Source organism: Pseudalkalibacillus sp. JSM 102089 (assembly GCF_041366475.1).
Taxonomy (GTDB): Bacteria; Bacillota; Bacilli; order Bacillales; family Guptibacillaceae; genus Guptibacillus; species Guptibacillus hwajinpoensis_B.
This window is the reverse complement of the sequence record NZ_JBEWYW010000006.1, coordinates 56,396-114,066: the sequence shown is the minus strand read 5'-3', so window position 1 is coordinate 114,066 and position 57,671 is coordinate 56,396. Positions and strand designations below refer to the sequence as shown.

Annotated in this window: 58 protein-coding genes and 2 riboswitches (2 of these 60 running past the window's edge); of the genes, 35 read left to right on the top strand and 23 right to left on the bottom strand. The window is 40.2% G+C overall.

The annotated features are described in order from the left end of the window. From ABVF21_RS14410 to ABVF21_RS14380, 7 genes are all read left to right on the top strand, one after another. Window positions 1-43, top strand: the 3' portion of a protein-coding gene (locus ABVF21_RS14410; RefSeq protein ID WP_371018445.1) for a TetR/AcrR family transcriptional regulator. The gene continues 839 nt to the left of window position 1, outside the view; only the last 43 of its 882 coding nucleotides appear in the window; its start codon lies off the left edge, out of view; it ends in the stop codon at window positions 41-43. A gap of 75 nt (window positions 44-118) precedes the next feature. Next, window positions 119-409: a hypothetical protein gene (locus ABVF21_RS14405; RefSeq protein WP_371018444.1), complete on the top strand. Its 291-nt coding sequence runs from the start codon at window positions 119-121 to the stop codon at window positions 407-409. Between the two features lie 328 nt (window positions 410-737). Then, on the top strand, window positions 738-1,550 hold the full coding sequence (locus tag ABVF21_RS14400; RefSeq protein ID WP_371018443.1) for an alpha/beta fold hydrolase: 813 nt from the start codon (window positions 738-740) through the stop codon (window positions 1,548-1,550). Window positions 1,551-1,660: 110 nt separating this feature from the next. Then, entirely contained in the window at window positions 1,661-2,032 is a 372-nt protein-coding gene (locus ABVF21_RS14395; RefSeq protein WP_371018442.1) for a hypothetical protein, read from the top strand. 632 nt (window positions 2,033-2,664) lie between these two features. Beyond that, complete coding sequence (locus ABVF21_RS14390) at window positions 2,665-5,046, top strand: immune inhibitor A domain-containing protein (protein WP_371018441.1); 2,382 nt, start codon at window positions 2,665-2,667, stop codon at window positions 5,044-5,046. A 139-nt stretch (window positions 5,047-5,185) separates the two neighbouring features. Continuing rightward, window positions 5,186-5,530: a MerR family transcriptional regulator gene (locus ABVF21_RS14385; RefSeq protein ID WP_371018440.1), complete on the top strand. Its 345-nt coding sequence runs from the start codon at window positions 5,186-5,188 to the stop codon at window positions 5,528-5,530. After that, window positions 5,523-5,990: an SRPBCC family protein gene (locus ABVF21_RS14380; RefSeq protein ID WP_303529371.1), complete on the top strand. Its 468-nt coding sequence runs from the start codon at window positions 5,523-5,525 to the stop codon at window positions 5,988-5,990. The genes ABVF21_RS14385 and ABVF21_RS14380 overlap by 8 nt, the downstream gene beginning before the upstream one ends. 168 nt (window positions 5,991-6,158) lie before the next feature. Here the strand turns inward: ABVF21_RS14380 and ABVF21_RS14375 are convergent, their stop codons facing one another. Continuing rightward, window positions 6,159-7,064, bottom strand: a complete 906-nt coding sequence (locus ABVF21_RS14375; protein ID WP_303529370.1) for a TetR/AcrR family transcriptional regulator — start codon at window positions 7,062-7,064, stop codon at window positions 6,159-6,161. Between the two features lie 209 nt (window positions 7,065-7,273). Here ABVF21_RS14375 and ABVF21_RS14370 point away from each other — a divergent pair, with 209 nt between their 5' ends. Then, entirely contained in the window at window positions 7,274-8,782 is a 1,509-nt protein-coding gene (locus ABVF21_RS14370; protein ID WP_371018439.1) for a DHA2 family efflux MFS transporter permease subunit, read from the top strand. Window positions 8,783-8,832: 50 nt separating this feature from the next. On the opposite strand, the gene ABVF21_RS14365 is transcribed toward ABVF21_RS14370, so the two are convergent. Beyond that, entirely contained in the window at window positions 8,833-9,411 is a 579-nt protein-coding gene (locus ABVF21_RS14365) for a CGNR zinc finger domain-containing protein (protein WP_303529366.1), read from the bottom strand. A gap of 112 nt (window positions 9,412-9,523) precedes the next feature. Between ABVF21_RS14365 and trxA the strand changes: the two genes are divergently transcribed. After that, on the top strand, window positions 9,524-9,838 hold the full coding sequence (gene trxA, locus ABVF21_RS14360; protein WP_303529363.1) for a thioredoxin: 315 nt from the start codon (window positions 9,524-9,526) through the stop codon (window positions 9,836-9,838). Between the two features lie 80 nt (window positions 9,839-9,918). Here the strand turns inward: trxA and ABVF21_RS14355 are convergent, their stop codons facing one another. The 3 genes from ABVF21_RS14355 to ABVF21_RS14345 are packed head-to-tail and all read right to left on the bottom strand — an operon-like array spanning window position 9,919 to window position 13,578. After that, on the bottom strand, window positions 9,919-11,064 hold the full coding sequence (locus ABVF21_RS14355) for a Ger(x)C family spore germination protein (protein ID WP_371018438.1): 1,146 nt from the start codon (window positions 11,062-11,064) through the stop codon (window positions 9,919-9,921). Continuing rightward, window positions 11,064-12,149: a GerAB/ArcD/ProY family transporter gene (locus ABVF21_RS14350; protein WP_303529357.1), complete on the bottom strand. Its 1,086-nt coding sequence runs from the start codon at window positions 12,147-12,149 to the stop codon at window positions 11,064-11,066. The genes ABVF21_RS14355 and ABVF21_RS14350 overlap by 1 nt, the downstream gene beginning before the upstream one ends. Continuing rightward, window positions 12,139-13,578, bottom strand: a complete 1,440-nt coding sequence (locus tag ABVF21_RS14345) for a spore germination protein (protein WP_371018437.1) — start codon at window positions 13,576-13,578, stop codon at window positions 12,139-12,141. The genes ABVF21_RS14350 and ABVF21_RS14345 overlap by 11 nt, the downstream gene beginning before the upstream one ends. Before the next feature lie 175 nt (window positions 13,579-13,753). Here ABVF21_RS14345 and ABVF21_RS14340 point away from each other — a divergent pair, with 175 nt between their 5' ends. The 3 genes from ABVF21_RS14340 to ABVF21_RS14330 all read left to right on the top strand — a co-directional run bounded on the left by ABVF21_RS14340 (window position 13,754) and on the right by ABVF21_RS14330 (window position 16,240). After that, a complete protein-coding gene (locus tag ABVF21_RS14340; RefSeq protein WP_303529351.1) occupies window positions 13,754-15,007 on the top strand; it encodes an NAD(P)/FAD-dependent oxidoreductase in 1,254 nt (417 codons plus the stop codon). A gap of 41 nt (window positions 15,008-15,048) precedes the next feature. Further along, window positions 15,049-15,366 (top strand): Rieske (2Fe-2S) protein, encoded by a 318-nt coding sequence (locus ABVF21_RS14335; protein ID WP_303529348.1) that lies wholly within the window; start codon window positions 15,049-15,051, stop codon window positions 15,364-15,366. 79 nt (window positions 15,367-15,445) lie between these two features. Continuing rightward, entirely contained in the window at window positions 15,446-16,240 is a 795-nt protein-coding gene (locus tag ABVF21_RS14330) for a uroporphyrinogen-III synthase (RefSeq protein WP_303530452.1), read from the top strand. A 51-nt stretch (window positions 16,241-16,291) separates the two neighbouring features. Here the strand turns inward: ABVF21_RS14330 and ABVF21_RS14325 are convergent, their stop codons facing one another. The 4 genes from ABVF21_RS14325 to ABVF21_RS14310 all read right to left on the bottom strand — a co-directional run bounded on the left by ABVF21_RS14325 (window position 16,292) and on the right by ABVF21_RS14310 (window position 17,975). After that, window positions 16,292-16,597 (bottom strand): DUF3243 domain-containing protein, encoded by a 306-nt coding sequence (locus ABVF21_RS14325; protein WP_226612230.1) that lies wholly within the window; start codon window positions 16,595-16,597, stop codon window positions 16,292-16,294. Between the two features lie 57 nt (window positions 16,598-16,654). Then, the gene (locus ABVF21_RS14320; RefSeq protein WP_194220931.1) at window positions 16,655-16,840 is read right to left on the bottom strand and encodes a YjzC family protein; all 186 of its coding nucleotides are present in this window, start codon (window positions 16,838-16,840) and stop codon (window positions 16,655-16,657) included. Window positions 16,841-17,174: 334 nt separating this feature from the next. Then, a complete protein-coding gene (locus tag ABVF21_RS14315) occupies window positions 17,175-17,381 on the bottom strand; it encodes a helix-turn-helix domain-containing protein (RefSeq protein ID WP_194220932.1) in 207 nt (68 codons plus the stop codon). A gap of 21 nt (window positions 17,382-17,402) precedes the next feature. After that, on the bottom strand, window positions 17,403-17,975 hold the full coding sequence (locus tag ABVF21_RS14310) for a hypothetical protein (protein WP_303529345.1): 573 nt from the start codon (window positions 17,973-17,975) through the stop codon (window positions 17,403-17,405). 209 nt (window positions 17,976-18,184) lie between these two features. On the opposite strand from ABVF21_RS14310, the gene ABVF21_RS14305 reads away from it, so the two are divergent. From ABVF21_RS14305 to ABVF21_RS14270, 8 genes are all read left to right on the top strand, one after another. Next, window positions 18,185-19,375: a DUF418 domain-containing protein gene (locus ABVF21_RS14305; RefSeq protein WP_371018436.1), complete on the top strand. Its 1,191-nt coding sequence runs from the start codon at window positions 18,185-18,187 to the stop codon at window positions 19,373-19,375. A gap of 12 nt (window positions 19,376-19,387) precedes the next feature. Beyond that, window positions 19,388-19,885: a PH domain-containing protein gene (locus tag ABVF21_RS14300; protein ID WP_371018435.1), complete on the top strand. Its 498-nt coding sequence runs from the start codon at window positions 19,388-19,390 to the stop codon at window positions 19,883-19,885. Continuing rightward, window positions 19,882-21,375, top strand: a complete 1,494-nt coding sequence (locus tag ABVF21_RS14295) for a PH domain-containing protein (RefSeq protein ID WP_371018434.1) — start codon at window positions 19,882-19,884, stop codon at window positions 21,373-21,375. Before ABVF21_RS14300 ends, ABVF21_RS14295 begins: the two co-directional genes overlap by 4 nt. Window positions 21,376-21,512: 137 nt before the next feature. Further along, entirely contained in the window at window positions 21,513-22,430 is a 918-nt protein-coding gene (locus ABVF21_RS14290) for an aldo/keto reductase (protein WP_194220937.1), read from the top strand. A gap of 95 nt (window positions 22,431-22,525) precedes the next feature. Next, complete coding sequence (locus ABVF21_RS14285; protein ID WP_194220938.1) at window positions 22,526-22,993, top strand: DUF2691 family protein; 468 nt, start codon at window positions 22,526-22,528, stop codon at window positions 22,991-22,993. Between the two features lie 248 nt (window positions 22,994-23,241). Beyond that, complete coding sequence (locus ABVF21_RS14280; RefSeq protein ID WP_303529337.1) at window positions 23,242-24,597, top strand: arsenic transporter; 1,356 nt, start codon at window positions 23,242-23,244, stop codon at window positions 24,595-24,597. A gap of 25 nt (window positions 24,598-24,622) precedes the next feature. Beyond that, window positions 24,623-25,285, top strand: a complete 663-nt coding sequence (locus ABVF21_RS14275; protein ID WP_303529334.1) for a DUF2642 domain-containing protein — start codon at window positions 24,623-24,625, stop codon at window positions 25,283-25,285. 210 nt (window positions 25,286-25,495) lie between these two features. After that, window positions 25,496-27,004 carry a M1 family metallopeptidase gene (locus ABVF21_RS14270; RefSeq protein WP_371018433.1) on the top strand — a complete coding sequence of 503 codons (1,509 nt, stop codon included), beginning with the start codon at window positions 25,496-25,498 and terminating at the stop codon, window positions 27,002-27,004. Window positions 27,005-27,050: 46 nt separating this feature from the next. Here ABVF21_RS14270 and ABVF21_RS14265 read toward each other — a convergent pair whose 3' ends face one another. Next, window positions 27,051-27,605, bottom strand: a complete 555-nt coding sequence (locus tag ABVF21_RS14265; protein ID WP_371018432.1) for a helix-turn-helix domain-containing protein — start codon at window positions 27,603-27,605, stop codon at window positions 27,051-27,053. 161 nt (window positions 27,606-27,766) lie between these two features. Here ABVF21_RS14265 and ABVF21_RS14260 point away from each other — a divergent pair, with 161 nt between their 5' ends. From ABVF21_RS14260 to ABVF21_RS14225, 8 genes are all read left to right on the top strand, one after another. Then, window positions 27,767-28,657, top strand: coding sequence for a DMT family transporter (locus ABVF21_RS14260; protein ID WP_371018506.1), 891 nt, complete (start codon window positions 27,767-27,769; stop codon window positions 28,655-28,657). A gap of 72 nt (window positions 28,658-28,729) precedes the next feature. Then, window positions 28,730-29,671: an ornithine cyclodeaminase family protein gene (locus ABVF21_RS14255; protein WP_371018431.1), complete on the top strand. Its 942-nt coding sequence runs from the start codon at window positions 28,730-28,732 to the stop codon at window positions 29,669-29,671. Window positions 29,672-29,819: 148 nt separating this feature from the next. Beyond that, on the top strand, window positions 29,820-30,674 hold the full coding sequence (locus ABVF21_RS14250; RefSeq protein WP_371018430.1) for an MBL fold metallo-hydrolase: 855 nt from the start codon (window positions 29,820-29,822) through the stop codon (window positions 30,672-30,674). Window positions 30,675-30,720: 46 nt separating this feature from the next. Beyond that, complete coding sequence (locus ABVF21_RS14245) at window positions 30,721-31,539, top strand: ABC transporter ATP-binding protein (RefSeq protein WP_303529324.1); 819 nt, start codon at window positions 30,721-30,723, stop codon at window positions 31,537-31,539. A 218-nt stretch (window positions 31,540-31,757) separates the two neighbouring features. Further along, entirely contained in the window at window positions 31,758-31,973 is a 216-nt protein-coding gene (locus ABVF21_RS14240; protein ID WP_371018429.1) for a hypothetical protein, read from the top strand. A 159-nt stretch (window positions 31,974-32,132) separates the two neighbouring features. Next, a riboswitch (SAM riboswitch) is annotated at window positions 32,133-32,244 on the top strand. 162 nt (window positions 32,245-32,406) lie between these two features. Beyond that, a complete protein-coding gene (locus tag ABVF21_RS14235; RefSeq protein ID WP_371018428.1) occupies window positions 32,407-34,230 on the top strand; it encodes an assimilatory sulfite reductase (NADPH) flavoprotein subunit in 1,824 nt (607 codons plus the stop codon). 24 nt (window positions 34,231-34,254) lie between these two features. Next, window positions 34,255-35,964 carry an assimilatory sulfite reductase (NADPH) hemoprotein subunit gene (cysI, locus tag ABVF21_RS14230; protein WP_371018427.1) on the top strand — a complete coding sequence of 570 codons (1,710 nt, stop codon included), beginning with the start codon at window positions 34,255-34,257 and terminating at the stop codon, window positions 35,962-35,964. Window positions 35,965-36,048: 84 nt separating this feature from the next. Next, window positions 36,049-37,263: a threonine synthase gene (locus tag ABVF21_RS14225; RefSeq protein ID WP_371018426.1), complete on the top strand. Its 1,215-nt coding sequence runs from the start codon at window positions 36,049-36,051 to the stop codon at window positions 37,261-37,263. 68 nt (window positions 37,264-37,331) lie between these two features. On the opposite strand, the gene ABVF21_RS14220 is transcribed toward ABVF21_RS14225, so the two are convergent. Continuing rightward, window positions 37,332-37,889 carry an MEDS domain-containing protein gene (locus tag ABVF21_RS14220; protein ID WP_303529318.1) on the bottom strand — a complete coding sequence of 186 codons (558 nt, stop codon included), beginning with the start codon at window positions 37,887-37,889 and terminating at the stop codon, window positions 37,332-37,334. Window positions 37,890-38,062: 173 nt separating this feature from the next. Further along, a complete protein-coding gene (locus tag ABVF21_RS14215; RefSeq protein ID WP_303529315.1) occupies window positions 38,063-38,542 on the bottom strand; it encodes a site-2 protease family protein in 480 nt (159 codons plus the stop codon). Window positions 38,543-38,810: 268 nt separating this feature from the next. Here ABVF21_RS14215 and ABVF21_RS14210 point away from each other — a divergent pair, with 268 nt between their 5' ends. Then, window positions 38,811-39,233, top strand: coding sequence for a DUF1801 domain-containing protein (locus ABVF21_RS14210; protein ID WP_371018425.1), 423 nt, complete (start codon window positions 38,811-38,813; stop codon window positions 39,231-39,233). A 37-nt stretch (window positions 39,234-39,270) separates the two neighbouring features. Here the strand turns inward: ABVF21_RS14210 and ABVF21_RS14205 are convergent, their stop codons facing one another. The 8 genes from ABVF21_RS14205 to ABVF21_RS14170 form a co-directional block, all read right to left on the bottom strand. Then, on the bottom strand, window positions 39,271-39,708 hold the full coding sequence (locus ABVF21_RS14205; RefSeq protein WP_371018424.1) for a FixH family protein: 438 nt from the start codon (window positions 39,706-39,708) through the stop codon (window positions 39,271-39,273). A gap of 17 nt (window positions 39,709-39,725) precedes the next feature. Further along, a complete protein-coding gene (locus ABVF21_RS14200) occupies window positions 39,726-41,117 on the bottom strand; it encodes a PepSY-associated TM helix domain-containing protein (protein ID WP_303529306.1) in 1,392 nt (463 codons plus the stop codon). Window positions 41,118-41,131: 14 nt separating this feature from the next. Continuing rightward, entirely contained in the window at window positions 41,132-41,704 is a 573-nt protein-coding gene (locus ABVF21_RS14195; RefSeq protein ID WP_303529303.1) for a DeoR family transcriptional regulator, read from the bottom strand. A 165-nt stretch (window positions 41,705-41,869) separates the two neighbouring features. Further along, window positions 41,870-43,342: an exopolysaccharide Pel transporter PelG gene (pelG, locus tag ABVF21_RS14190; protein ID WP_371018423.1), complete on the bottom strand. Its 1,473-nt coding sequence runs from the start codon at window positions 43,340-43,342 to the stop codon at window positions 41,870-41,872. Next, on the bottom strand, window positions 43,323-44,744 hold the full coding sequence (gene pelF / locus ABVF21_RS14185) for a GT4 family glycosyltransferase PelF (protein ID WP_371018422.1): 1,422 nt from the start codon (window positions 44,742-44,744) through the stop codon (window positions 43,323-43,325). The genes pelG and pelF overlap by 20 nt, the downstream gene beginning before the upstream one ends. After that, entirely contained in the window at window positions 44,741-46,582 is a 1,842-nt protein-coding gene (locus ABVF21_RS14180) for a DUF2194 domain-containing protein (RefSeq protein ID WP_371018421.1), read from the bottom strand. The genes pelF and ABVF21_RS14180 overlap by 4 nt, the downstream gene beginning before the upstream one ends. Beyond that, window positions 46,579-47,499 (bottom strand): hypothetical protein, encoded by a 921-nt coding sequence (locus ABVF21_RS14175; protein ID WP_371018420.1) that lies wholly within the window; start codon window positions 47,497-47,499, stop codon window positions 46,579-46,581. The genes ABVF21_RS14180 and ABVF21_RS14175 overlap by 4 nt, the downstream gene beginning before the upstream one ends. After that, window positions 47,492-48,727, bottom strand: coding sequence for a hypothetical protein (locus ABVF21_RS14170; RefSeq protein ID WP_303529289.1), 1,236 nt, complete (start codon window positions 48,725-48,727; stop codon window positions 47,492-47,494). The genes ABVF21_RS14175 and ABVF21_RS14170 overlap by 8 nt, the downstream gene beginning before the upstream one ends. A gap of 94 nt (window positions 48,728-48,821) precedes the next feature. Beyond that, window positions 48,822-48,912: riboswitch (cyclic di-GMP riboswitch) on the top strand. Window positions 48,913-48,948: 36 nt separating this feature from the next. On the opposite strand from ABVF21_RS14170, the gene ABVF21_RS14165 reads away from it, so the two are divergent. Continuing rightward, window positions 48,949-49,797 carry an endo alpha-1,4 polygalactosaminidase gene (locus ABVF21_RS14165; protein WP_371018419.1) on the top strand — a complete coding sequence of 283 codons (849 nt, stop codon included), beginning with the start codon at window positions 48,949-48,951 and terminating at the stop codon, window positions 49,795-49,797. Between the two features lie 318 nt (window positions 49,798-50,115). Here ABVF21_RS14165 and ABVF21_RS14160 read toward each other — a convergent pair whose 3' ends face one another. Then, entirely contained in the window at window positions 50,116-51,366 is a 1,251-nt protein-coding gene (locus ABVF21_RS14160; RefSeq protein WP_371018418.1) for a hypothetical protein, read from the bottom strand. Between the two features lie 728 nt (window positions 51,367-52,094). On the opposite strand from ABVF21_RS14160, the gene ABVF21_RS14155 reads away from it, so the two are divergent. The 4 genes from ABVF21_RS14155 (at window position 52,095) to ABVF21_RS14140 (ending at window position 54,947) form a co-directional block, all read left to right on the top strand. Then, the gene (locus ABVF21_RS14155) at window positions 52,095-52,322 is read left to right on the top strand and encodes a hypothetical protein (RefSeq protein WP_371018417.1); all 228 of its coding nucleotides are present in this window, start codon (window positions 52,095-52,097) and stop codon (window positions 52,320-52,322) included. A 163-nt stretch (window positions 52,323-52,485) separates the two neighbouring features. Then, window positions 52,486-53,685, top strand: a complete 1,200-nt coding sequence (locus ABVF21_RS14150) for an alanyl-tRNA editing protein (protein ID WP_371018416.1) — start codon at window positions 52,486-52,488, stop codon at window positions 53,683-53,685. A gap of 184 nt (window positions 53,686-53,869) precedes the next feature. Further along, window positions 53,870-54,196: a PadR family transcriptional regulator gene (locus ABVF21_RS14145; RefSeq protein ID WP_303530448.1), complete on the top strand. Its 327-nt coding sequence runs from the start codon at window positions 53,870-53,872 to the stop codon at window positions 54,194-54,196. Window positions 54,197-54,200: 4 nt separating this feature from the next. Continuing rightward, on the top strand, window positions 54,201-54,947 hold the full coding sequence (locus tag ABVF21_RS14140; protein ID WP_371018415.1) for a DUF1129 family protein: 747 nt from the start codon (window positions 54,201-54,203) through the stop codon (window positions 54,945-54,947). Between the two features lie 89 nt (window positions 54,948-55,036). On the opposite strand, the gene ABVF21_RS14135 is transcribed toward ABVF21_RS14140, so the two are convergent. Continuing rightward, a complete protein-coding gene (locus ABVF21_RS14135) occupies window positions 55,037-56,026 on the bottom strand; it encodes a DMT family transporter (protein WP_371018414.1) in 990 nt (329 codons plus the stop codon). A 114-nt stretch (window positions 56,027-56,140) separates the two neighbouring features. Between ABVF21_RS14135 and ABVF21_RS14130 the strand changes: the two genes are divergently transcribed. Beyond that, complete coding sequence (locus ABVF21_RS14130; RefSeq protein WP_371018413.1) at window positions 56,141-56,719, top strand: helix-turn-helix domain-containing protein; 579 nt, start codon at window positions 56,141-56,143, stop codon at window positions 56,717-56,719. Window positions 56,720-56,760: 41 nt separating this feature from the next. On the opposite strand, the gene ABVF21_RS14125 is transcribed toward ABVF21_RS14130, so the two are convergent. Then, window positions 56,761-57,671, bottom strand: the 3' portion of a protein-coding gene (locus tag ABVF21_RS14125) for a SulP family inorganic anion transporter (RefSeq protein WP_283152483.1). 541 nt of this gene lie beyond the right edge of the window; only the last 911 of its 1,452 coding nucleotides appear in the window; its start codon lies off the right edge, out of view; it ends in the stop codon at window positions 56,761-56,763.

The window sequence follows — 57,671 nt, the reverse complement described above, 5'->3', positions numbered from 1 at the left end:
GCAAGCACTAGAGACACAAATCCTTCCGACGACAAAACATTAGGATGGTTATTTTCCATTTTTTTCGGGTAAATAGGGTGTAGAGAGAGATGGTTATCACCAAAGGAGAGAGAGACATATGTCAGAGAAACCTTCATCAATCAATGGAAGCAGTACCTTTATTGCAATTGTTTCCATTGTAGCGGGCTGTCTTGCTGCTATCATTGCAGGCAGCTTCCTATCCGGAGCTATTGAACTAGCAACAATTGAAATCTTCCCTATATTCTTCCCCATCATTATTTGCGCTGTCGGCATTTTTCTAGGAGTGGTTGCTTTTCGCATTTCAAAAAGAAGACTTGCAGTAATGGGGATTGCCTTAAATGCTGTTGTTCTTTTATTACCAATAGGCTTTTTAGTCGTGAAGTTATAGAGGAATTATCAAGGTTTGAAAATTTAATAATAATGCTAGAAGCGAAGACTTAAAGAGGGTGTCACTAAAGTTATACTTTGGGACACTCTTTTTTTGGTCAAACCGAAATGCTTTTTTCTAGTTGAAGGTGAGGTATGGGTACGTACTTCCAACTCATTGCAAAGTTTAAGATAGAAGTGTGAGTTCTCTAGTACTCTCTGTTTATTAAACACTTATTAACTTAACGATTTTCTTCTTTCAATCTCCTCCCATTCACGGTTATACTTATGCAAGAGTATCGGATCAACTATGGGGCGCAACACCCCTTATACAGAGAGGATTTAACAGCATGCTTGATTATAAGCTTTACAAAAGTAAGAAGGCGAACTGCAGTGAAACGATCGTGTTGATTCACGGTCTTGGTGGGAACTATGGGATCTTCTGTAACCAGATTGCCACATATAAAAAAGAATATGATGTGCTTGCTATCAACCTACCAGGGCATGGGAAATCGCCGAGCACTTACAGTTACAACATGCCTTTCAATAGAGAATTAGTTGCAGATGAAGTGATTCTGCTTCTAGATGAGTTGAAGATTTCTAAAGCGCATTTAGTAGGCATTTCACTAGGATCTGTTGCCGTACATCATTTGCTTCAACGAGTGCCAGAACGCGTTCAAAGTGCTGTACTAGGAGGCGCAATTACTCGCTATGCGCCATTAGCTACCTTCATGCTTCGTGCTGGAAATGCAGTGAAAGCATTCGTGCCATATATGTGGTTATATAAACTGTTCGCATATATTATGATGCCTAAAGCGAATCATGCTAGCTCTAGAGAGCTATTTATCAGAGAAGCTCTTAAAATGAATCGAAGAGACTTCCTAGCTTGGTATGCGTTAACACCTGAAGTAAATGCAGCATATGCGAATGTTCAACAATATAGCCAAAACATCCCGAAGCTCTACATTTCTGGGGAACAGGATCATCTCTTTTTGGATCCTTTATTAGAAGATACGAAAAGCGATGAACGGGCACAGCATTTGATCTTAGAGCAATGCGGTCATGTTTGTAACGTGGAAAAACCAAGGGAGTTTAACGATGCTTCGCTTGCATTTTTTAATCAGCATAGCTCACCCCAGTCTTCTATATCATCCGCTTTATGAAGGCTTTGAGTTGTAAGTGCCTGTCACCAAGTGTCTTTATCCCTATGTGTAACCTTTTCACCACTCGACTCGTTTATTAGGAAAAGGCTGAGCGAATGGAGGAGTACATAATGAAGATAAAGTCTCTATCGATTTTATTAGGAATCTTATTACTCATTGGGTTAGCAGGATGCGGGGAAAATGAAGCTCAAACCGTAAATACATCAAAGGATGACGTGGGGGAAGAGACGGCAGCTCCCGCTACATCAGAAGATGACTTCTCTCAAGAAGCAAGAATGATCGCAAATGATGAGAAGCTCATTGAAATGCTTAAGTCTACCGGAGTAATTAAGGAAGGTGCGACGCCAGCCGAAATACAGAATGCGCTAGAAGAGTACTTGAAGGAGAAAGCAGAAGGGATAGACCAGGGCTCAAAATCAAGTGAGAAATATATCGAGGATTTGAAGAAACAAATTCGACAAGATTTGGAAGAAGATTTATAAAAACTTCATATGAGATAACAGACAAGAGATTTGTTGTTAAGGAGTCAATGAAGAATACCGTTCTTCATTGGCTCCTTTTTAGTTTTTGTGTTAGAAATAATTGGATGCTTCGTGGTGTGATGAAATCACATAAATGTCGGATGGGAGTGAGTAAAGTTGAATAAACCTGTTGTCATTTACCTTCTCCTTTTGAGCGTATTGGTAATATATTTTCAAGATAGCGAAGAAAGTATAATGATCTATAATTGGTTTTTAACCATACTGTTGATGGTTAACATCTTTACTGATGTTGGGGAGAAGTTAAAGTAATTATTGACACACATAATTCATAGAAAACCCTGCAAATAGGATTCCTGATTTGCAGGGTTTTTTCTTCTTATTATTTAGATAATTTATTCGGTTTAATGTGTTGAAGCGTTATTGCAAGAAAATAAATAAAGCGATAAGGTAATGGTCCTTTAGGTCTGAGTCTATTGTATGAATAATCATTTATTAGTAAGAAAAACCGTCATAAAAAGAAGTTTGATAGGTAATATCGATACTTTTGAATCATTCAAATTTTTCTGAAAAAGGATTATAGTATGATTATTGTAAAACTATTGTAAAAAACATTTTCTAGGGGGAATGAGATTTTGAAGGGGAAAAATGTACTGTCAATGGCGATGGTGGCTGCGCTAACCTTAAGTGCTTTCACAGCACCTGGAGCAAGTAGTCAAGCTAGTGTAGACACGCCGCAAGTGAAGGAAGAAGTTGTACATAAGCAAGGTCCATTTGATCTAGCTATTGCAAATGAAGAAAAGCTAATTGAAATGCTGAAAGAGAGTGGGAAAATCTCTAAAAACGCATCTGCCAAAGAAGCAGAACAAGCATTGGATGTGTTTTTGAAAGAAAAGTCTGAGTCGCTTATGGAAAAAGATACGAACGGGGAATTAGAAGATGAAAAGCTTGAGGTTGAAGCTGACATTAAAGAAAAGTTAAAGAATGATAATAAAGGTAAGGGAAAGGATAAAGGAAAAAAAGGCGGCAAGAAACTTGATAAAGTCGTTGAAGAAGACTACCACGGTGATGTTCGTTCTGATAACGTCCTAGTCCTTTTAGTCGAATTCCCTGATTTTCCACACAACAGTATTCAGCCAGATGAATCTGATATGTATTATGAAGATTACGTGAAAGAACACTATCAAGATATGATTTTCGGTGAAGATGGGTATGAAGGTCCGAATGGTGAAGATCTTATCTCTATGAAACAATATTATGAAGAACAATCAAATGGCGCTTACACGGTAGATGGCACTGTTGCTGGTTGGTATATGGCATCCCAAAATGCAGCTGAATACGGTGGTAACTATCCGACAGAAGATGATAGCGACAAGAATGCGCGTGGTCTTGTAAAAGAAGCCTTGAATGCAGCGGCTGCTGATCCTTCTGTCAATCTAGCAGAATATGATCAAGAAGATCGCTATGATCTTGACGGTGACGGTAATTTCCGTGAGCCAGATGGTCTTATTGATCACTTGATGGTTGTTCACTCAGCAGTTGGAGAAGAAGCTGGTGGTGGACAATTAGGATCTGATGCGATTTGGTCTCACCGCTGGAACCTTGGTAGTATTTTCCCAATCGAAGGATCACCAGAACCAGAGGAGGATTACTTTGGTGCAGGTTCCATGTATGCATATGACTATACTATTGAACCAGCTGACGGAGCAGCAGGAGTGTTTGCTCATGAATATGGTCACGATTTAGGTTTACCAGATGAGTACGACACACAATATTCTGGGGCTGGTGAAGCAGTATCTTACTGGTCAATCATGGCGAGCGGAAGCTGGGCTGGTGCACTTCCTGGAACAGAACCTACTGGTTTCAGCGCATGGTCTAAAGAATTTCTTCAGGCTGCTCAAGGTGGAAATTGGTTGAAGTATGATGAAGTTGATTTAGATGAGATTGGCAAAAAAGGTTTGGAAGTATATTTGGATCAAGCGAACACGAAAGGGACAAACCTTGACGCGCTTCGTATCAACCTTCCAGACAAAGAAACGGAAATTAACACGCCATTTAGCGGCGAATTCGAGTATTTCAGTGGAAGTGATAATGATTTAGATAATTCCGCTGTCATGAATGTAGATCTTTCAGATGCGTCATCAGCCGAATTGACGTTTAAGACATGGTATGACATTGAAGAGGACTGGGATTATGGTTCGATTCAAGTAAGTGAAGATGGCGAAGTTTGGACATCCATTCCTGGAAACATTACCACAGATACAAATCCTAATGATAGTAATCCTGGACATGGGATTACGGGTAACTCAAATGGTTGGATTGATGCTACATTTGATTTGAGTTCTTACGCTGGAAAGGACGTTCAAGTGAAAGTGAACTATTGGACAGATGGAGCTGCGATTAACCCTGGCTTCTATGTTGATGATATTCGCGTCACTGCTGATGGGAACGAGCTTCTCTTTGACGATGCAGAAGGTGAGCCTAAAGTGGCGTTAGATGGTTTTGCAAAGGATAAAGGAGTGAAGGTTTCAGAACACTACTACCTTCTTGAATGGAGAAATCATCAAGGTGTCGATGAAGGACTTGATCACATTCGTCGTGGTGCTAGCTTGATGTCTTATGATCCTGGTTTAGTTGTTTGGTACGTGGATAACAAGTATTCTGATAACTGGACAGGCGTTCACCCTGGCGAAGGATTCCTTGGGGTTGTCGATGCGGATCAGCACGAATTGTTCTGGAGTGACGGAACGGTTGCCCAAACACGTTACCAAATTCATGATGCGGCATTCAGCCTTCGTAAAGATGAGAAGATGTTCATTGACTACAGCGAGCTTCTTGGTCGCACAATGACAGATAAGAAAAATCAATTTGTGAAAGAGTTCAACGATAAGAAAAGTTATTTGAATGAAGCCATCCCTGATGCAGGACGTAATGTACCTCAATATGGCTTGAAATTCAAAGTAACAGGTGAAGCAACGGATCGTTCAGTAGGACGCGTGTTGATCACAAAAAAATAAGAAATGAGGGAACGCTTAGAGTTAAGCGTTCCTTTTTTCGTTTAAAGGGGGAGGTTGGCCTGACCCCGTTCTAAATAATTGATATAGTATGCTTGACTAGGTGGTGTACCCCGCAGTTTATGATGAAGGGGGAGGGGACATGTATAAAATAAGCGAGTTTGCTCAGTTAACTGGGTTAAGTAAAGAAACGCTTCGCTATTACGCAGAAGTTAAGCTGTTAGAGCCAGCCTATATCGATCCGAACAGCCGTTATAAATACTACGATGATGGCAGTTATTTTCTAGCACTATTATTAGCAAAGCTAAGGCGGTTTGGATTTACCATTCAGGAAATGAAGTCTGTGATGGAAGATGAGTCATTCGCTCATTTAGAAGATCTTTTGAGTCAAAAGAAATTGCGTATAGAAGAACAAATAAACGATTTGCAACTTCAACTTAACGACATTGATGAGTTTCTTAAATCAGGGAGGGAAAAGAATGATTAGCTGGAAAGAAGAGAAAATGATTCGTGTGTCGATCGAAACGGTTTGGGATTTGTTTAGAGACGAAAATATTCAAATGATTATGCCGAAAGTTGAAGAGCATGTATTAATGGAATTGGAAGAGGATCAAGTCGGAGCGAAGCATCGTCAAACGTATCGGGAAGGAAAAAGACTTGAAACTTACATGGTTGAGACGATCGCCTACGAGGATCGAGAAGAATATAAAGAGAAACGGATTAGTTTTGTGTTAGGAAAGGCGTTTGAAATATCGCTTGGATTTATACTTGAAAAAGTGAGTGAAAGCGAAACGAAATTCATTTACGAAGGTCAAAATAAAGGCGTGAATTTTGTGGGGCGCGCCATGCTTAAGCTAAGCCGTCAAAAAGATCAAATGAATGTTGTTCAGGAATTTATGGACAGAGTGGAAAGGGAAGCGATTAAACGAAATGAAGTCCAGATTTGATCCAAGCAGCATTTATTGAGATCTTTTATTCAATTTGATATCTAAGTGGAAGTGGAGAGTGCGGTAAAATCGGCATAATTCTAATCTTTGTACGGTCGTAAAGAAGTTAGTTAGTATGAAAGCCGCCAAGGCAAACTGGGCGGCTTTTTTCTATGACATTAGTGCTCATTATGTGTCTGAACGTTCGCAAGCTTCAGCTACTTTCACAAAATACCCTTTTACTAATTCATCGAGCGTAGCAACGGATTTTTGGTCAAGCGTTTGATCGTTCCTCAATGAACAAAGAACGCTTTCAATGAGAAATTCTCGTGACTTCTTAGAATGAAGAAATTCATCCTGGATAAAGTCTAGAAGTTCTATTGATTTCGTGTGTTTCTCGTTCAAGCCCCTCTTCAGAGTTGCGATTGTTTGATGAAGTTTTTCTTTGAAATCCTCATCGGAACTCGTTGCATTTGGTAGCCAGGTACTCATCTGTTCAGGTTTGTTCAGTTGTTCTTCTGCGGCAGCGGCATCGTTAACGATGGTCACGATACGCTGGACGCTATAGTGGACAACGGGGGAAATGTCTACGCTCGGACCGTTTGCAATCGAATAGTACTTGACATTGTGGTGAAGTATGCCGAGAAACATAATCGCCCCATCAAGTAGATATGCTCGCTTATCTTCTCCGAATAGCTCAAGAAAACGATTGAATACCCACTGAATCATTCTCTTTTGTCCTTCTTTTAGGAAATCCTTCAAATCCTCATCATTCGAGACAAACACTTCTTCAAAAAGTGTAATCAGCTTGTTTTTCTTATTCGTATTCATTTGCAGTTCAATTTGTTTAATAAAGATAGTAAGATCAGCACGGTCCTGTCCGATCAGCAATTCATCCCGGCTTGTTTCCATTGAGCCATAAAGAGCTTTGAAAAGAGCAATTAATAACTCATTTTTTGATGAGAAGTAATTGTAGAACGTGCCTTTTGAAATGCCGCTATATTCGAGTATGTCTTGAATGGATGTTGCCTGAAAGCCTCTTTCAATAAAAAGCTGATGCGCCATCTTAATAACGTGCTGTTTGCGATCGTTCATTCTATCACCTTTTACTTCGTTATATTTACATGAAATTTATTGTTGTACTGCCGGTATAAAATTGATCATACCTTATTTCTTGATTAGAAACAAATCCTTTCAAATCGGGAAGAAATAATGATTGCAAAAATTGAACTCATGGTATATGATATTAGAGATTTGAACCGATGGTATAAATAATTGAACTAAAGGTATATGGGGGAATGATGATGAGTCAATCAGTGAAAGAGACGCCAAAACCAAAGTACGGCATTCTTGCGATTCTGATTGTTGGTGCTTTTATTGCGTTTTTAAATAATACATTGCTTAATATTGCGTTGCCATCGATTATGGCAGATTTACAAATTGAAACGGCTACGGTTCAGTGGCTTACAACAGGATTTATGCTTGTGAACGGTATTATGATTCCGGCAACGGCATTTCTTATTGAGAAATATTCCGTGCGTCGCTTATTTCTTGTTGCGATTGGATTATTTACAATTGGTACAGTTGTTGCTGGGATGGCGGAGATCTTCCCGGTTCTACTTGGAGGAAGAATGCTTCAAGCTTCAGGTTCAGCGATTATGATGCCGCTTTTGATGAATGTCATGCTCGTTAGCTTTCCAATTGAAAAAAGAGGGGCGGCAATGGGTGTTTTCGGTTTAATTCTCATGGCGGCGCCAGCAATCGGTCCGACGCTCTCTGGTTGGATTATTGAAAACTACGATTGGAGAATGCTTTTCCATTTCGTGACTCCAATTGCTATTACGATTTTTCTACTTGGTTTCTTCTTGTTGAAGGATAAGAAAGAAAAAGTAAACATTCGTCTGGATTTATTTTCTCTAATCTTATCAAGTATTGGTTTTGGAGGTATTCTTTACGGCTTTAGTTCTGCAGGGAATAAAGGATGGGATAGCCCGCAAGTTTATTTAACGATTGGAATTGGGGTTATTTCTCTGACGACGTTTATTATTAGACAGTCGAAACAAGAACGACCAATGTTGAATTTTTCGATTTTCAAATATCCAATGTTCGCTCTTTCGTCATCCATTACTATGGTTTTAAATATGGCGATGTTTTCAGGGATGCTGTTGCTCCCGATTTACGTGCAAACCATTCGAGGCATTTCACCACTGGATGCAGGGTTGATGATGCTTCCGGGTGCACTTGTGATGGCATTTATGTCTCCGATCACAGGACGCTTATTTGATAAAATTGGCGGTCGCATTCTAGCGACAACGGGTCTTGCTATTACAGTTGTCACAACATACCTGTTTAGTACATTGTCTATGGATACAACGTATAACTATATTATGATTCTTCATGCTGTGCGCATGTTCGGGATGTCAATGGTTATGATGCCTGTATCAACGAATGGATTAAATCAGCTACCAGCTCGTTTCTATCCACACGGTACAGCGATGAACAATACGTTAAACCAGGTAGCAGGCGCCATTGGTACTGCGCTTCTCGTTACGATTATGTCTAACCGAACAGAATCAGCTGCAGCTGACCTCGCGAGGGAAGCTGCGACAAGCGGAGCAGTAGATCCTACGATGCAGCAACAAATCGCCATGCAGGCGATGCTTGAAGGAATTAACTTCGCCTTCTTTGTTGCTACATTTATTGCAGGACTAGCATTTGTGCTCTCATTCTTCATTAAGCGCGCTGGTCGTGAAGAAGTGAAGCAGACGATTGTGCCAGAATCCAAGCCAGTTGAGCTTGTGACAAATTCATAATAGATAAGCTACAAAAAAGGCTGAGATCCCTAGGGACCTCATCCTTTTTTTTATTCGTTAGAAGAAGCTGTTTTGGTTTTATTATGATAATGCTTTTTAGCTTTTGTACGATTTCCGCAAACCTCCATCGAACACCATTTCCGCTTTCCCTTCTTATTGACGAAGAAAGCTAAGCAATGTTCACTTTCGCATGCTTTTACTTTATCCAATACACCACTTGTTTCATGATCAAGCATCTGATAGGCAATGAGTGAGAGTAAACCTTTCGTTCCACCCTCAATAGGGAGCGGGATAAGGGACTTTTCATCGATCGTAAAAGAAAGTGGGGTCGCTTTTGTCACATTACTTAGCAATTCGAAAAAATCGATTTGAGAAAGGTTCGAAGCGAAGTATTCACGACATTGATTCCGAAAGTGTTGAATGTCATTTGTATAAATAGGATCCTTCTTAATGAATTCTACTTGTTTCTTGTTTAACAACCCCTTGTTTTCCATTAATGTGATCCACTGAACGACGTTCTCTTCCGTTAATAGCAGATCGATAGGGTTTTGATTTTGTATTTTTAGAGTGTTCATTAAGTTAATAAATAGGAAATTAGAAAAATGGGAAAAACTCGTTTCGAGTATCATGTTGAAACACACCTTTTGCTTTATCGTTGACATCGATTATAACATAATGTAGTATTCTAACCACTAAATTAGTTTTTAGTAGTTATAAAAATAAAGTAAGAGGAGAGATATAATGTCAGTACAAAAAGTAACGGACCAAAACTTCGAAGAAGAAACAAATCAAGGACTCGTTCTAGCAGATCTAGGAGCGCCATGGTGTGGCCCATGTAAAATGATCGCGCCAGTGTTAGATGAACTAGATGAAGAACTAGGCGAGCAATTAAAAATTGTTCAACTTGACGTGGATTCAAATCCAGAAACAGCAAGAAAGTACGACGTGATGAGCATTCCAACATTGCTTTTCTTTAAAGATGGCGAACTTGTTGAGAATGCGGTTGGATTTCGAACAAAAGAAGAATTAGCAGGTATTGCTAAAAATCACGGCTAAGTTTCTCATAAATAAAGCAGCGCTTCTAATTAAGAGCGCTGCTTTTATTATTGATTACGTATGATGTTAATTGGCTCTCATTAATTAATATCCTGAGTCCCATACCCTGTTATGGTGAGATTCACGTCTACATTAACAGTAAGGGAAGGGAAAATGTTTTCCCAATTCTTCTCGTGTTCCTTCCAGTATCGAGGTTGTTTGATTTTTACCCATGTGCCAATTTCCAGAAAATCGAGTTGCTGTTCTTTCTGAGCGATGGAAAGAACGCGTTCAATATCTTTCTTGATGACTTGTTGTCCCTTTTCTTGGAGTGGCGTTTCCCACCCTTCTTTGAAAACGTCGCGTTCTATCTCCCAGTCCTCCGCAAGTCGCAAAGAACTTTCTACAATAAGGTCGACGGTTAGCTTTCCGTTTTCTACATTTGGCTTAACGATTGTGTTCGATTTCATTATTTCTAGGACGACTTGATCTTCTCTAGACTCTTCCGCTTCAATGGTTACGATCCCACCCTGAACTTCATCTGTCACCCATTTAAAACCTCCAACTTCTTCTGGTGAAAGCCAGCCAACTAATTTTTCGTTTTTATTTGATATAATCCCGCCCCCAAGCAATCGGAGTCTATTATCGTGAATTCCTACTTCAGGAATGACGAAGCTTGCATCTTCTGTAATCTTATTGGAGGCTTCTCCGAATTTGAGGTTATCCAATACATACAGACTCCGCTCTTTGTTTTGAGTTAGCTCCTTAAGCTGTACGGCAGGAAACATTTCTTTTGTTGGATCGACATTTAGTATCGAAGCGGCAGGCTCTCTTGAAATAAATAAGGAAACAGTTCTCCTAAATTCATGATCACGCAAAAAGAAACTGATGAGTTGCTTGATCGGTTCTTTTTGTAGAAGCTCTTCCGAGAGAACCATGGATTTAAGGTGAGTATAGTTAGGTGGCCGGTCGGTTTCAAGTGAATTTTCTCGAATCACTTCAAAGAAATTATTCCCATTTAAAGTTATGTTCTGAAAGGGCTGCTCTCCAGTCGTCCCAGTCTCTGTTCCTTGGATGTTATTTGGAACGACGTATTGGTTTGTTAAGGCAAACACTTCCTCTTTGTCTTCATGGTAATCAAGTCCAATCCCCATGATCATGCCGAGATCTTCAATTTCATTACTATCCCAGCACGCCGTAAGCAAGATGAGTTGAATGACAGCTAGAAATAGGTAAGTTCTCTTCATTAAGCAGTCCCCCTTCTAAACGAGAGCACTAGAAGCAATAGGGGTAGCGCGATGAGAACGGTGTAGGATAAATAATTCACGTATGTCCCGTAAGAAAATAGTTCAGTAATGCCTGACGGTAATAACGAGAGCATCAGAATGATGAATCCAATCATGATATTCATAGGGAGGGTGTTTTTTACCTGAAACGTTTTCCTCATTCCAAGCACTGCCGAATAGTAATAGGCGGCTAAAGTCGTGAAGATCGTAATGATCCATCCGAATAGGAAGAGAAGTTCGAATCGCTCAAAGAAGAACCCCTGAAATTCGATTGCTTTTGCCATTTCAATTGTTGGAAATGTTATTACCTTTAGTTCCTCGATACTAAGGACTCCGATGTTAAGAATGAAGAAGAGAACATAAATCACACAAACACTCCCAATACTGATGCTGAAAATGGTGAGCGTTGGTTTCCATTTCGTAAACGTAAATTTACCAGACAACACCATAATCAGTTCATATCCAACAAATGAAAAAAAGGTTGTGTGAGCTCCTTTTAATATTTCGATTCCATCAAAATAGAAGATGGGGCGTAAGTGTGTTGGTTCAATATTTTTGATACTAAGAAGAGTTAAGACAAAAAACATGAATAAGATGATTGGAAAGTACAGTTGAAAAAAAAGAATAATATTGGAAAGGCCGCTAGATACAAGATACATACATGAAACGACGAGTACGAGTAAGACGACGAACTTCGGCGTATTATCGAGCAGGTAGTAATTCACGATCTCGGCCATTGTTCGAATGATGTAGGATGAGATGGCGATCATGTAGGTAACAAAAATGAGATTAATCCCTTTTCCGATCCATTTTCCCGTTAATTCTGTGCCTATATCAAAAACTGTTTTCATAGGAAATCGTTTTATGAGCATAAATAGAAAAATCGCATTTATAAACGCAATGCCAGCTCCTAGAATAACGCTCATCCACATGTTTGGTTGACCAACGACTGCTGCGGTTTGTCTTGGCAACGTTACAATTCCGACACCGACGATCGTTGATATGATGAAAATGATGATTGGAAGGGAGGTATGGTTATTTTTCATGTAGTTTCCTATCCTTCTTTCCTACACGATAATAAAGACGTACAAACGAATCTTTCCAGCTTTTCAGCTGAATAGGCGCAAATGGTTCCATGTATGGCGTCCCAAAGCTTCTAAGTTTGATTAAATGAGTGGTTACGATGAAAATAGCGATTAGCAAACCGTATACACCAAGTATGGCTGCAGAGAACAGGAAGAAAAAACGAATTGTTCTTAACGCCAGGCTGAGTTGATAATTAGGAATTGCAAATGAACAGATCGCTGTGAATGAAATGACCATCACCATCATTGGACTCACGATACCCGAGCTGACCGCCGTTTCACCGATAACAATAGCTCCTACAATACTAACGGTGGATCCGATTGGTTTTGGTAACCTTACGCCTGCTTCCCGTAAAATTTCGATCGTAAGCTCCATAATAAAAGCTTCAATTACCGAGGGGAACGGGACACCTTCTCTTGTTTTGGATAAAGAAACGGCCAGGCTAGTGGGAATAAGCCCGTGGTGAAACGAGACTAAAGCAATGTAAGTTGCAGGCAATAGTACAGAAATAAGTGCAGTAAAATAGCTTAATAACCGAATTAATGAAGCAGGAATCCATTTAAAGTAGTAATCGTCAGGTGTTTGAAGAAGCATGTTAAGCGTTGTAGGCGCAATAAGGACAGTGGGAGAGCCGTCTGTCATAATTGCGACGCGTCCTTCAAGTAAGGCGTTTGCTACCTTCGTTGGATGCTGTGTTGATGTTAATTCGGGAAAGACTGACAGCGGATTTCGCTCAAGGAGCTGTTCAAGTATCCCTGCATCAGTTATATAATCAGCATTGATTTCGTTTATTCGTTCTCTGATTTCTTCAATTAATTTTCGATCGGCTTTTCCTTGCAAATACGTTAAAGAGATGTATTTCACAACGTCTTTTCCAATCAGATGTTGTTCAAATAAAAGGTCACTTGTTTTTAAGTGAGCACGTAATAATGCTTTGTTGTCTTGCAGGCATTCTATAAAACCATCCCGTGGACCGCTAATCGTCGGTTCATTGACCGGTTCATCAGGTGAGCGCTTCACAGAATAGGTCGTTATCACAGCGTAAACAGTGTCAATGTCTTCCTCACGAGCAATAATAACGGTGCATCCATCCATGAGGTGCCTTGAAATGAGGCTATTATCTTTAATATTGTTAATTGCAGCCATAGGAATAAGATCAGGAAGATCAGCTGCGCTAATTCTTGTTTGATCGTCTGAAATGGTAAGTAGTGGACTAATGATCGTCTTTTGAATCACCATTCGATCAGAAATATCGTCAAGATACACAAGTGTAAGTGTGAGGCCATCGAGCTTAACGGTTTTAAGCTTGAGATCTTCGCTGTTATGAAACTCCTGCCTTATTTGATCCTCCAGCAATGAAGAGGATCGTGTAAAACGCCTTCTTTTCATATCGCCATCACTCCGAAAGTTATCTCCCTTTATCATTAACGGAATTGGAGAAACTATCCGTTCTTTCCATCACCTATTGAAAACTCTGTTAGGATATATAACCAATTTGTTATTTTCAATTTTCAAACATGGTACGATTTTGCATATCGATGCAACACAGAAAGAAGGGGATAGTGTGAAGAAACGACTTGTCGTGATCGGAAACGGCCTTGCTGGCATTCAATTTCTTGAACGCTTGCTATCGAGAAAACCGTCAAGTTTTGAAGTAACCGTCATTGGAAAGGAGCCTGCCTATAAGCGTTATCTTTTATCGCGCGTTCTACAGAAGGAACTACCCTTTGAAGATGTCAAATTAGAGGATGAGGGTTGGTATCTAAAGCGTGGTGTTCGTTTATTAAAGAATGAGACCGTGGTGACAGTTGATCCTCTCGTACGGAATGTGAAAACCGATCGAGGTCGAAAAATAGCTTATGATCTTCTCGTATTTGCAACAGGTAGTCATCCGCATCTCCTTCCCATCCAAGGAGCAGGGAAGGAAGGCGTGATGACCTTTCGGACGATTGAAGACTGTATGACATTAATGAACGCCCCAAATCATTACCAAAAAGCAGCGGTCATTGGAGCAGGCATCCTTGGGTTAGAAACGGCGATGGGACTTGTTCAGCGCGGAATAAAAACAACTGTAGTCCATCATCAGCCGAATGTGATGAACAGGCAGCTCGACCGGCTTGCGTCTGAAATGCTTCAGGAAGATTTAGAACGTATCGGTATTCACTTTTCATTAAGTAAGCGAGCGAAGGAGATCATCGGAACGTCGCATGCAGAAGGAGTTCGCTTCACGGATGGAACGACTCTTACAGCGGATCTTATAATCATGTCTGTTGGAGTAAAACCAAATATTGAACTTGCTAAGAAAAGTGGGTTGGACGTTCACCGCGGCATTCTTGTGGATGATTTTCTGCAAACGAGTGATCCTTCGATTTACGCCATCGGGGAATGTGCAGAGCATCGCGATATGACATATGGGCTCACTGAACCGCTTCTCGAGCAAGCTGAACATCTTGCAAGAACTCTCGCAGGATATCCAGAGCCGTATACAGGCTCAATCATGTCCACGACCTTAAACATTGCCAGTGTTAACGTATTCTCAGCAGGGCATGTTCTTGAAACTGAGGAAACAAGAACATTTCAATGGATTGACCCGATTCGACACATTTACAAAAAAATTGTGACCTTACATGGACGAGTGATTGGGGCTATTCTTTATGGTGATACTTCAGAGGCAGTTTTATTAGCAAAGCTTGTGAATAGCCTTGCACCCGTTTCTGAAATCCCATCCAATCAGCTATTTCCGGAACAAAAAATAACGCGCAGTACGTTAGCTCTTGTCCCTAAAGATGGGAGATCATCTAAAACGGCTCAAAGCTAATGAAGCATTTGTAAATAACATTGCTTGGGAGGATGTTTCTGATGCCGGTTCATGTCGTAAAGATTCACGTTGGAAGAACGCGTGATTTCACCCCTAGTTCTAGTCGAGCGATTGATTTACTCCAGCTTTCGATCGCCGTTATTTGCTTGTCGGATGGAACTTTCCACGCTATTCACAATCGTTGCCCATATGGTGGAACGGTTGTGAGTGGGAAGATCAGCGATCATTCTATCATATGTGCAAACCATGATTGCCGAATTGATGTTAGGACAGGTAAACTCCTTTCCCCGCATATTGGCGAGGTAGAGACATTTCCGATTGAAATAGAAGATGGATTGATCTACGTTACGCTTGAATGATTTGTAGTTGATCATCTTATTGAGGTGCTGTACGCTCTATTTACGTATAAGTGAAGGAGATGGTACAGTCGTGGGCTTAATGAACAAAACCATAGCGGTTACCGGCGGAAGAAAAGGGGAAGAAATGCGTGCACTTATCGAAAAACAGGGTGGAAAAGCGCTCATTCGACCTGCACAGGGGACTGTTTTTACGAATGAAGAGCATGTCGTTCATTCTTTACGAGAAATAATTGAAAACCCTCCAGATATGTTGATTTATACGACTGGTATGGGAGAAAAAAGAATGACTGAGCTTGCGGAATTAGCTGGGCTAGAAAAAGAATACGATCATTTGCTTCGCTCGATTCCAATAGCCGTTCGCGGTACGAAAACGCTCCAGCATTTTAAACAAAAGGGCATTACGCCACAAACGGTGGCGGATCGTGGGACGATGAATCAATTGGAGAATGCCTTAACGATTGAGAATCAATCGGTTGTTCTCCAAATGCATGGTGAAAATGTGCCAGGGTTTATTGAGTCGCTTGAAGCTGCGAACAATGTTGTTACGACAATTTATCCATACGAGCATACGCCTCCAGAGCAAGCGGTGCTTCAGCAGTTAATTGAGGAGATAGAAAACGGACAGCTTGATGCGGTGGCGTTCACAAGCGCCATCCAGGTACGGTACTTTTTTGAATATGTTGATAGGGTTAAGAAAAGAGAAAGGATCCTATCTTCTTTAACAGAAACGATTCTTCCTGTAGCTGTTGGAGAAGTAACAGAAGAGCATCTAAAGGATCAAGGAATCGAGTATGTTCTCACACCAACCACACCACGTATGGGCGCGATGGTGATGGAAATGGCTAAGTATTATAGAAATCTAGCATCATCATAAAAACGCCGCCATCCTTTAAATAAGGGTGGCGGCGTTTTGCAATTTAGTCATTTAGTTCGTTTGATCTGCTAGCTTAACGAGAACGTGTGCCATATGCTTACGTTCTTCTTCGTTTGCTACGTTCCAGAGCTCGTTAAGTACTTTTTGTTCACGGTTACGCGGATCTTCGTGCTTTGCAAGATAATCTCCAACGCGCTTAGCACCTTTTGATAGTCCTTCTTCACCAAGACCGAGCTTCTCACCTTTGTTTACTTGATCACCAAGATAGTCTTTAAACGATTGGAAGTTCTGCATGATGTCCTCTTTCTTATCCTCGCTCATGTTAGCTACTGCTTGTTTTGGATCTTTCTCTGCCATTTTCATTCATCTCCTTAGTAGTGTTTAGATTCTTTCTTACGAAAGTTCTTTTAGAAACTATGCTTTTTTCCAGTATGCTGATTCATTACTTGATCGAAGTGGAGGAAAGGTTTCTCCACTTTCAAGACTAATGTGTTTTTCGTCCTCTGTGGGGTTACTCGATTTGTTCCCATTCGTTAAACCATCGAATTCATATTTTCCATTCTCAGGGGCTTTTTCACCTGTTTTGTAACGGTCTGCCATTTCGCTCATCTCCTTTTTGTTAAGTACATAGGGTATGTAACCGGAATTGAGAGGTGATAAACCCATAAAATGGTTTGTGAGCACATTGGATGTGCTGACATGTTTATAGTGCATATCCAGAGAACTGTTTAGCTGTAGGTTGGAAGAAAAAGGCTATGTAAATAAACGTTATTGATTTTTGGCTCATTTGCTCGGGCGATTGGTCATCACAGAGCGACCTTTCAACAGAGCTGTAAGGCGAGTGGGATAAAAACTTCACTCGAATGAGCCAAAAAACGATAATTCACAGCATAAGCAAGCATAGCTAAGAAAAAAGAAGAGCGGCATCCACTCTTCATTCATCGTCTATATATTCCAGTAAATCTCCAGGTTGGCAATCCAGTGCCTGACATAGCGCATCTAAAGTCGTAAACCGAATGGCTTTTCCCTTTTCATTTTTTAGAACCGACAAATTCGCTGGTGTAATCCCAACAAGTTCAGACAATCGGTTCAGCGACATTTTCCGCTCTGCCATCATGACATCTAGTTTTATTCGAATCATCGTAAATCCCCTGCTTTATTGTTAGATTGTTTGTTTATTTTCTTCCACTGCGCTAACTGCAAATTTAAGAGCAGAAGCGATGAGAAGGAGAACGACGCCGCCTATGATGGTGTCGAGATAGGCACCAGTAGAAAGACTAATTTGAGCGTTGGTAATTTTCAGTAGATCGAGAACTTTTAAAGCTAACTGTTCTTCAGTATAAGTTGATAAGGTCCCCAAGAATAAGATTGTATATCCCAATTTTGATATAAGAGAGACATTCTCGTATAGAAAGAGATTTTCTTTGTAAATATTCATTAATAGTTTTTGAAGAAACCATAGAAATAGCAACAGTAAGCTACAAAAAGCGGTTGTTGAAACAAACGATAAAATTAAGAAAGAAGTATTGTTAAACAACTCTGGTTGCTTATTAAAGGAAAGATCAAAGTAAGTAAATATAGGCTCGTATATACCAAATGATTTTTCAAAACTACTTCCAGAAAACCAAATTCTTGTTATATGTTCCGTTGTTGTAAAAATAGACAACAAAGCAATGATGTAAAACAAGATCAAACAAATCCTAGATAATAGTTTGAAACCGTATTTCCATTTCATAGTAAAACTCCTTTGTAAGTTATTCCAGTTATCCTATCTTGATCTTACTACAAACACACTTCCATTTCGATAGTTTTTTATCGAAAAACAATAAATATATATTGAAAATAGGTATTTTACCTGATATCTTTGATTTAGGAAATATAAGGAATATCATTTAAAACATGGAAGTGGAAGTATGTGAGTTTCTAATTTAGGAGGTAAACAATGTGACAAATGTAAAAAGAAATGGACTTGTGGATGCATTAAGAGGATGGAGTCTTTTCGGGATATTGTTAGCGAATCTATTAATCTTTCAATATGGGATATTTGGAAAAGAGGAGATCTCGTTTTTTAATCTGTCATCAGTAGATTATGGTGGGTATGTTACCCTTAAAGTCCTTGTAGAAAATTCATTTATGCCGATCTTTACATTTCTATTTGGGTATTCTTTGATATTGATGAGAGATCGTTTGAGGCAAAGAGAGCGACGAGTAAAATGGCATTTATTTCGGAGGTTTTTGGTTTTAATTGGTTTGGGTGTGCTACATAGTACTTTTCTATGGGAAGGCGATATTCTTTTTCTTTATGGAATGATGGGAATGCTGCTTCTTTTCTTTGTTAATCGAAAGCGGAAAACGATTCTTGTCTGGTGTGTAATACTATTCTCAATCGTAACGTTTGTTAGTTATTTAGGGGGCGGGGAGGAAGTGCCTCTAATGAGTGAAGCGAAGATGACTGCTTATATGAACGATATGGTGAACATTTATAGCAGTGGAAACTATCAAGAGATCAAGAATCATCGGCTCAACGTTGATCCAATGGAGTTAAGCGTAGGGGAAGAAATTGCGATGGTTTTCTTCGTTCCATTTCTCCTTCTTCCTATGATGCTCCTCGGAATGTATGCGGGACATGTTCGTTGGCTCGATTCAAGTAAGATGAAACGGTTTTGGTACGTGTCAGTTCTTTTTATTCCGCTTGGTCTGCTCTTAAAAGTCTCTTTTTATTTATCGAAGGAGATTAGCGGGGTTCCGGATATGAGTTTAATCGGAGGAAGTGTGCTTGCAATTGGATACATCGGTTTATTTGGGTACATATACAGCCGTTCTCAAGGAAGTGAATGGATGAGGGGATTTGAGAGCCTTGGGAAGCTATCTCTGTCCAATTACATCTTACAAACGATAATTTGCACAACGATTTTTTATGGCTATGGGATTGGTTTATTTGGAAAGATGGGAGTGGTGTTTTCAATATTATTCGGAATCATTCTATTTATCTTCCAAGTCATAGGAAGTACGTTTTACTTGAAACGCTTTAACCAGGGGCCGCTCGAGAAAGTGATGCGTTTGTTTGTTTATTTGGAGAATCCTTTTCGAAGGAACCAAAAGCGTCCGATGAATGATGAAATCAAAGTAAGTTAGAGGAGTGTCAGTATGTCGACAGAAATTAGCAATCCAAACCGCCGATTAGCGAAGGAGGTTGTGCGCGTATGGACGATAAATGCAATCATTGGAAATAGTATTGGTATTCTCGTCTTGGGTATTCTTTTTTATCTTGATGATCGGTTCACCTGGTGGGGATGGGTAAGGTGGCTTTTAATGATCGCGTTGATTATTACGATAGTCATGACGATGTGGGATGTTTTTATTCATCCTAAGTTGAAATATAAGTACTGGCGATATGAAATAGATGAAGAGTACTTGAAGCTTAGACATGGGGCAATCAATGAAGAGCATCAGCTTGTGCCAATGAGCAAAATTCAAGCGGTTGCCACTAGTCAAGGTCCCCTATTAAGGAGATATCAGTTATATGCGCTATCGATTGAGACGATGGGTTCATCACATATGATTCCAGCGTTACCTAAAGAAGAAGCCTTTCAATTGCGGAATGAAATTGCCCGATACGCGAAGGTGAAGGAGGAGGGGGAATGAGAACTTTGCAAAGGTATTCCCCATGGCTACTCTTATTTGATACGTGGAAACTTGGAAAGAGCGCTATTTTCTTTCTAGTCTATTTCTTTCTGATCAAAGGTGATTCAGATTCCTTTTTCTTTGAATACGGACGCCCCGCGGTCCTTATTCTACTTGGATTATCGCTCATTCGGATTGCGCTGAAATGGTTAACGAAAAAATATCGTCTTGATGACGCATTCCATCTTCACGCGGGGATCTTTACGAAATCAAAACGAACGATTCCGTTCTCGAAAATTGAAAACGTAAACGAGCGCACGTCCTTCTTTCATCGCTTAACTGGGACCACCTCCTTGACCTTTGAAACGGGGATGAGGGGAGATGAGGCAGCGGTAGAATTTGATGTTGTTTCACGAAACCATGCTGAGGAGTTGAAACGGTATGTTTCACTCCAATCAGTAGAAGACTCTGAAGCAGGGCCTATGATTGAAACAGTATCGGAAGGAAAGGAAGACAAACAGCAACCAGATCGGATTGTTCATTTTCGGGCTCAAAAAAAAGATTTGGTTAAAGCTTCGTTTACATCTTTAAGTTTTCTTTTCCTTATACCTGTTGTTGGAGGGTTTTATTCTAAACTTGACGATATTTTCGGTGTGGAAAAGGATGCGGAAGGTTTGATTGGCTTTCTTCTTCAGTCAGATTGGGTGATCGGCATAATCGTTATCGCCGCTGTGATCATATCCATTGGCTTTGGGCTATCCCGTACGTTTTTAAGGTACGGTGGGTTTGAGATTTCATCAGATAACGAGCAGATCTACATTCAAAAAGGAGTTCTTGACGCTACGAAATTTTCTATTTCAAAACACCGTGTACAAGCGATTGAAATCAATCAAACATTTCTCAAGCGTTTGTTTGGACTTGCGGAGGTGAAGTTAACGAGCATTGGTGAATCGCGAGCGGATGAGGAGAAGCTTGAAAGCAACTCACTCTATCCCTTTCTACCAGTTCAACAAGCATATGAGATGGTCGAAGAAATTTTACCAATGTATCAGGTAACTGAAAAAATGGATCGATTGCCGCCTTCTTCGCTCTGGATTCGCGAACTGCGACCAAGTTTTCTGTGGATGATTGGAACGGGATTATTGTGGTACTTTAAGCCTGATGTTCTGAATGTCCCCTGGTGGATTTTCTCAGTATTGCTTCTTATGATCGTCAGTCTTATGAGGTACTTTGATTATCGCAATACGAAATATACTTTAAATGCTTCATTCGTTCAATTTAAAACGGGTGGATTATCCACTTCTTTATTTGTATCAAAAAGAAGTAAAGTGATTGAAGTTAATGTAACACGAGGCTTTTTTCAGAAAATAGCTGGACTTGCATCAGTTGGAGTGATTAACCGAGCAAAGCCTGTTCATCATTCGGGAATTGATGATGTGCCGCTTGAAATCGCCGGTTCCTTTTATAAATGGTATCTGGCTAGAAGAGATGAAATAAATTTGGTTAACTGATAGAGGGGAGAAACAATGGGTATATGGGTACAAAATATATTTCAACATTGAAAGCGCAATAACAAAAAAGTCTAAATATTACCTTTTCCTTTACCTGAATGATAGGATGACAGTATCAATTAAACGAGGTGATTTCTTTGAAAAAGATTAAACTAGGTACGAGTGATTTAGAAGTTGGCGAGATTTCACTAGGTTGTATGCGCATGAACGAACTTAGTGAGAAGGATGCCGCTTACGTGATTGAGAATGCGATGGACCATGGAGTGGATTTGTTTGATCATGCTGACATTTATGGTGGCGGGAAATCGGAGGAAGTATTCGCAAATGCGATCTCTGCAAACGATGATCTTCGTGAGAGAATGAAGCTCCAAACGAAGTGCGGTATTCGTAAAGGCTTTTTTGATTTTTCCAAAGATCATATTCTTGAATCGGTGGATGGAAGCCTAAGTCGACTAAAGACAGACTATGTTGATACTTTGCTTCTTCATCGCCCGGACGCCCTATTTGAGCCTGAGGAAGTAGCCGAGGCCTTCTCTCGTTTGAAAGAAAGCGGAAAGGTTCGTCACTTTGGCGTGAGTAATCAAAATCCAATGCAAATGGAACTGCTGAAGAAGTATTTGAAGGATGACTTAATCATCAATCAGCTTCAATTGAGTATTGTACATACGCCAATGATTGATGCTGGATTTAATGTGAACATGCAGAATGATCCAGCTGTCGTTCGCGATAGCAACATTCTTGAGTACTGTCGTTTGAACGATGTTACGATTCAAGCGTGGTCTCCATTTCAGCACGGCATGATTGAAGGACCATTCGTTGGAAACAACGCCTTTCCAGAAGTAAATGCAAAACTTCAGGAGCTTGCAGAGAAATACAATGTGACTGATTCAACGATTGCGATCGCATGGATTTTACGTCATCCTGCCAACATTCAGCCTGTTGTAGGCACGATGAACACAGAACGATTAAAGGATATTTCAAGAGCTTCTGATATGGAGCTTACGAGAGAAGAGTGGTATGAGCTTTATCGTGCTGCAGGGAATAAGCTTCCATAAGATAAAATGATTGTTCGTTTTAGAGCGTCATTCTGATGATAAGGAAATGCGCATTTCTAGGTTTTCTATGTTTCTTAACAGAAAGAGGAGAGTTAATGATCACGGGAATTACTTTTGAGGTTCCGAATAAACAGGGTTACCTTCTGAGGGATATATTGATTCCGATCGATGTATCAGCTTTTAATTGGCTGGTCAAGGATGAAGAGGCTTACTATGTAGTTGATGGTGAGTTAGGTGAGCCGCTGTTTAATCACAAAACCTTGCATTTGGAAGGTCAGCTTCTTCAAAAGAAAATAGAAGAACAGCTCTCCTATGTGATTTTTGCTAATCTAAAAGCTTTTCCGAAAGGTTCGGTACCTAAGGAATTAGAGATTTATAAGGATTTTAAGGAAAGCGATTGCGAGTTTGTTTTACTTATAGTTGATGGCACTTTTGTTACCGTATATTGTAAAGATAACGTACTAAGTGAAACGTTATTCTATCATGCTAAAAGAAAGGGATACCTGGAAGTAGCCTATCTAACTGATGAAAATGATGAGAGGACAGGACTTTCTGTATGGTAAGAACGAAAGCGTAATACAAATTAACGATAAACAAGCTAGAATTCCTTTAGTAAAAGGCGTTCTGGCTTGTTTTTATATGGAATTTTATTTATGGACGAGTATCTCGACCGGACATCTGCCATGGAGAGTCAAAGGTACATTTTAGGATTTTAGCTTCAAAAACCTATCCCTTTTGACGCGAAATGAATATAACTATACAAGGTGGGACATGCAAGAGCTTTTTACTAGATTAAGAAAGGCGGCTAGATATGTCATTAGGCATAGGAATACCCATATTAGTGTTCGTCGTAACAATGATGGTCATATTTTGGAGACCGGGCGGGATAAATGAAGCATGGCCAGCCTCGATCGGAGCCCTCATCATCTTAGTAACTGGAACTGTATCCCTTGGAGATATAGCTGATATCCTAAGTAAAATAAGTGGCGCATCCATTACGATAATGGCGACGATTGTCATGGCTGTTATATTAGAAAGTTTTGGCTTCTTTCACTGGGCAGCTGCAAGACTAGCTGTTCTTTCGAAGGGATCGGGCTATCGTTTATATTGGTACATTCAGTTGCTTTGTTTCTTAATGACTCTACTATTTAATAACGATGGAAGCATTTTAATTACAACTCCAATCTTAATATTGCTACTGAAAAACCTTCGTTTAAAGCCACATCAAATGATTCCTTATTTGTTAAGTGGTGCACTCATCGCGACAGCTTCCAGTGCTCCGATCGGTGTGAGTAACATTGTTAATCTGATCGCTTTAGAAATTGTCCATATGACGCTTTATATGCATACGGCGATGATGTTTGTGCCTGCAACTTTAGGATTGATCTTTATGTCATCATTTATGTTTTTCGTCCTGAAAAAGAAACTTCCTAAAGAACTTCCAGGTGCGGCTTATGACATTGAAGAGATGTTCTTTTCGAAGCATTTTCATCCGTTAAAAGGGAAGATTTCCGTAGAAACGAAAAAGAAACGCACGCAGTTTATGATCAAGCTTCTCCTATTTGTTTTTATAATGCGCTGTCTTCTCTTTGTCGCATCTTACTTCGCGATCCCCATTGCACTCGTTGCTGTTCTTGGATCAGCTGTCTTGCTCGTGTGGAGATGGTATGCACTCGGCACAAATCCTATTGATATCATTAAGAAAACGCCGTGGCACATTTTAATATTTGCTTTCTCGATGTACGTGATTATCTACGGACTTCATAATGCAGGGTTAACCGCATTGCTTGTGGACATGTTAAATCCGATCGTCAACCAAGGATTGTTAGCAGCTAGTTTCATTATGGGAGGGTTAGTCTCCGTTCTTTCCAACCTCTTTAATAACCACCCTGCTCTAATGGTTGGAACAATTGCGTTAACGGAAATGGGATTAGACCCGATCACATTAAAAACCATTTACCTTGCCAATATTATCGGAAGCGACATGGGGTCCTTGCTATTGCCAATCGGAACGCTTGCATCCTTGATTTGGATGCATATTTTGAGACAGTATCATATTAAAGTGACGTGGAAAGATTACATGAGCGTATCTTTTATCGTCATTCCTCTAACGACTGTTTTTACACTGTTTCTACTATTCTATTGGGTGCAGCTGATATTTGGGTAAGAATCTTGGAGAGGAGCCTGTTTGAATGGATCGACTAGTTAATTTATTAGGAAAACATGTGGAAGTGAAAATTTCTGGAGGAACAATGTTTATCGGAATTCTTACGGATATTGGACCAGACATTCTCGTCCTTTTCAACGGGGAAAATTATCTCTACTTACCGCTGCTGCATGTTCATAAACTGTATCGCTATACGAAATCAGATACTGTCGAAAGCCCAAGTGCACCTTCACTTTCGGATGACATCGATTCGATTTCGTATCGGAAAATACTCATGAACGCGAAAGGAATCTTTACTGAAATTTATGCGACTGGAAACTTATCTTTCCATGGATATATTACGAACGTTCTGAGTAATTACATCTCATTTTATTCCCCAGTTTATAAAACAATGTATCTACCCTTAAGTCATATAAAGTGGATAACCCCATACAGCCAAAACAATACACCCTATACGCTTTCAAACGAAAAACTGCCAGTTAATCCGTCTAATATCCCATTGCTTCGATCATTTGAAGAACAGTTAAAGAAAGATGAAGGAAAGCTTGTCGTGTTTGATGCAGGAAGCGATCCAACTAAAATTGGCTTATTAACGAAAGTAGAAAATAATTTCGTTGAACTAGCGAATGCTAGTGGAGAGGCTGTTTATTTAAGATTAAACCATATTAAATCTGTGCAATTGCCTTAATGGGGTCAGGTTCGTACCTGACCTTTTTTTGTGCGTTTAGCAGACAAACTTCCTATGATGGATGGTCTAGTAAGAGGTGAATAAATGGGAATTCACTTCTTACACCTACGAAATAACTAGATAATTTTTCCATAAATGAGTCGTTTGTTTCAAGGTAACCCCTCCTTAAATCCAGAAATTCTTAAGTGAAATAACTAAGGAGGGATTTGTGTGAAGGGAAAGCGAGTGATGAAGCAGCTTCTGCAGGGGGTTGCTGCAGGTAGCTTATTAATGGGGCTTGCGCTACCAGCAAGTGCAGCTGAACCTGATACGAATGAATTGATGCTTGAGGGGGAGGGGGCTTATGTTCCTACTGATTCGCCTAGCATTCAATTACCGAAGCAGCCGTTTCAGCTTCAAAAACCATCTAAGCAAGAAGGGGTACTTGGCCCAACAAAGCCTTCGTATGTGATGGATGTAGATTATAATGCCACGACGCACAAAGTAAAAGGGACGCTTGAAGTAACGTTCAAAAACAACATCAAAAACAATTTAAGTGAGTTATACTTCAATCTTTGGGGAAATGCGGAAACGTTTGAAGAGAATGGCGGAAGTATGGATGTTTCCAAAATCAAAGTAAACGGTAAGAAAGCAACGTTTGAGGTAAACGAAACGGCACTACATATTCAAAACCTTTCGCTACCGAAAAATAAGAAATCGACCGTTACGATGAACTTTCAAGTGAGTTTACCAGAACAGCAGGATCGCTTTGGCTGGTATGGTGATACCGTTTCAATGGGCAACTGGTTCCCGATTTTAAGCGTTTACGATGATGAAGGCTGGAATGTCGATCCGTATTATCCGTATGGTGAAGCGTTTTATTCTCTCTCTGGAAAGTATGATGTCACCGTGACGACTGATAAAGAACAAGTCATCGCGGCGACAGGAGAAGAAGTTGGAAAGCCTGTTATTAAAGGAGATCAGGCGACGCATCGCTATAAGGCAAAGGATGTTCGCGACTTTGCGATGGAAATGAACCCAAATTACCGCGTCATCTCTTCGAAAGTGAATGGCATCAAAGTGAATGTCTACTATTCTAGTGAACACGCGAAGTATGCTGCGTCCCTACTCGAGTCTGGTGTTGATAGCCTTGCACTGTTCAGTGAGAAATTCGGTAAATACCCGTGGCCAGAGCTTGATATCGTGACGATGGAAGGCTGGTTTGGTGGGATGGAATACCCACAGCTCGTGATGATTAGTCTCGCAGGAGATCGGCCGCTTGATTGGGCGAAGTCAGTGAATGCTCATGAAATTGGACATCAGTGGTTCTACGGAATTATCGGAAACAATGAATATGATGAGCCGTGGCTAGACGAATCATTCGCAAGCTTTGCGGCGGCACTTTATGATGGCGATCTAGATGATCTAGATGTCGCTCCTCATCCGGATCAAGATTATCACCTATCCAGTCAGATCGCAGACTTCACTGCCCGTGCTGATGAAGGAGGGATCAGCGCATATTATTATATGATCTATAACTATGGATCAAGTACGATCAACGACCTTCGTCAGGAGCTAGGAGATGAGACTTTCTATGACGCAATGCAGCGTTATTTTAAGCAACAGAAATTCGGCATTTCGACTACTAGAGACTTTATTTCTTCGATGGAAAAATCAACAGATCGGGATTTAATGCCGTTCTTCCGAGATCATCGGGTGTATTTATCAGATCAGGAATAAGATCATGAGAAAAAGGACTAAATCGAATTCGATTTAGTCCTTTTTTTTATGAAGGATAATAGATTGTCATGCTTAATTGAATTTCTTCATCACCTTCGTTCATGTAAGAGTGAACGCGGTCTGCGTTGAATTTAATAGAGTCACCTTTTTGGAGCGTATAACGATGGTTTTCGATGATCATCGTTAAAGTTCCACTTACGACAGTCATGCATTCAATTGTGCCAGAGCGGTGGGGGCCTGATTCCATTAAAGCCCCAGGATCTAATTCAACCATATACATTTCAAACGGCTTGTGGTCTTCATAAGCAAAGGAAGGATACAGTCGGTACAAATCCTTGTCGTCTTTAAGAGGAGAGATGTTAACTTTTCGAACGATTTCCGTATCAGGCATTTCATATTGAATTAGTGAACTAAAAGGGATTTTTAACCCATTGGCAATTTTCCATAGCGTTGTAATCGTTGGATTGGATTCTTCCTTTTCGATTTGACGAATCAGACTCTTACTCACACCTGACATAGACGCTACATCATCAAGGCTAAGCTTATGTCGTTGTCGAAGCATTTTTAAGTTATTTGAGATCATTCCCTGGATATGTTCCAATCTTATTCTCCTTTTGTATACAATATAATGATCATATTGTACAATATAGTAAATTAATATATTGTTCTTTTTGTTCAATATAATAATTATACCATTTTAAAATGGTATCAAAAAGATCAGATAAGCTTTTGGGAAAGGAGAGAGAATCAGACTTGGAACGAGTGAAGACATGGAACGTTTATTATTTAGCCTATCTTTCATTGGGGTTGATTTGGGGCACGAATTTTCTGTTTATGAAATGGGCTGCCGTTATCATTACTCCGGAACAAATTGTCTTTCTACGCATACTGGCAGGGCTCATCCCGGTCCTCAGTTGTGCCCTTATGACGAAACAAATGAAGTTTAAGCACTTCAAATATGTTCATCATTTTTTTATGATGGCGATACTGGCTACGGTCGTCTATTTCTATTGTTTTGCGAAAGGAACGTCTCTATTAAACTCCGGTATTGCCGGGGCTTTGAGTGGTTCGATTCCATTATTTTCAACGCTGATAACGTTTCTTATATTAAAAGAAGAAAGATTATCAAAACGAAAATTAGCAGGAGTGTTTGTTGGGTTTATAGGTGTTTTACTTATTGCCAAACCCTGGGTAAATGGGGAAGATGGTCTTGATTTAAGTGGTGTATTGTACATGACAATCGGATCACTAGCCGTTGGGATTTCTTTTGTTTATGCGAAACGATTCTTATCAAATGTCAACATTTCACCAGCAGCGCTCACAAGTTACCAAATGATACTAGCTCTATTGATTCTTGGAATATTTGGCGACCTGGGAGGAATAAGTGATATAAAAACAGACACAGGTGCGCTGCTTGGGGTGATCATTGGTCTTGGGATTGTTGGAACAGGACTTGCTTATATATTGTATTATGTGATCGTCAATAAGTTAGGTGCAGTGGTTGCGTCAACGGTTACCTATATTCCTCCGGTGGTAGCCTTATTTATCGGTTTATTTCTTGCGAATGAAGTCATTTTGTTAAGTGACTGGGGAGGTATGGTTGTTATTTTGGTAGGTGTTTACCTATTAAATAAAAAATCAATAAAAGGATAAGACGATTGTTTGGAATCAACTTCTTTGAAATGGTATGTTGAACGTAGATTGGCTTAACTATAGGAGGTACATATGAATATTCTTTCAGGACAAGAAATCGAACAGAACCTATCTATGCAAGAAGTAATCGAATCGATTGAAGCGTATTATTTAACAGAAGAAGACCAGAGTGAAGTGACACCTGAACGAATGCATGTAGAAGATGGGGACAATACGTTTCTACTTATGCCCTCCTTTTATGGAAACTACCAATCTGTGAAGCTGGCGGGCGTTGCTCCTGACAATTGGAAGCATGGGAAAGAAACGATTCACGGAATGATGATCTTAAATGATCGCAAGACCCTTGCGCCATTGATGTATTGTGATTTTATGAAAATCACAGCTCTTCGAACAGGAGCATTAGGTGGGCTTGGAATGAAATACTTATCAAGACCAGACGCGAAAACACTTGGCGTCATTGGCCTCGGTACGCAAGGATGGAGTCATCTTCAAGCAGCCATGGCAGTTCGACCGATTGAGAAGGTGTACGTGGCAAATCGAAGCAAAGAAAAAGTATCGTCATTTATAGAAAAAGCTCAAGAATCGTATCCTTACTTAATTGTAGAAGAGGCTTCGATTGAAACGTTAGTCCTACAGTCAGACATTGTCGTCACAACGACAACATCAACGAATCCTGTGCTACCTGAACTTGAAGCTTCAGAGTGGGACGGTAAATTGGTAGTGGCAGTTGGATCCTTTAAACCAGCGATGCAGGAGCTTCCGGATTCATTTCTCAAGTCTGTTGACGCTCTGTATGTTGATACGCGAAGAGGCTTTCATGAATCTGGCGATTTGATTCGTGCGCGGGAACTCGGCAGACAGGAGTCTGATTCTCTGGCGTTAGAAGAAATCATTCAACAAAATCATCGACCAGACAACCTGAATGAAAAAGGACTTCTCTTTAAAACAGTTGGCATCGCGATTTTTGATTTGATTGTGACGAAGACGCTGTATGAAAAGATGAATTCGAAGTGATGATGAGAGCGACAGTGCCAGGAAAGGTACTATCGCTTTTTTTATACTATCGTCGTTAAGGATATGAATTGAGCAGTGGCTTCCTATAGTGATATGATGAAAAGAATTAAAAATTTCGAAAAATATGGTCGGTTATGGAGGTTATACTATGCAACAGATTAAGCAAATCGGCACTCGTTTTTACTACCAAACGCCCGTAGCCGATACGGATCGACCGATTCTCGGGATGGTAATTGGAGATAGAAAGTCTCTGATGATCGATGCTGGGAATTCAGAGGACCATGCTCGTTATTTTCTAAAAGAGCTATCGGAAAAAGGAATCAAGGAACCAGACATGGTCGCGCTTACTCATTGGCATTGGGATCATATTTTTGGACTATCGGTGCTTAGAGATGCTGTCTCCTTATCCTCCCATCAGACGAAAGAGGAAATTAGTAAGCTTATTCCGTTAGGATGGTCTGATGTTGAGTTGGATGAGCGGGTGAAAGAAGGCACTGAAATTGAATTTTGTGCAAATGCGATTAAGAAGGAATTTGTGGGTTCTCGAGATATTACCATTACGCTACCAGATATAACGTTTGGAGAGAAAATGGAGATTGATCTTGGTGGTGTCACATGTATTCTTAAGCCAGTTGGGGGCGATCACGCGGCTGATTCGGTTGTGATTTATGTGAGGGAAGAGAAAATCCTATTTCTTGGAGACTGCTTTTATCCTGATATTTTTTCAGAAAAAGTCAATTACACTGTTAACACAACAACTCGACTGCTTGATCAGTTAGAAAGCTTTGAGGCAGAATGGTTCATCTTATCACACGGGGAGGCAATATCTAAGGAGGATTTTAAGAACGAAGTGAACCTTTTACGTGCTGTTGCTTCTATTACTGAGGAGTGCGACGGTGATGTTACACGGATGCAAAAGTTGTATGAGCATAACGTTGGCAGAGACTCACACGAAGAGGAGCTTGAAGTGATTCAAGAATTTGCTAACGGGTATACGATGTAAAAAGCGCTAGTTGGAGTGACTTTCTTCAAAGAACGGAGTGAGATGTATGGCAATCATTCATGTAGAAAATGCTTATTACACACGTGAGAAACAGATGATTTTATCCGATATTTCTTTTTCGGTAGAGAAAGGACAGCATCAGGCCATTGTCGGATTAAATGGATCAGGTAAAACGACGCTACTTCAGTTAATTCACGGCTCGATCTGGCCCCTGCTTCGATATGATCCCATCGTTGAAGTATTAGGGCAGCGTCTTGGAAAAACTGATTTGAATGAACTTAGAAAATCTATTGGCTGGGTGAGCAACGCTTTCACTGAGCGTATTTCTCCCATGCAGGAAGTAACAGATGTTGTGATTAGCGGGAAGTTTGCCTCAGCTGGACTTTATGAGCAGGTGACAGAAGAGGATGAATCTCAAGCGATGAAGGTGATGCAAGAATGGGGGATTGCTCATTTACGCGGCAAACCTTTTCGAATTTGCTCTCAAGGAGAGAAGCAGAAAATCTTGATTGCAAGAGCGTTAATGGCTTCTCCAAAGCTTCTTATTCTAGATGAACCGTGCAACGGACTGGATCTGTATTCACGCGAACAGTTATTAGCTCAGGTTGAACGACTTGGAAAGAAGAAAGAGGGTCCAACCATATTGTATATCACTCATCATATTGAAGAGATTTGTCCCGTATTCACTCACGCTATGATTATGGAAAATGGTCGAATTGCAGTGAATGGCAAGAAGAAAGATGTGTTAACAGCTGAACATCTTAGTAAAAGTATGGGCGTCCCTTTAGAAGTGACGTGGAACAGAGAGCGGCCTTGGGTTCAGGTGATTTCAAATGAGATGAAGCCAGCTTATCCATCTACATAAGGACCGTGTATCTCAAGAAATGTCCAAATTCAATCATTGTCAAAAGGAGGAATGTATTGAAGGATTTTGATTCGCTAACGCATAAAGAAATCGCGATTCGATATACGGTATTGACGCTATTTTTATCGTCTACGATTTTTATAGTGGATTATGACCTTTCACTGTAGTCATATGTCATATGCATGCTGCTATCGATATTTGGTATTGCGGTGAACTTGTTGAAATGGAAACGTGGAAATAAAGTTAACGTCACATCTAAAGATCATGTCATTCGCTCCGGTGTTTTTTCTTTCATGGCTTTTCTCTTGTTGGTGCTGCCTTTTGACTACTCCGTTTGGTTGATGAATCTTATGATTCTATCTCTTGTCATGGCCAATACGATTGATTTCATGCGCATGCGGAATAGGATACTAGAGGGGCAACGTGAGGGATAAAAGACCTGAATCATTTGGATTATTTTTCATGAAGATTCCTGGTGTTATCGCCATTCAGTTAATTGAATGATGATAATTTTCTAATAATATATTGACTTTTATTCGAGCACGAGATAACATTTGAACCAATCATTGTCATTTACAATTTGATAGCAATATTTCTTATCAAGAGAGGTGGAGGGACTGGCCCTATGAAGCTTCGGCAACCGATGAGATGATTCTTCATCTCATACTGTGCCAAATCCAGCAGGTTTATCCTGAAAGATAAGAAGACTGGCTTCGTACTTACAAACCTTTCTTCTTATATTTTAGAAGAGAGGTTTTTTGTGTTGAATGGGTTAGGGGGAATGCAGACGAATTTATTTACGCTTAATTCCGAGTAAACTACTTTCATTACATTGAATTAAAAATGAGTATTGTGAGGTGGATTGTATTGCAGTTACAGGTTGTGAATAGCCCTTTTGACAAAGAACAAACGGAGCTTTTAAATCGTCTCTTACCAACATTAAATGAGACGCAGAAAATATGGCTGAGCGGATATCTTTCCGTACCAGGAAGCTCTGAAGCTGCGGCAGCTACTGAGACGGTTGCTCAAGGTGTTTCTGCTTCAGAAGCATTCTCGAAACAAGAAGCAAAAACACGTGAGCTTACGATTCTCTATGGCTCACATACTGGCAATTGTCAGTCACTAGCGGAATCTTTCTTTGAGCGATTGGAAAACGAGAAATACAGCGTTACCCTTTCATCGCTTGATGATTTTAAGCCAAAGTCACTTAAAAAAGTAGAAGATTTATTATTGATTACAAGCACCCACGGAGATGGCGATCCTCCTGATAATGCGTTAAGCTTCCATGACTTTGTTCAAAGTAAGAGAGCCCCTGAATTAGATGGTCTCAGATTCTCTGTCTTATCACTTGGTGATAGCTCCTATGAGTTTTTCTGCCAAACCGGGAAAGATTTTGACAAGCGCTTTGAAGAATTAGGTGCAACAAGGCTTTATCCTCGTGTAGATTGTGATCTTGATTTCGAAGAGCCGGCAGAAGAATGGTTCGAAGGCGTGACGGGAGTATTGAAAGAAGATCAGTCTACGAGAGAATCGACTTCTGAAACAAAACCTGATGAGTCGAGTCAGACGTATTCCAGAACTAATCCATTCAAAGCCGAAATTCTTGAGAATGTTAATTTAAATGGACGTGGATCGAATAAAGAAACGCGGCACATTGAGCTTGATCTTGAAGGATCGAACCTTGAATATGAGCCGGGTGATAGCCTTGGTATTTACCCGGAGAATGATACTGCTCTTGTCCGTCAGCTAATCGATGAAATGAACTGGAAGCGAGAAGAACAGGTTACGGTGAACAAACAGGGTGACGTTCAGCCACTTGAAGAAGCTTTAACGAAAACATATGAGATTACGAGTCTCACAAAGCCATTGCTCAAGAAGGTCGCAGAGCTGACATCAAGTTCTGAGCTTAAGCGCATGGTTGAAGCGGAAGGCGAAGAATTAAGAACATACCTTTACGGTAGAGATTTAATTGATTTGGTGAAGGACTACGGACCGTGGACCGTCTCGGTACAGGAGTTCGTAAACGTTCTGCGCAAAATTCCGGTTCGTCTTTATTCGATCGCAAGCAGTTCAAACGCAAATCCAGATGAAGTTCATCTCACAATTGGCGCACTAAGGTATGATGCACATGGTCGAACTCGTAAGGGCGTATGCTCTGGCCAATGCGCAGAGCGCTCACAAGCGGGGGATACACTCCCAGTATTTGTGCAGCGAAATCAAAACTTTAGACTTCCGGATCATCCTGACACCCCTATCATTATGATAGGCGCAGGCACTGGCATAGCGCCGTACCGGGCATTCTTACAAGAGCGAGAAGAAAGTGGCGCAAGTGGAGAAACGTGGCTATTCTTTGGTGAACAGCATTTTGTCACAGACTTTCTTTATCAAGTCGAATGGCAAAAATGGTTGAAAGATGGGGTGCTTTCGCGAATGGATGTCGCCTTTTCACGTGATACAGAGGAGAAAGTTTATGTTCAGCACCGCATGCTCGAGCGAAGTAAAGAACTATATGAGTGGCTTCAACAAGGTGCGCACGTCTATGTATGTGGAGATGAGAAGTATATGGCAAAAGACGTTCACGTGGCACTTGTTAATATTTTAGAGCAACAGGGGAATTTCAGTGAGTCAGAAGCAGAAGCTTATCTTGCAGATCTACGAAACGCGAAACGCTACCAGCGCGATGTGTACTAAGCGCATCAGGGAAGGAGATTGGTCATGTCGAATAAGACGGTAACAGAAGACGGCAAACCGAGTGAAATGGAGAAGATTAAAGACGAAAGTGATTACTTACGCGGCTCGCTTGTGAAAAGCTTTGCGGATCCCATCACCGCTTCCATCCCAGACGCAGATACTAAACTATTAAAATTTCATGGGAGCTATATGCAGGACGATCGCGATATTCGTCAAGAGCGAAAACAGCAGAAGCTTGAACCAGCTTATCAGTTTATGGTTCGAGTGCGACTACCTGGTGGAGTAGCTACGCCAGAACAATGGCTAGTAATGGATGATCTTGCGAATCAATACGGAAATGGAACGCTAAAGCTAACAACGCGCCAAACGTTCCAGATGCATGGGATTCTGAAGTGGAATATGAAGAAAAGCATTCAGGCGATGGACCGAGTTCTCATGGATTCTCTTGCGGCATGTGGTGACGTGAATCGTAATGTGATGTGTAATGCCAATCCATATCAATCGGATATTCATGCCGAGGTGCATGGATGGACACGGAAGCTAAGCGATGATCTTCTACCGAGAACGAGAGCGTACCATGAAATCTGGTTAGACGAAGAAAAAGTACTTGATCGAAAAGAAGAGGAAATTGAGCCAATGTATGGTCCGCATTACTTGCCGAGAAAGTTTAAAATCGGTGTCGCTGTTCCACCATCAAACGACGTGGATATTTTCTCACAGGATCTGGGGTTTATTGCAATTCTTGAAGATGGCAAGCTACAAGGATTTAATGTCGCAGTAGGCGGCGGTATGGGAATGACGCATGGGGACACAAATACGTATCCTCAACTGTCCCGAATCATTGGTTTCTGTACACCTGAAAAGATTGTTGATGTTGCTGAGAAAATCATTACAATTCAGCGGGATTATGGCAATCGCTCAGAGCGGAAGAACGCTCGCTTCAAATATACGATCGATCGAAGAGGACTCGACTGGGTTCGGAACGAATTGAATAATAGACTGGGTTATGAACTAGAAGAAGCTCGTTCTTATCATTTCGATCATAATGGTGATCGCTATGGATGGGTAAAGGGTGATGGCAAGTGGCATTTAACGCTCTTTATCCAAAATGGTCGTATTGTGGATTTAGAAGATTATCAGATTATGACAGGACTTCGGGAGATCGCAAAGGTTCACGAAGGGGATTTCAGACTAACGCCGAACCAGAATCTCATCATAGCGAATGTATCAGAGGAGAAGAAAGCAGAGATTGATGAACTTGTGGCAACATATGGTTTAACAGATGGAAAACAGAATTCAGCACTGCGCCGTAATTCGATGGCCTGCGTGGCGTTCCCCACATGCGGCCTAGCGATGGCAGAAGCAGAGCGTTATCTACCTTCTCTCATTGATAAGATTGAAGAGATCGTGGATGAAGCGGGACTGAGAGAAGAAGAAATCGTGATCCGCATGTCCGGTTGTCCAAATAGCTGCTCACGCCCTACGCTTGGGGAGATTGCCTTTATTGGGAAAGCACCTGGTAAGTACAATATGTACATGGGAGCAGGGTTTGTTGGGGATCGTCTCAGCAAGCTTTATAAAGAAAACATTGGCGAAGAAGAAATTCTTGCGTCATTAAAACCGATTCTATTTAACTATGCGAAAGAAAAAGAGGAGCATGAGCATTTCGGTGATTATGTGATTCGAGCAGGATATGTGGAAGAAGTGCGATCAGGACTTGATTTTCATAGCTAGTTATGACGAAATGAAGCCCGAAGTTCATCACGTGTGAACTTTGGGTTTCAACACGTCTTTCATTAAATCGTTGGAGGTGCTTGAATGCCGTATAGTATGGTTTCTCATTTATTGTGTCCAAAGTGCAACGAGACATATGATTCAGATACGATTCAACAGCTTTGTGTTTGTGGTTCACCACTTCTTGTCGACTATGACCTTGATGAAGTGAAAAAGCATCTTACGAAGGAAATGATAACCGGAAGAGAACAGTCGCTCTGGCGCTATCATGAATTACTTCCTGTTAAAGAAGAAAAGAATAAAGTAAGTTTCGAAGAAGGGATGACGCCTTTCCTGCCACTACCATCCCTTGGTCAGAAAATGAATCTCTCAAACTTATACATAAAAGACGAGGGAATGGTGCCAACTGGTTCATTTAAAGCTCGGGGAGCGGCAGTCGGCATTTCGAAGGCGAAAGAGCTTGGCGTTCAGAACCTTGCGATGCCGACAAATGGAAATGCAGGAGCTGCCTGGTCACTTTATGCGGCAAAGGCTGGATTGGAAGCTCATATTGTTATGCCTGTTGACGCACCAGAGATTACGAGAAAAGAAGTGAGTATTTCTGGTGCTCATCTTTATTTAGTCAACGGGTTAATAAGTGACGCTGGTAAAATAGTGGGTGATCTCGTGAAAGAGCAAGGGTTTTATGACGCATCTACTCTAAAAGAGCCCTATCGTATTGAAGGTAAAAAAACGATGGGATATGAAATAGCGGAACAGCTGAATTGGGAGCTTCCTGATGTGATTCTTTATCCAACAGGTGGTGGCGTTGGTCTTATCGGGATCTATAAAGCGTTTCTTGAGCTTCAAAAGCTTGGTTGGATTAAGGGTCAAAAACTTCCAAGGTTAGTTGCTGTGCAATCGGAGGGGTGTGCCCCTATTGTGAAGGCATTCGAAGAAGGGAAAACGGAGTCTGAGTTCTGGGAAAATTCAACGACGCATGCATTTGGTATAAACGTCCCTAAAGCGATCGGAGACTTTCTTGTGTTGGGTGCGATCTATCAAACAGAAGGGTGTGCCGTTGCTGTTTCTGAAGAAGCCATTCGAATATCTCAGCGAGAAGTTGCTGCGTTAGAAGGGCAATTCATTTGTCCTGAAGGCGCGAGTACATTCGCTGCTGCGGAAAGATTAAGGGAACGAAATTGGATCAAAGAAGATGAACAGGTCATTTGTTTAAACACAGGTGTTGGTATTAAATATCCAGATGCTTTTGAAGTAAATGTTAAAACAATGGAGACGAATGAAAGAATCAACGTCTAGTCTCATCGTTTAGCCTTATCAAAGCTAATGCACCACTCTGAGATTTCCTTAGAGGGGTGCATTTCTATTTAAGCTAAATATTGTTTTGAAGTGAAAAATTCTTCTTCCATTAACACGTAAGGGTGGGTTTCCATCAAAATGTTAATGAGGTAATCTGGCATTCTTTCTCCATCGTATGCACAAATAAGAGGGAAGGAAAGGTCGTTTACTGCTTCGTCTACAATTTTTTCGAAGTCTTCTATAAGGTGAAGAGGCTCTTCCATCGAGGCCCATTCCACATGTGCCCATGAGCGGAAGGAGAGATTAGATTCCACATAAGGTTGAACGGTCTTTTTGAAATATTCATGAATGGCAGGAGGGTGATAACTGCCGCTAGAAAAGTAAAAGTCGAAGCTGTTCACTCTGTGGACAAACTTCATTTCGTTAGCGGTTAACCTTGACGATAATTCTTTCTCAATCATCGGATACAGGCGGTCATTTTCGATTAAGATGACATAATCTCCGTTTGCGACCCCTATTTCAGTATAACTAACGACTTGTTCCAGGTAATTCTTCACCCCATGGTAGGCATAAAGCACATGAACACTCCTCTGCTCCTCGAACAACTGGTTCATCTTGCTAGTCAAGTGATCACCCCTTTGTTTTCTTCTACCTTTATTTTACTACAATTCTTCGAATAGATATATGGTGTTATGAGTAGGTTTGGGGTTTTCATTTCGATAGGAATGAGAATAATGGTACGAAATGGAAACAAGCCAGATACTGTGTGAGAACAGGATCTGGCTCTTATCATTTATTTCTAATCAATTGGATCGACGGATTTTCCGTATCGAAGAACATCGAATACTGCCATCCCATCACTTGGTCTTCCATTGTCATTTCGGAAAGGCATAAGTGAGAAGAAAATGAAATAGATAGAGAAGTATGTGAACTGGTAGAAAAATAGCGTAACAGGTATTGTGTTCGAGATGATTAAATAGTTAATAATTAAAATCACGATGAGGTTGAATAGACTGCCACCTAAATAGATTGCAACGTGTGCCCACGTCTTATTGTAGGTTAATTCTTCGTATTGGCACCAACCTTCCATGAAATACTTTCTTCTAATTTCCAGAGGTCCTATATGAAACAGTGTACGTCCTGTACCGATGCAAAATTTCACCTTACCTCCAAACAGCCGCGCTATGAGCACGTGACCTGCTTCATGAATAAGAGTGACGATAGGTAGAATAATGAAGAAATTCACAAAGAACATTGGAATATCATTTAAAGTAAACATGGTTATACCTCCGAGATGTAAGTATCAATGCTAGTTCGGTATGACTATAAAGAGGAACGTTCCCGGTTTACCTGTTTCCTAACTGATTTTCGATAAGAAACATGAAACGGTAATAAAAGAAATACTCTTGATACATTTTTACTTATAAGTTCATCGCGGTAATAAGCTTTCGAAGTTTGCCCTTGTTGAACAAGAGCAAATAAAAAGGAATTAGCGAATGAGCGGAGTAGATATAAAGTGAAAGTAATGAAAAGAGGGGGGGATATTGATGTATGAACTGAAAACGAAAGAAACGGATTATAGTGTGATTGAATTCATTGAAAGCGTTGATCATCCAAAGAAGCGAGAAGATGGCTATCGTTTGTTAGATCTATTTACTGAAACGACAGGGTATGAAGCGAAAATGTGGGGACCAAGTATTATTGGATTTGGAAGTTATCATTATAAATACGCTACGGGGCATGAGGGGGATGCACCGCTCGTTGGATTTTCTCCTAGGAAGGCTAAGATTAGTTTGTATCTCGCTCAAGGAGAACCAGAGCGCGAGGAAGCTTTAGAACGATTAGGCAAGCATACAACAGGGAAGGCCTGTGTTTATGTAAATAAGCTTGCGGACATTGATCTTGGTGTATTGAAAGAGCTTATCGATCAGTCAGTCGATTATATGCAGAAGCTCTATCCGCCTAAATAAAGAAAAGCCGCTCCCTAGAGGGGGGCGGCTTATCTGATCAATGATGGTGATTTTCTACATTCTTAGGGTAATCTGCTTGTTTCGTCAGCGTATTGATTTCATCATCACTAAGCTTTCCTACAATAAACTGCTTCTTGGGCATTGTGCGGAGTTCGCCAGCTGAGATCTGCGTTTGAACGTAATAAAGACCTTCCTCGTCGAAATGCGTTGTTACCGTATAAAGATTATCCTCGCTTTTTTCTGCTTGAAGGACTCTAGTCGTATTCTTACTTCCAGCTTTCCAAATGTTGAAAATCACTTCTGCTGGTTGTTCGTCATTAGTTAATGTTACTGCAAGCGTGAAGGGTGTATTTAATGTTAATTGTTCTGGTAATTGAATATCCGCTTGAAGGACGGGATTTGTTGTATCTTCGGTTGCAGTACAAGCAGTAATTAAGGTTAAACAGAGTAGCATAGACAATGTAATGTTCTTCATGCCGTTTCTCCCATCTTCTAGTGAATCCACGCTTTTAATGGCGTAACGAGTGGAAATATAAATTTGTCGAGTAAATAAACGATGATAATGGATAGGCCGACGAGTGGCATAATGACGCCAAGAACGATCATAATCGCAAACACAGTCCGAGTTGTTCGCTTATCTATGGAACTTCTCGGCGCACCTGAATGACCAGTAGGTTTCCGCTTACGCCACATGATGAACGAACTAATTACTACACCGATTAATCCAATACAGACAATAAGTCCAATGATTTGATTCATAAGTCCAAATAGTCGACCTTCATGGAGAGCTATACCAAGCGTGATTCCTTTGGCCATTACCCCATAATCAGAGAAACGAACATCGGCAAGGATCTCTCCTGAATATTGATCAACATGGAGGGTGGCATTGTCTCCTGGTTTCGTGTGAGAAGTTGAGACGGTATAGACACCAGTTTCCCCCTGAGGCATTGAGATCGTGTAAGGTTTTTCAATACTTTCTTCATTTGCTAGAGCCGTCATTTCTTCTAGTGCCAGCGGAACATATCCGCTTAACGCAGATTCCGGAACAGATACGTTCTCAGCTGCCCATGGGATGTCCTCGGCAACATCTTTTGTTAATGTAAGAGAGTCAGGTTTCTCCCCAAACGTAAAGGGGGGATAACCAGTATTTGTTGATGTCGCAACGCGATTGATTTGTTCTCCCATTACACCTGACCATGGAAGTCCTGTTGCAATTAAAATAACGATAAAAATCGAGAGCCAAAAAGCAGGGACAGCATGAAGGTCGCGCCAGAACGTTCTGCCTTTACTCTTGAATCGTGGGATAACCGTTCCAAAGATCGAGGCTTTCTTTCTTGGCCACCAGATGTATAAACCAGTTAAGAGAAGGATAACCGCCCAGCAAGCGGCTAGCTCAACGAGTCGATTAGCAACCGTTCCTCCAACAATTAATTCGCTATGTAGTTTCTTGAAGATTTCCGTGAATTTCTCTTCATTATTTAGTGAACCAACAATCGATCCACTGTATGGATTTACGAAGACAGAAGACAGTTGTTCATTCTCCATTAACCCAATTTCTACGGTACGGGTAGGATCGTCATAGAATCGAATCGAAGTAACCGTTCCACGTGGATTGGCTTCTGTTACATTGTTCACTAATTCAGTTGGGGCCATCGCAGTACTTTGAGCTTCTACATAATACATATCTTGATAAAGCATTGTTTCAATTTGTGGTTTGAAAAGATAAACCCCTCCGCTAAACGCCAGGATTAAGAGAAATGGGGCGAAGATAATACCTGCATAGAAATGCCATCTCCATACTGTTTGGTAAAAAGAAGCTTTCTTCTTTTGGTGAGATCGTTTTTCCTCTTTATTTACGTGTTGCTCTACTTTGACTGCTTCCATGTAACGACACCTCTTCAGTTTTTATGACAGCAGGACGTTCCTTCCATTTCTCGTACGATCTCCTTAATGGCCTTCTCAAAAGTATATACTTCTCCACCGAATCCAGATTGAAACTGTTTGGCGTGTTTCAAAGAGTCAAAAGCCATCACTTGAGGCTGGCAACAGTTAAGATTTAGCTCAGCATTCAACAAATACGTAGCCACTTTTGCGCTAATCGTGGTGTCTTTCAAAAAATCTTTACATATAATTTGAGAGACTTCCTTCTCAATATCTCGATAACGAAGAAGACCACAGTGAGCACAGCATGTATGTTCAATTTGCTGGTTGTGCTTGATGAGCTGTACAGATAAACGTGTACTTACATGCTTGAGGCAGTAAGCGCATACATCAGATGGAATTTCTGTACGTGTTTTCAGTGCAATGCCGTTGGCTGTTTTTTCAACCTTAGATTCTTCGATGAGCGGTTTAATATCTCGATAAACTGTCATTTCAGAAACGCTTAATCGTTTGCTAATGTCCGAGATTTTAAGCGTACCTTCTTTCTCAATCCATGTTAAAATTTGTTGCTTTCGTTCAATTGGTAGCATACTGACACCATCCTTCGTAAGATAACATTAGTAGTTAATTTTGGATTACTTTATTAGATTAGTTGATTTCATTATTTGAATCAAGATCATTTTTGATAATAAATGTGAATTTTTGTTGGAAAATCACAGAGCCCCTCGATAATCCGAGGGGCTCTGTCTACGATATTATAAAAACGTTTTCTCATCTAACCACTGACCCATTCGACTGAAGGGCTGTCTGGAATAGGAAGAATTGTTTTCATTCGGAGTGCAAAAAGCGTAATAATCAACTTCATCAATAAACGTGATTAAACGAATGACGGCATAAAGAAAGGCAAGTGAAGATCCAATTGCAAAGCTGAGTCCGTACCCCTCATAGCCCAATGGTAGAAAGACAAAGGAGAGAGTGAAATTTAAGCCAAAGAATAAAATCGAAGTGATCATTGCACCTTTTCGATCTTCAAAGTATAAGAGGATTAACGTGATAACTAACACCATTGCATTTGAAAAGGCACCAAGTGTCGTGAATCGGAAAATAGAAATGATGGTAGATTCTAATGCAAGTGAGCTGAGAAGATAACCTGCTGTAACGACGACCAAAAGAGTGAAAACGCCCTGACTTCGAAATAAGCGTTCCATCTCCTGTTTCAGAACCAATTGCATACTTGCCTTCGCTCGCTTGATTTGCTGCAAAGTACCGCCTTCGTTGATATAGCCATAAAAAACGCGATAGCGCTCATAAAATCGCGTTTCGACAGATACAACAAAGATAATCAATGTTGGAATGATCGTTAAGTATGACCAGAAGATTGCTGTGTCGTATGTTCGGTTGTAAATAAACGAATCTACTAACGTAGAACTTCCTTCTCCAAACCAAATGACCCAGTTGCACACCCAAATACCGATATTGTATAAGAAACCAGTCCAAAAGAGAGAAGGGAACCGATCAAAATAGCTTAAATAGTTAAATTGCCTTTTCATTTCCCTCTCAGGAAAAGTCATTAGCATCGACATCAGAAGACCAAACAACGTAACGATCATGCCGATTGTAAATCCAATAAGTAAGAATAAACTAGATGCGTGCTCAAAACTTGGGAGGCGGTCAATGTTTACACTAATAAGATAGACAAGACCAACTGAAATGGTGGCTCCGATTAGAAAACTATATGCAACTGCTTGATAGAATTTAGCCGCGCTTAAAAATAGAAAGAGTACCCAAATTAAATTGATCGTCATAAATAATGAGAAAATCACAAGCTCAAATACAAAAGGTAAAGGCGAGACCCAGATAAAGATCAGCCAGGCGATTGTCGCAATGAGAAGTGTAAATTTCGTCATCCCGATAAATGTCGCAAATATCTCTTTGAATTTTTTTTCGTAGAATAGGTCTGCAACATATCTCGTGACAACGAGCTGTTGAATCCCAAGAATCACTTGTGAAAAGATAAAGCAATACGAGACAGATAAATTGAAAATGCCTCGCTCTTCAAGCGTTACAATAGAAAAGTAAGAGGTTAACCACTGAATAAGGGCGATCGTGACGATAACGATAAGCCACGGTCCTGAAGTGACGAGGCCGGCAAAAGCATAAGCTTTTAGGCGTGATGAAAAGTAATCTTCTTGAAATAGCTTTTGTAATTTAAATCCGATTCCGGCCATATTCAGCACCTCTCCTTTCATATAAGTCAACATATTGATCGATAAAGTGATGCACTTGATAAAATGTTTTGGCGCGGTTTTGGCCGTTACGCCCAAATTTCTCCGCTTCGATGGGGTGATGATAAAACCACGTGCAATATTCTGCGATTTTCTTAGGATTAACAGGTGGAACGACGAATCCGGCGGGGCCATAAGGATCATTTTCACGGCCATATATTAGCTCAGAGCAAGACCCTACGTCTGTTACAATCCATGGAATCGCAGCAGCCATACCTTCAAGTACGGCTAAAGGTTGCCCCTCTGAAATGCTTGTTAACAGACACAGATCAAAGTTTGGTAGATAGTCGATAATGTTAACTTTACCAACTAGAAAGACGCTTTGATTGAGTTCATGCTGGTCGATTAACTGCTGACATTCAGCTGCGTATTCTTCTTCTTCGTCAAGTGGGCCCATAATTGTTAGCTCGAACGGAGTCTCGGTTTCTTGTAATAATTTAGCAGCGTGGATCATCGTTTTAATATCTTTAATCGGAACGACTCGTACGATTGCCCCGATGCGTAGTACTTTATTATCTCCCTGTATTTTTTCAATACTTGATAAGCGCTCATAGTGAATGCCGTTTGGGATAACCGATCGTTTTTCTGATACTGCTCCAAGTTCATTTTGAAGGTCACTGTTTTTATCAAATAAGGTAATGACGTCATCAGCTTCTTCATAAGCCTGTTTTGAAAGGTGATGGAAGAACGAAATCCAACGTTTTTTATAATAATCTGGAATCCAGGAAGCTTGCAGGATCTCTTCTTCTCTTTCTCTTGAATAAATGCCATGCTCTGTTAAGAGAAAAGGAATGTTCTGCTGCTGCTTGATTGCAGCTGAGATCAGTCCGGCATAACCAGTTGAAGCAGAGTGAACCAAATCGACTTCAGGAAAATCGAATTGAAGTAATTCTAAAATCGGCGTGTACATACCGCGCCACATCCAGAAGTAATCAATAAAGGAGCCAGTTTGGCTTTCCTGTTGATAACTTTCTTGAACCATATTCCAGAAAAGTCTGCTAGAGAAAAAGCTGTTCGTTCCACCAAGCTTTGTCGTAAAAACATGAAGTGCCTCTGGTGTAACCTTGCGAAACATCATCCAATCCGTCAGGGCCTCCTCTTCGAAAGGGGTGAGCTGGATCTTTTGTTTACTGTTCGGTTGTTTCATATTTAAAGGTAGATTCGTAATACCTGTTATGTTAGATGGTAGTTCATATCGATAGTCTTTTTCTGTAAGCTGAGATGGTGTGATCGCAATGATTTGAAATTCAAACTGAGGCATACGATTAGCAATCATATGCACCCAGCTTGCGACACCACCACTTACGTAAGGGTAGCTTCCTTCGACAACAATTCCGATTTTCATGATGTAACATCCTTTATAAGTAAGTCTGCTTCAGGTTTTGTAAGAGTGAGCTGGTAGAGAGAGCCCTCTTTACTCAATAAGCTCACTTCTCCATAAGGGAAAGAACCTGTTTCAATTCGTTTACCTTGCTGTACTCGAATGAGCATTGTGGAAGGATTTAACAGGTCTTCTCCAGATACATGAATATAATCTTCTTCATACGTCACATCAATGCTTGCTTCCTCATATTTTTTGTATTTCAATAAACCATTATGTTGTGTTAAAGGTTCAAGGTATGGGTAGTAATCATTTGTTTTCTTTAACATAGCTTCAAGGTTTGTTTTCATACCCTCCCAGCCATCTCCCGTGGATCGTGCGGGGTCTAGCACATCATCTGGGTGAACAAAATGGGACATCATGCCAAAGTTCGCAATGGCATCAATTTGGATAAATTGATCTTCTTCAGATTCAAGATACCCACTAGAAATTCTTGGGAAGTTATATAAGCGATCGTACGACTCGTCTTGTCCAAATTCCTGGATATAGCTACCATCCTGATCGGTTCCTGAATAGAGAGCAGCGATCACCTCCAAGTGAGGGAGACTTTCCACAAGCGCAGCTATGCCAGTTTTATTAATAATATTAGAAGGAGGGACGTAGCTTTTAATTTGTTCTTTTGGGAAGAAATAATCGAATGAAGATTTGATGCGCTTGATTCCGACGGTCATTTCTTCCTGGCTTTCCCATGGAGAATAGCCAAGTTTAGGATCGATTGGTTCGTTATCTAGAACAAGTGATTGATGGTTATACCCATGTAAGCCTAGCTCTCCATCATGCTTCAATATGTCTCTTCCAAAATTCAGCATTGGATAGCGGATTCGCTCATTGAGGTCTTCGCTAGATTGTTCGGTTGTATCACGATACGTTCCAATGATTACACCTGTGTACAATACATTGTAATCCTCAGCAAGCTGTTTCATATCCTGCCACCAAACATTCGTGTAAAATTCTTTAATCGTCATATCATATTTATTTTGAATGGTGTCGGTTGTTTCATAAGGAACAGGGGACGGGAAGTCATCCAGATACACCACTTTAATACCGGCCTGACTGCTGACAAAAGCTGGGGTGAGGAACGACATAGCTTGTAGCAATAGCCCCCGAGAAATTTTTTCGGCAACGGAAGTAGTATTCCAGAATAGGATTTTTCCTTTCCCAAATTCATGTGTCCACAAAATAGGTTCGTCCTCGACTTTAATGAATACTTCTGAAGTTTTCTTAAGTTCCACATCGGCAATGCTATGGGCGAATAACGTAGAGCTGCTGTCTAAATCTATGTAACCTGGTAACAGTTCTTTTTTAAATGAAAGGCCGTTATAGCCGTCCATAAAATCTCCAAAATCAGTTACGCCAAGAAGCTCATTCCATTCGGCATTAATAAACCGAGAACCTATATAAAGTCGTCCTCCATCCTCGACGAACGATTTAATTTCTTCATAAGGCCAGTCTTTCGAGTGTTCTCCTGCTAGGACGAGGACATTGTAAGGAGAAGCCTCGATGGAAGGAATCTCATCTATCGAAATGGGCTCGTAAGCTACTTTGGCATAATCAAGAGCATGTTGGAGATTTGAGAGAACCGATTTCGATAAGTCGCTATCATCTTCATGGATATATATTTTCATCTTTTCTCCTTTCAACTCGTTGGATGAGGAGCTCATTGTTGCGTAAGAAACCTCTTTCGATTCCTTTGCAGGAAGAAGTTGTTGAAAGAGATCAAGACGAAGCATTTGTAAGCCACCAATAAAGATGAGAAGAAGAACAAATATGGCGATCACATATTGATACGATTGCTTTTTCATTCTGCATTTCCCCCAAGTTGTTTTAGGACAAAGTGTTGTTTGTCAGGTATTTTCCATTCTGGTACGTATATTTCTATCGCATTGAGAAGGGGTCTGATCATCGCCCAACTTCGCTTTCCGTAATAGTATTCAATTAATTTAAGGTAGCCTTCTGGTTCATTCTGAAAGGCCTCGGTCATGTATTTATACGTTTCGATAGCTTTTTCTTCATCACCCATCTCTAAATAAAGATCACCAAGATAAACATATCGCTGCGTATCATTTGTTGGGTTTTTTGTTTCATTTTCTAGTAAAGTAGCATATTCTTTCTGCACGTTACGAAGTGAACTATCTTCAAGTAATCCGCTTTTTATATAACGCTCGTACACATCAGCAACCTTTAGAAAGCTACTTTCATCATGAAGACGGTAAAGATCTTTCGCTTTCTGGAGTTCTTTCTCATACCGATCAAGAAGAATGTTCATCGTGGCCGCCGCGTAATGAACGGTTTCAGAATCGCTATTATTTAAGCCAAGGTTTAAATATTTTCCTTGATTCGTAATGTTTGAATTAATGAGACGGACTATTAAATCTTTTCTAGTAGTATGTTCATGATCGTTAAGTGCTTCCGTTAACGGGACTAAGTCAAGGCTAGTTGCTGCTTCATGACGAAGCGATTCCAGGTTTAAAACATCGAATGACACATATTCTCCGTAGTCAACGAGCATTTTATCTGTTACCCAGCGTTTCGCTAAGAGCCACGAAATGACTCCGAAAAGCTCACCAATCAGAGGTAAAAAGCAAGAAACGATAGCAATCCATGTAATTACACCATGATGGTTTTGATCCACAACCCGTTTTAACAAAAAGGATAAGATGAACATGAATATCGCATGGATAATATAAAGAAGGATAAGAGGATAGAATAAATTATCCAACATGCATGCCACCCTTTTCGGTTAAGGCTTTCTTGATTCGGTGTTTGACAATTTCTGCATTTTCCGGAGCTGTTCCAGGCAATAAGAAAGAGAAAATGTTTTCTGATGGGTCATATCCCATAATGTCAATTTCTCGAAGATAAGACCTAAGAATGATCTCAGCTTCAACAGGTGTAATACGATCGAATTTAGCAAAGTGAACGTGAATAACACTATAGGATTGATCAAATTCCTCGTTTCGTTTCTTCTGTATTTGCACCTTATGATCAAAGGCTTCTTTGAAATAAATATTTGTTCCCTGGAACATCTTTACTTTCTCTTCTTTCAGTTCAAGCTCAGTTGCTTTTTCAATCCTTGATGACATCCAATCAAGGACAAGCGACATGATTTGAATTTCATAAGTTGTTAGTTTAGCAAAATCAACTTGATAGATAACGAGTACTTCTTTGATCTGGTTATCATAAATAATTGGTCCAACTAGAACTGGGGAATTGTTCTCATCTTCTATCGTTCGAAGTGTGATCGTTTTATTACGGAAGAGGCGTTTGTAAACCGCCGAATCTTCTTCAATAAAAACCGTTTGCGGAAGATGGTTGGAGTCGCCCTTTCGAATGTGAAGACGTAAAGTTCTTTTAGAAGAATCCAAATGATAGATCGCTAATTCTTTCGCTTTAAAGAGATTCGAGATAATCGTAATGGCTTCATTTCGAATTAGTTCAGGTGATGATTGATCAAGTGCCTTCCCCACTTGATAGATACGTGTCAGACTATGTTCAGATTCCAGCATTTTTTCTTGCATCGTTTTCTGAGAATGTTCTAGTAGTTTAATAGCTTCAGTTAATTGTTCATTCTCATCTTTTAACTCATCGTGACGATAATGAAGGCTTTCATATCGTTCCTGGAAGGATGTACTGTATAAGCCACAAATGATGGCTAATAATAAGGTGAATAAAATCCATGAGGCTTCACTCGTATCATAGAAAAGCAGGTATATATCTCCTCCGTTAAAGCCGATGGCCATCATATGATAAATAAGGGCTAGAAAGAAGCTAAGCAACCCCATTGTTAATCCATACCTTAAAGAGAAAAGAAGAACAAAGAAAAATAATGGATCAAGCTCCCAGGTAGTTAAGTGAAGCTGAAAGAGTTGGTCACTAATACCGATAAGTGCAATAACAATAATGACCTCAACCAGTTTCCTTAGTGTGTTTTTCTGTGTGTAAATCATACAATCATCCTCATCTAAGAAAATTAAATACTTTTATGCAAAAAATATTGTGGAATTAATTCCAATTTCTGATATACTATTTTTGAAAACTAAATATGGAGAAGGGCAAACTTATTGAAAAATAAGGGCGCAAAGACATGGGTCGTCGATTCTATTTTGTGAATACCGATCGCCAGTCTACAATGCCAGAGCCGCTCTCTGATTAATCAGGAGGCCAACCAATGGGTATTATCTCAACAAAGCAAATTGTTGCAATGTCATGTGCTATTCTGTTTACATTTATCATGATTTCTCCTCTGACCTCTCACGCCGCCAGTCATCCACTATCTGACGTCACTTCTTACAAAGTTTATTATGATGCTCCTACGCCACGATTAATTACAAAAATGAAGCAATACGACGTAATGATCATAGAACCTGTTTACTATAGTAAACAACAAATTTCAGAAATTAAAAGTTCTGGTACAAAAGTTTATGGCTATATTAATACGATGGAAGCTGATAATTGGAATACAGCACTTATCAATCAATTAAATGAAGCTGATTTCTTTCACCGTAACGGAGAAAGAGTTCACTACACCGAATGGGATTCCTATCTCACCGATATCACTTCTGTTCACTATCGTGACGTTCTTCTATCAGAAGTGACAGCGCAAATCGCTGAAAAGGGACTTGATGGTGTTTTCCTTGATACAGTCGGTAATATTGATAATGAACATTGGGAGAACCCAACTGTCCTTCAAGCTCAACAAGAAGGAATGGTAGCCTTCTTACAACAAATCAAGCAACAACATCCTTCACTTTCTCTCATACAAAATTGGGGCTTTCAAACGTTAAAAGATTACACAAGTTCTTACGTTGATGCGATTATGTGGGAGAACTTCAATTATTCAACCGTATCGAAGGACGAATGGTCAAAAGATCGTATGGCTGATTTAAAAGAAATTCAGCAAGAAACAGACTTAGCAGTTCTTACGGTTTCAACAGAGCAGAAATGGAATGGCATTTCTTATGCTGAATCTAATGGTTTTGTTCATTTCCATACGAGGAATGGTTATAATAGCTGGTAAGTTCTTAATAATAGAATTGCATATAAATTAATAAAATACCATATTTTATGTAGATATTTCGATATAAATATTTTAAATTCCGACAGCGTTCGTCAAAAGCGAACGCTTATGTTTTTTAAAGAACGAAAAGTCTTAGTTGAAGAATAAAATGATGAAAAGATGTTAAAGAGTGGAGAGATTTTTCTTACCTAGTTTAAGCTGGAACATTTGTTAAGGGCTTCGCTGAAGATAATGGACGTTACTTATCAAATTAAATAAAACCGCAAAAGGTTAAGCTTAAATGCGCTTAACCTTTTTGCGGTAGTGAGAAGTGAAAGGTTATTGGATATTTGCTGTTTCAAGCTCAACTGCTTTTATAGCACCTTCCTTTGCTTCTGAAACAAACGCTAACTTATTTTCACCAGTATAATATACGTGCAAGTATTCGTTATCAAGTTCGTTGAATACAACTTCATCAGGCTCGCCAAACTGACAAACTACATCTGTATAAGGGATAGCGGGTCCTTCCGATAACGCGTTATAACGTAAATGACTTACCGTTTCGTTTGCAGTTAGGTAAGCGTACTTTTCATCATAGAAACCGGGTGTTCCTTCATAGAATGTTTCATCATAGGTCATCTCAGGCTTTATCTTCTTTAGGGCTTCTTCAGACATACCAAGAAAAATGGAAGCATCCTTAAGATGACCTTGCTCTGCAAAATCCAGTAATTCTGAATGGAATGGAGCTTTTTCACAGGAAGAAGCCTCTTCTAATGTTAGTGGTTTTTCATCTGTCATCTTATAATCACCGTTGAATCCAACAGCTGCATCATGGTAACTAAGACAAGCTTCTTCAATGAATGTAATAACGTCATTCGTTCGAATAAACGTACCTGAACAAGAGGGGTCTTCCGTATCCTCAAACGTTGCTTCATCACCGTTTATTGTAGCTGTTCCATTCAATTTCCCAACATCCGATCCACTACTAACGTCGATCGTAAACTGAAAGGATTCTTTCGTCACGTTTGATATGCTTAAGTTCCCTTGATCGAATGCAGGATCAATATAAAGTGCTTCTTTCCATTCAGAAGTACTTTCTTCGTTCGCTGCTTCATCATTCGTATTCGATTCCAGTTCGATTCGAGTATATACGCCTGTAAAAGAGGCGCTATTCTCATTCATTGATTCACATGCTTCACTCGTATCAATGGCTAAGCGGTCCTCTTTCCAACCGAACGAGGCTTTGCAAGCCTCATTATCAGGGTGTGTGAAATGAGCCATTTCTCCGTTAACCTCAGCAGTCCCTGAAAGCTCTCCAACATTTTGACCATCATAGGATTGAAGCATAAATGTAAAGGAAGTAGAAGTTGAATCTGTTACATCAAGCCCCCCGTGGATTTCTCCATCTTTCTCCCACTTGTACGTGCCATCTTGAAATAGAATGTCCTTTTGTACGGCTTCCTCTGAAGGCTTGTCCACCGTTTCTTTCTCCGCTTCTACCTTTTCCGATGAGTCAGAAGTAGTTAAGAAGTTACATGACGTGACGATGAGTAGTAAAGTAAACAACAATACGAGACGAAGCGTTTTCATATGATTCCTCCCTACTGAAGTAAGTTGATGACATCATTATACATAACGTTCCGTAAAAGAATGGGATATTGGTGTCGAGCCGGGAAAAAATTCCTTGTCTAGTTTAAGCGAATTCTTTTGTAATTTAGTTGACCATTTCCGGGGAAATGAATGGAAGAAGTCGAATGAAAGAATGGTTTCTTTTATAATTCTAGAAAAAGTGTTGAAACGTTTGAGATCAGGGGCTCTCGACAAATATCTTCTATTTAGTTAGAAATGTATGAAAAATATCATATATATTGAAAATGACTGCAAAGACGTTGTTTAGGAATGATCGTTTTGAAATACTGAAGAAAATGCAGAAATTATGGTAAGCTGTTGATAGATTTTGATTATGAGTGAAAGGTAGTTGAGTGATTCTGGATTTTATCTCAAACAACGTCGTGTTACTTGGTGTAGCATGTCTTATCATTGCTCTGTTGCTAGCAAAATTCACAAAGAAGAAATGAGTTTCCGTCTCTATATCCCTATTCGTTCTCGGTTCTCTTATGAAAATCATTCGTAATCCTAAGAAATTCGAGAAGTTTGATGAGTCAGAAGAAGTTGGAGGTATAGAAGAACAAAACCCGAAAGATAGAGCTGTATAAACGTAAGGAACAGACAACCGTCTGTTCTTTTTTACTTGAATGGATTACCGCGTGAATGAATCGTGCTAAACTAGTAATATATGAAGAGAGGAGTGAAGGTAAGTGGGGAAATGTACAATCGATCACTCGTACGGAGACGTTATGACAAAGCTTGAGAACCAGTCACCTTATATGCCAGATGAACTTGTGCAGGATACATATCGCTTCTTACAACAAACGATTACACAGGAAACATTGAACGAACTGTTTCACCTATTGAAGAAATATGATCTCGCTTCCGAGGAAGTGCGCCTAGAACGGAATGCTGGACTTCAAAAACTGATGCGGTAAACGGTTTTAACTCAAATTCGATATTTCCACGAAATCCTAATTCATGCCGCTCTATTTCAAATAACTTCTTTAATGAGGAGATTGATACAGCGGCTTTCAATTTAATAAATGATAAGCTAAACAATAGTAACTTATTTACTAGTACAGAAAGAAGTGAAATGCAATGACGACAAAGCTATTCTATGAAGACCCATACATTAAGACATTTACTGCTGAAAAGTGGGAGCAGTTCACAGATGAAGCGAATCGCTCTTACGTTATTCTAGATCAAACGGCTTTTTATCCAACTGGTGGGGGACAGCCGTATGATGGTGGAACGCTTAATGGTGTACAGGTTCTTGATGTAGAAGAGGTAGAAGGAGAAATCCGCCACTATGTTGACGGCAAGCTTCCGGCGACAGAACATGTTCACGGGGATATTAACTGGGCACGCAGGTTTGATCACATGCAGCAGCATGCAGGACAGCACATTCTTTCGGCAGCTTTTGAAGACCAACTTGGATATAGTACGGTGAGCTTTCATCTAGGTCAGGAAGTCTGTACGATCGATCTTAACGTTGCTACACTAGATGATGAAGAAGTTAAAACAGCTGAAAAATTTGCGAATAACGTTATTCAGCAGAACTTGCCGATTGAAACGAATTGGGTAAGCGAAGAGGAGCTATCGAATTATACCCTTCGTAAGCAGCTAGCCGTATCGGATGACATTCGTCTTGTGATTATTCCAGACGTTGACTATAGCGGATGCGGAGGGACACATCCTTCTTCGACAGGCCAGGTACAGGCGATATCTATTTTGAAAATAGAAAAGCAAAAAAAACAAATGCGCGTCCATTTTGTCTGTGGCGAGCGAGTAACTGATGAACTTCGGAAGAAACAGGGAATCATGCTTGGGCTCACGAACGCTCTTAGCGTTCCTCAATCACATTTAGTAGAAGCGGCAGAACGAGTGCTCCTTCAGTCGAAAGAATATGAAAAAACGATTGAAGAGCTAAATGAAAAACTACTTTCTTATGAAGCAAAGGAATTACTTCATGGTGCTGATACCATTCATGACCAAAAAGTCGTGCAGATGATTTCCAAACAACATGGAATGAAAGAACTGCAAAAACTGGCGAAGATGGTGCTGAAAGAAGATCCACATGTGATCGTCTTTTTCATAAGTGAGGGAGAAGATAAGCTGCAAATTGTTTGTGGAAGAGGAGAAGCTTTATCTTATGATATGAACTTTAGTTTAAAAGAAGTTCTTCCATTCATTAATGGAAAAGGTGGAGGAAAGAAAGACTTTGCGCAGGGCGGGGGAGAACCGGTTCGTTCTGCAGAAGAGCTTTTAATTGAACTTGTGAAAGTAACGCTACATTAAAAAACGAGCGCCCCTAAGCATTGCTGGGGCGTTTTTTCTATTTTGGTAAAAATATGAATATAACTCTTGTCATACAAGATAGCTTAGCATATACTGCATATATACTTTGCTTTACAAGGTAGCTGAATGATTTCTATAACTCTTGTATAACAAGAGTTATAGATTGGAAAGATTGGTGAAGCATATGCATACAACTCAAATGTTAAAAGGAATCATTGATGGCTGTATTTTATCCATTATTAGTGAAGGGGAAGTATACGGATATGAGCTTGCCTCAAAGCTTGATGATTATGGCTTCGAAGCATTTAGTGAAGGGACGATTTACCCGATCCTTATCCGTTTACAGAAAGATCAGCTCATACAGTCAACATTAAAGAAATCAACAGCAGGACCAAAGCGAAAATACTACTCATTAACGAAAAAGGGGGAAGAAGAATTAGGAGATTTTCAGAAAAGGTGGAATCATTTAAGTACAACGGTTAATCAGATTTTAAATAAGGAGAGTGAATGAGGAGATGACGAAAGAAAACGAGAAATTTATTCTAGATATGCGTATGTATCTAATTACGAAAGGAGTAGATGAAGAGGAAATCGATAGCTTCTTAATGGAAGCAGAAGATCATCTGGTAGAAGGTGAGAAAGATGGGAAGACAGCCAGGGATATTTTCGGTAAGTCTCCGAAAGCTTACGCAAAAGAACTGATTGATTCGATGGATCAGTCGCCACATGATAATCGGAAATTAATTGCGCGTATGATTGCAGGAGTTTTTGGTATCTTTTTAGTATCACAGTTTATAGATGGGAATACATCATTTTCACTAATTGAAATCATCGGTTATCCTATTTCAACGATCGTATGGTTAGTTGCTCTTATAGGTGCCCTTAGGATGAGTTCTTTCCATACAGGTGTAAAGAGTTTTCTGATTGTTTATGCCATCGTTATGGTTCCGATGCTCTTTACAGTAGGGGTTACGATTCTTCACATAGAATTTGGCAGAGACGTGTTGTTTCTCAGTCAACCAGTTGCTTTAACTGTAGGCGGTATCATTATAATTGGTCTAATTGCTAACTTCAATTCTCTTATTGGTTTGTTATCGAGTCTTGTCTTAATGCTGATTCTTTTTGGAGCTCAGCTGCTGTTTAGTTTGCTTCATTTGGAAGGTTTTGCATGGGAGATGGGGGCTTATGTAATTAGCGTCGTTGGGCTTATCGTGATGATGAGTTTTAGGAAGCAATTACCTAAGACGATCATAAAGGGATAGAGAGTTTGAAGAGAAAAAGTACATGACACTTCATAAAATGACCAATCATTAGGAAATGACTGGTCATTTTATTTTAGTAGGAAGCTTTTCTATACCGTTTTTTGTTGATTTACATGTCGATGATCGGGAGTGCTGGATTCGTTCAGCTTTTTAACATTAAAGCTATGAAGAACAATGCCGACAATAATGAGAGCAATGCCGCCCCATGCGATGTAAGTAGGAAGTGGACTCGATAGAAGCAGTCCCTCGCCTGCGATCGCAAACAATACCTGAGTTGACTGAGTCGCTTCAACAGAGGCAAGCTTTCCCTGGTGAAGTCTCACGCGGTCTGTTGCGATAAAAAATAGTGTTGTGGCAATAACGCCTGAACAGACAGCAACGATCAGCGATTGAGTGAGCTGTTCTCCTGAAGGAAGGCCAACCTTATTCCAGGCGATAACACTTAAAATAATCCAGAACGGAGTGCTCCCAAGCGTCATGCCTAACACACGTTGAAAGGTATCGAGTCGTCCATCACAAAGCTCCATCATCTTTCGGTTTCCGAGTGGATAAGCAATTGCTGCAAAAAGGACAGGAAGAATGCCAATCATTACTTCGTTTACACTCATTTCATTTGCTTTTTGCCACTGAATTAACATGACACCAGCAAGAATCACGATGGAAATAAGGAGAGCTTTTGTTTGAATGCGGTGTCGTTTTTTTATCGGTCCATTTGACGTTTGAACGGTTGAGTAAAAAAGAGGAGCAACGATAATTCCACCTACGATCGTCATTTGCCACGTTCCTGCCACTAGCCACCCCGCGCCATAAGCGGCAGCATAGGTTAAAGGGGCATAAAATAAAACGAATCCAACAAAACTCCAGAGTAGCCATTGAAAAGGGTTCCTTCGCATTTCAATAAAAACTTGTTTCATATTCCGTCTAACGAGTACAATTAATAGAAGAAAAGGAATCATGAAAAGGAAGCGGAGGGAGGAGCTCCACATCCAGCTTCCTCCGGCTAACTCCATTGAACGATTCAAAATAAATGTAACTGCAAAAAACATTGAGGCGAGAATACCGATCGCAATTTCCCTCATATTACTTAAACACACCCTTTGTTAAGTATAGTATATTATGTTTTATGTATATTATAATATACTATAGGATGTGGTAGAAATGTACAAGAGAAAGATAATGGAGAGGATCTATTCGTGGATGAAAAAAAGATAACAGATGCAGAAAAGCTTGCTCAACAGGTTGGTATGACGTTAAGAGCCATTCGGAAAAAACGTGAGATAAGCTTGCAGGAATTAGCAACGTTAACAGACGTGAGTAAGCTTACATTAGGTAAGATTGAAAGAGGAGAGGCGAATCCTTCTTTAACAGTAATATGGAAAATAGCGAATGGTCTTTCCATCCCGATTTCAAGTCTACTAGCAGAAAAGGAAGAAGTCGTTATTTCAAGGAAAAATGTGGGCAATAAAGTATTGAGTTCGAATGAGGCTTTAACGTTAGAACCCATGTTTACAGATAGTGGATATGGCTCTCTAGAAACGCACCGTGCCTTTTTAGAACCTATGGGGGAGTATTACGCAGATGCTCATCAAGAGGGGGTCATTGAATATGTAACGGTAATGGAAGGAAGGGCAACTGTACAAGTTCAGGAACAAACGTATGAATTAAATACGTATGATTCGATTAAGTTTAGAGCGGACCAAAAGCATGGTTACTTGAATCCTCACAGTGAAGGTGCCGTCTTGCATTTCGTCATGATCTATACGAACGCATAACATAGAAAAAAGCCACAGCAGCTGTGGCTTTTTTCTTGCGTTTATTTATTATAAACAGCCAAGCGGTCGATAAGCTGTGAACTTTCCTGGTTAACGCCAGTCACTTTCACATCGATCTCGTTCTGTCTAAATTTCATGATGGCTTTATCAACGGCGCCAACACCTGAGTCATCCCAAACGTGAGCATCTGATAAATCAATCTCGACTGTTTTAATACCTTCTTCTTTATAATTAAAGCTATTCACAAAGTCAGTAACAGAAGCAAAGAACAGCTGACCATGAATGTGATAGATCTTTTTCTCCGCATATTCGTCGATCTTTTCTTCTACGCGTACTTTTGAAATCTTAGAAGCGAAGAATAAAGCACTTAGAATAACACCGGCAAGAACACCTTTTGATAAGTCATGCGTTGTAACAACAGTAATGACGGTGACGACCATCACGGCTGCGTCAGATCGCGGCATTTTATGAAGATTTTTAATGGATGACCAATCGAATGTTCCAATGGATACCATAATCATAACGCCAACTAGAGCTGCCATAGGTATTTTAACGAGTAAATCGTTTAATACTAAGATCAGAATCATTAAGAAAACGCCGGCAACGAAAGTGGATAAGCGTCCACGTCCACCTGACTTCACGTTAATAACGGATTGTCCAATCATCGCACAACCAGCCATTCCTCCGAAAAATCCGGCTACAACGTTCGCCATGCCCTGACCTTTTGCTTCTTTATTCTTATTGCTGTCTGTATCTGTTAAATCATCAACGATTTGTGCTGTTAAGAATGTCTCAAGTAAACCAACAACTGCTAGAGCCATTGAATATGGGAAAATAATCGCTAATGTTTCAAAGTTCAATGGAATACTTGGAATTAGGAATAATGGTAATGCTTGCGTTAATTCACCCATATCCCCAACCGTTCGAACGCCACTACTAGTTGTAATCGCAA

Excerpts from the sequence above, each read along its gene's own strand:
- ABVF21_RS14405 (WP_371018444.1), top strand. The coding sequence starts at position 119 with ATGTCAGAGAAACCTTCATCAATCAATGGAAGCAGTACCTTTATTGCA.
- ABVF21_RS14400 (WP_371018443.1), top strand. The coding sequence starts at position 738 with ATGCTTGATTATAAGCTTTACAAAAGTAAGAAGGCGAACTGCAGTGAA.
- ABVF21_RS14395 (WP_371018442.1), top strand. The coding sequence starts at position 1,661 with ATGAAGATAAAGTCTCTATCGATTTTATTAGGAATCTTATTACTCATT.
- ABVF21_RS14385 (WP_371018440.1), top strand. The coding sequence starts at position 5,186 with ATGTATAAAATAAGCGAGTTTGCTCAGTTAACTGGGTTAAGTAAAGAA.
- ABVF21_RS14380 (WP_303529371.1), top strand. The coding sequence starts at position 5,523 with ATGATTAGCTGGAAAGAAGAGAAAATGATTCGTGTGTCGATCGAAACG.
- ABVF21_RS14375 (WP_303529370.1), bottom strand. The coding sequence starts at position 7,064 with ATGAACGATCGCAAACAGCACGTTATTAAGATGGCGCATCAGCTTTTT.
- ABVF21_RS14370 (WP_371018439.1), top strand. The coding sequence starts at position 7,274 with ATGAGTCAATCAGTGAAAGAGACGCCAAAACCAAAGTACGGCATTCTT.
- ABVF21_RS14365 (WP_303529366.1), bottom strand. The coding sequence starts at position 9,411 with ATGATACTCGAAACGAGTTTTTCCCATTTTTCTAATTTCCTATTTATT.
- trxA (WP_303529363.1), top strand. The coding sequence starts at position 9,524 with ATGTCAGTACAAAAAGTAACGGACCAAAACTTCGAAGAAGAAACAAAT.
- ABVF21_RS14355 (WP_371018438.1), bottom strand. The coding sequence starts at position 11,064 with ATGAAGAGAACTTACCTATTTCTAGCTGTCATTCAACTCATCTTGCTT.
- ABVF21_RS14350 (WP_303529357.1), bottom strand. The coding sequence starts at position 12,149 with ATGAAAAATAACCATACCTCCCTTCCAATCATCATTTTCATCATATCA.
- ABVF21_RS14345 (WP_371018437.1), bottom strand. The coding sequence starts at position 13,578 with ATGAAAAGAAGGCGTTTTACACGATCCTCTTCATTGCTGGAGGATCAA.
- ABVF21_RS14335 (WP_303529348.1), top strand. The coding sequence starts at position 15,049 with ATGCCGGTTCATGTCGTAAAGATTCACGTTGGAAGAACGCGTGATTTC.
- ABVF21_RS14330 (WP_303530452.1), top strand. The coding sequence starts at position 15,446 with ATGAACAAAACCATAGCGGTTACCGGCGGAAGAAAAGGGGAAGAAATG.
- ABVF21_RS14325 (WP_226612230.1), bottom strand. The coding sequence starts at position 16,597 with ATGGCAGAGAAAGATCCAAAACAAGCAGTAGCTAACATGAGCGAGGAT.
- ABVF21_RS14320 (WP_194220931.1), bottom strand. The coding sequence starts at position 16,840 with ATGGCAGACCGTTACAAAACAGGTGAAAAAGCCCCTGAGAATGGAAAA.
- ABVF21_RS14315 (WP_194220932.1), bottom strand. The coding sequence starts at position 17,381 with ATGATTCGAATAAAACTAGATGTCATGATGGCAGAGCGGAAAATGTCG.
- ABVF21_RS14310 (WP_303529345.1), bottom strand. The coding sequence starts at position 17,975 with ATGAAATGGAAATACGGTTTCAAACTATTATCTAGGATTTGTTTGATC.
- ABVF21_RS14300 (WP_371018435.1), top strand. The coding sequence starts at position 19,388 with ATGTCGACAGAAATTAGCAATCCAAACCGCCGATTAGCGAAGGAGGTT.
- ABVF21_RS14295 (WP_371018434.1), top strand. The coding sequence starts at position 19,882 with ATGAGAACTTTGCAAAGGTATTCCCCATGGCTACTCTTATTTGATACG.
- ABVF21_RS14285 (WP_194220938.1), top strand. The coding sequence starts at position 22,526 with ATGATCACGGGAATTACTTTTGAGGTTCCGAATAAACAGGGTTACCTT.
- ABVF21_RS14280 (WP_303529337.1), top strand. The coding sequence starts at position 23,242 with ATGTCATTAGGCATAGGAATACCCATATTAGTGTTCGTCGTAACAATG.
- ABVF21_RS14275 (WP_303529334.1), top strand. The coding sequence starts at position 24,623 with ATGGATCGACTAGTTAATTTATTAGGAAAACATGTGGAAGTGAAAATT.
- ABVF21_RS14255 (WP_371018431.1), top strand. The coding sequence starts at position 28,730 with ATGAATATTCTTTCAGGACAAGAAATCGAACAGAACCTATCTATGCAA.
- ABVF21_RS14250 (WP_371018430.1), top strand. The coding sequence starts at position 29,820 with ATGCAACAGATTAAGCAAATCGGCACTCGTTTTTACTACCAAACGCCC.
- ABVF21_RS14245 (WP_303529324.1), top strand. The coding sequence starts at position 30,721 with ATGGCAATCATTCATGTAGAAAATGCTTATTACACACGTGAGAAACAG.
- cysI (WP_371018427.1), top strand. The coding sequence starts at position 34,255 with ATGTCGAATAAGACGGTAACAGAAGACGGCAAACCGAGTGAAATGGAG.
- ABVF21_RS14225 (WP_371018426.1), top strand. The coding sequence starts at position 36,049 with ATGCCGTATAGTATGGTTTCTCATTTATTGTGTCCAAAGTGCAACGAG.
- ABVF21_RS14215 (WP_303529315.1), bottom strand. The coding sequence starts at position 38,542 with ATGTTTACTTTAAATGATATTCCAATGTTCTTTGTGAATTTCTTCATT.
- ABVF21_RS14210 (WP_371018425.1), top strand. The coding sequence starts at position 38,811 with ATGTATGAACTGAAAACGAAAGAAACGGATTATAGTGTGATTGAATTC.
- ABVF21_RS14205 (WP_371018424.1), bottom strand. The coding sequence starts at position 39,708 with ATGAAGAACATTACATTGTCTATGCTACTCTGTTTAACCTTAATTACT.
- ABVF21_RS14200 (WP_303529306.1), bottom strand. The coding sequence starts at position 41,117 with ATGGAAGCAGTCAAAGTAGAGCAACACGTAAATAAAGAGGAAAAACGA.
- ABVF21_RS14195 (WP_303529303.1), bottom strand. The coding sequence starts at position 41,704 with ATGCTACCAATTGAACGAAAGCAACAAATTTTAACATGGATTGAGAAA.
- pelG (WP_371018423.1), bottom strand. The coding sequence starts at position 43,342 with ATGGCCGGAATCGGATTTAAATTACAAAAGCTATTTCAAGAAGATTAC.
- pelF (WP_371018422.1), bottom strand. The coding sequence starts at position 44,744 with ATGAAAATCGGAATTGTTGTCGAAGGAAGCTACCCTTACGTAAGTGGT.
- ABVF21_RS14180 (WP_371018421.1), bottom strand. The coding sequence starts at position 46,582 with ATGAAAAAGCAATCGTATCAATATGTGATCGCCATATTTGTTCTTCTT.
- ABVF21_RS14170 (WP_303529289.1), bottom strand. The coding sequence starts at position 48,727 with ATGATTTACACACAGAAAAACACACTAAGGAAACTGGTTGAGGTCATT.
- ABVF21_RS14165 (WP_371018419.1), top strand. The coding sequence starts at position 48,949 with ATGGGTATTATCTCAACAAAGCAAATTGTTGCAATGTCATGTGCTATT.
- ABVF21_RS14160 (WP_371018418.1), bottom strand. The coding sequence starts at position 51,366 with ATGAAAACGCTTCGTCTCGTATTGTTGTTTACTTTACTACTCATCGTC.
- ABVF21_RS14150 (WP_371018416.1), top strand. The coding sequence starts at position 52,486 with ATGACGACAAAGCTATTCTATGAAGACCCATACATTAAGACATTTACT.
- ABVF21_RS14145 (WP_303530448.1), top strand. The coding sequence starts at position 53,870 with ATGCATACAACTCAAATGTTAAAAGGAATCATTGATGGCTGTATTTTA.
- ABVF21_RS14140 (WP_371018415.1), top strand. The coding sequence starts at position 54,201 with ATGACGAAAGAAAACGAGAAATTTATTCTAGATATGCGTATGTATCTA.
- ABVF21_RS14135 (WP_371018414.1), bottom strand. The coding sequence starts at position 56,026 with ATGAGGGAAATTGCGATCGGTATTCTCGCCTCAATGTTTTTTGCAGTT.